This window comes from Onishia taeanensis (assembly GCF_900100755.1).
Taxonomy (GTDB): domain Bacteria; phylum Pseudomonadota; class Gammaproteobacteria; order Pseudomonadales; family Halomonadaceae; genus Onishia; species Onishia taeanensis.
Genome location: NZ_FNCI01000002.1, coordinates 367827 through 425497 on the forward strand (window position 1 = coordinate 367827; position 57671 = coordinate 425497).

A 57671-nucleotide genomic window follows, 5' to 3' on the forward strand; every position below is an offset into this window, starting at 1 on the left:
GTATCCGCCAACCGAGCCTGGCCCGGGGCTGATGGCCCCGCGCGTTGCTCGCCGTTTTTATCCCCCTATTTCTCTGGAGCTACCATGAGCGCGACGCCCTTCGAGCACCTGGACATTGCCACCCTGAAAGCCTGGCTTGACGAGGGTGAGCCGCTGACGCTGGTCGATATCCGTGACCCGATGAGCTTCGCGCGCGGCCATATCCCGGCGAGCCGCCACCTGGATAACACCAGCGTCGGAGCGCTGCTCGACGAGACGCCCAAGGACGCCGCCCTGGTGGTGGTCTGCTACCACGGGCATTCCAGCCAGCAGGCGGCCACCTGGCTCGCCGGCCAGGGCTATTCCCGTGTCTACAGCCTGGACGGTGGCTTTACCGGCTGGGCCGCCCAGCACCCCACTCGCGTTGACACGGCGCCGGCATGAGCGAGGATCGTTTCCTTGACGGCCTCGAGGTCTATTGCGTGGGCGGTGCGGTGCGCGATAAGCGCCTGGGGTGGCCGGTCTATGACCATGACTGGGTGGTAGTGGGCGCAAGCGTCGAGGACATGACCCGGCGCGGCTTCACCCCGGTGGGGCGCGACTTTCCGGTCTTCCTGCATCCCGTCACCCACGAGGAATATGCGCTGGCGCGCACCGAGCGCAAGCGCGGCCACGGCTATACCGGCTTCGTGGTGCACGCGAGCCCCGATGTCAGCCTCGAGGAGGACCTGGCGCGGCGCGATCTAACCATCAACGCCATGGCCGAGTCGGCCGACGGCACCCTGGTCGATCCTTACCACGGCCAGCGGGATCTCGCCGCCAGGCGGCTGCGCCATGTCTCACCGGCCTTCGTCGAAGACCCGCTGCGAGTGCTGCGCACCGCACGCTTCCTGGCCCGCTATCGGGGACTCGGCTTCGAGATCGCCGAGGATACGCTGGCGCTGATGCGCGAGCTCGCCCAGAGCGGTGAGCTTGGCCACCTAGTGGCCGAGCGGGTCTGGGCCGAAACCGAGAAGGCGCTGGGTGAGCCTTCCCCCGAGGCCTACTTCACGGCCCTTGATGACTGTGAGGCACTGGCGGTGCTGATGCCGGAGCTGCTCGAAGACCGTGAAGCGCTGGCCGCCGCCCTGGAGCGGCTGCATTGCCTGCCTTCATCGCAGGTCGATGGGGCGCCCGAGCAAGATGACAGCGAGGTGGGTGAACGGCGTCGTTGGCGCTGGGCGCGACTCCTCGAGCACCTTGGCGACGATGCCAGGGCCGCGCTTGCCGAGCGGCTCAAGCTGCCCAAGGCCTACGCCGACCTGGCACGCCAGGCCGCCCGCACCCGAGCGCTGCGCTTGGACAGTGAAGCCGCCGGGCTCTCCGCGGACCAGGTGCTCGGCTGGTATGACGGCATCGATGCCTGGCGGCGCGACGAGCGCCTGGCGCCCCAGTTGCGCCTGTTGGCGCTGGACGCGCCCGAGCTCGCTCGAACGCTGGGTGCGGCCTATCGGGCAGCCCAGGCGATTGCGCCAAAGGCGCTGCTCGAGGAGGGCTTCAAGGGCAAGGCGCTGGGCGAGGAGCTCGACCGGCGACGCCAGGCGGCGATCGCCGAGGTGCTGGCCGCACACTTGGCTGAGTCTTAGTGAGCCTGGATGGGCGAGCGGGCCGTGATTCTGGCCCCGGGAGTTCGCTATACCAGCTTCGCACCTGTGTTCAGGTGTCGCGCTACACGTCGGCGCGGGAAATCCACTGCTGACGCCAGCGGAAATCCACCGGCCACAGCCGCTGGTCACCGGGGTCGAAGGCTTGCCACAGGCGGTCATAGCGCTGGCCGTTGAGCGGATGAGTGGCCTCGGGCAGCAGTTCGGCCAGCGGCTTCAAGACGAAGGCATGCTCGGTGATTTCGTCGCGGGGCAGTTCGACGCCGTCATGCTTGCCGGTGAGTGCGCCCACCGTCAGCAGGTCGATGTCGAGGGTGCGGGGGCTGAACTTGGCGCTGTTCTTCACTCGGCCGTTGGCGAATTCCAGGCGCTTGCACCAGGCTTGGAGCTCGCCCACCGAGGCGTCGCTGTCAAAGGCCGCCACCAGGTTGTAGAAGTTGCGCCCGTCTTCGAAACCTACCGGTTCGCTCTCGAAGACCCGCGACACGACAAGCTCGCCGAAGGCGGCGTGAAGGGCATCGAGGCAGGTCAGGACATGCTGCTCGCGCTCGATGTTGCTGCCGATACTGACGGTGACGCGGTTCATCATGACTCGCCCCGGGTGATGCGCACGCCGACGGCGCTGGCGTTGGCCACGGCGCCGGGCTTGCGCACCGCAAGGGTCAGCCAAGCGATGGCGAATTCTTCGCGCAGGGTGGCGGCCAGGCGCTCGGCGAAGGTCTCCACCAGGGCGAAGTCATGCTCGCTGGCGAAGGCGGCGATACGCTCGCTGATGGCCGCATAGTCGAGCGTCTTGGCGATATCGTCATCGGCCGCGGCGGGGCGGATGTCGGTAGCCAGCTCCAGGTCGAGGACCAGGCGCTGGAGTATGTCGCGCTCCCAGTCGTAGACGCCAATCACGGTGTCTACTTCGAGCGCCTCGATCAGCACGCAATCCATCAATGCATCCCCCACCTGTCGGTCTGTAAGAATTGCCGGCGCTCGATTGTACGTGAGTCGGCGGGCAGAATCATGACTGACCGCGACCTTCAGGAGGACCCTTATGTCGCCAAGTCATCTGGCCCTAACCTTGGGGCCGCTGCTGGCGCTGGGCTATCTTAGCGGCAGCGCCCTTGGTGCGCTGGCCGTGTGCCGGCTGGCCGGGTTGCGCGACCCGCGCCTGGCCGGCTCGCGCAACCCGGGGTTTTCCAATGTGCTGCGCCTCTATGGCCCGCGCCTGGCGCTGGCGACACTGACGCTGGATGCCGCCAAGGGCATGCCGGTGCTGTTCGCCGCTCAGGCGTTGGGGTTATCGCCCTGGGCCCAGGGCATGGTGGGGCTTGCCGTGCTGCTGGGGCATAGCTATCCGCCCTGGCACCGCTTTCGCGGCGGCAAGGCGGTGGCCAGCGCCTTCGGGGTGCTGCTGGTGCTGACTCCTGGAGTGGCATTGGTCAGTGCCGCCTGCTGGGCGTTGCTGGCCTGGCGGGTGCGTACCGCCTCGGTGGCGTCGCTGGCCAGTGCGACCCTCGCTCCGCTGGTCAGCCTGTGGCTGGCGCCTGAGTATGGCGGTGTGATCGTCGTTTTCGCGCTGCTTGTGCTGGTGCGCCACGTGTGGAATATCCAGCGCCTGGGGCGTGGCGGCGAGCAGGCGCTATCGGCGGATAGCGCCCGTGACGAGGAGTAGACGCGACACCGGTCGGTCAGGCCGAGGCAGAGCCTGCCGGGGCCAACTGATCCAGCGGCCAGCGCGGTACGGCGCGCATGGCGCTGTCGTCCCGCTCGCCGGCCACTAGGCGCTGGGCTCCCACATAGGCGATCATGGCGCCGTTGTCGGTGCAGAAGCGCCCGCGAGGATAGAAGGCCTTGGCGCCGCGCTTGCCGGTCTCCACTGCCAGGCGTTCGCGAAGCCGGGTATTGGCGCTGACACCCCCCGCGACCACTAGGCGCTTCAAACCAGTGGCATCCAGGGCGCGCCGGCACTTGATCACCAGCGTATCGACCACGGCCTCCTCGAAGGCGCGGGCAACGTCGGCGCGGGCCTGGTCATCGAGTTGCCCGGCTTCCCTGAGCGAGCGGACCGCGGTCAGCATATGGGTCTTGAGCCCAGAGAAGCTGAAGTCGAGACCTGGCCGGTCGGTCATCGGGCGCGGAAAGCGAAAGCGCGTCGGGTCGCCCTGCTCGGCCAGCCGCGCCACATTAGGGCCGCCGGGATACTCGAGGCCCAGCATCTTGGCGGCCTTGTCGAAGGCTTCGCCGGCGGCATCGTCCACCGACTCGCCCAGCAGTTCATAGTCGCCGAGCCCGCGCACCTCGACCAGTTGGGTGTGGCCACCCGATACCAGCAGGGCAACGAAAGGAAACGCCGGCGGCTCATCCTCGAGCATGGGGGCTAGCAGGTGGCCTTCCATGTGATGCACGCCGAGCACCGGAATATTCAGCGCCCGGGCCAGGCCGTGGGCGGTGGAGGCGCCGACCATCAGCGCGCCGACCAGGCCCGGGCCTGCGGTATAGGCGATGCCGTCGAGCTCGGCACGGGTCATGCCGGCGTCGTTCAGGACGTCCTCGATCAGCGGTAGCAGCTTGCGGGTATGGTCGCGTGAGGCGAGTTCCGGCACCACGCCGCCGTAATCGGCGTGCATGGCGATCTGGCTGTAGAGAGCGTCGGCGACCAGGCCGCGCTCCGTGTCAAAGAGGGCAACGCCGGTCTCGTCGCAGGATGTCTCGATCCCTAATACGCGCATGGTAAGGCCCCAGGCTCATGGTATCTGGCTAACAGTAAACCGAGCATTATACGTGCTTTGGGCGGCATCGGGCACCGGCAGGGCATCAAGGTTTGCAATGTCGTCTGGCCACGACTAGAATACTGTGCGCTGTATGACTGGGTCGTGCGCCCGGGTTCCACTCCGCATCTTGCTTCTTCCTCATGATTCCCTGCGTCGCCCCAAGGCGGCTTGGACGTTATGTTTCAAGCGATGCGATAAGACTCGAGGCGTGCGTTCAAACCGAACTCATGATTCCAAGGTAGGTGAGTGCTTAATGCCTTCTGTCAAAGTACGTGATAACGAGCCGTTCGACGTCGCGCTGCGTCGCTTCAAGCGTTCCTGCGAAAAAGCCGGTGTTCTGTCCGAAGTGCGTCGTCGCGAGCACTACGAGAAGCCGACCGCCGAGCGCAAGCGTAAGGCCGCTGCCGCCGTCAAGCGTCACGCCAAGAAGCTCCAGCGCGAGCGCAAGCGTTTCGAACGGCTGTATTAATCCGTACTAAGGGCGGCCACGCCGTCCTAGAGGGATGCCAAGCGGCCGCCATACGGTGGCCGTTTGTTTTTCTAGTGGTCGCGTCGGGAGGTTCCGAGGCGGGCACGTATCGCCGTTTTTCAGGATGACTCGCGATGGCCATGGGCCAGATACCGCAACGCTTCATTGATGACCTGCTCGCCCGTGTGGATGTGGTCGAGGTCGTTGGTGAGCGGGTAGCGCTCAAGAAGAACGGGCGCAACCACGCGGGGCTATGTCCTTTCCATCAGGAAAAGTCACCCTCTTTTACCGTCAGTCAGGACAAGCAGTTCTATCACTGCTTCGGCTGCGGAGCGCACGGCAACGCGCTGCGCTTCCTGATGGAGTACGACAACCTGCGCTTTCCCGAGGCCGTTGAGCAGTTGGCCGCGCGCCAGGGGATGGAGGTGCCTCGGGAAGGTGCCGACGATCCTCGTGCTCAGGCCAGGGAACAGAAGCGCAAGGAAGGCGTCAATCTTCTAGAGCTGGCGGCGAGTTTCTTCCGTGAGCGGCTGAAGATGCCCGAGGCCGAGCAGGCCAGGGAGTATCTGAAGCGGCGCGACCTGTCGCCCGAGGTGCAGGCGGAGTTCGCCATCGGCTATGCCCCCGATGACTGGGAGGCGCTCAAGAAGCACCTAACCAGCCAGGGCGTCTCGGAGGCGGTGCAGGTCGAGTATGGTCTGCTGGTCCATCGCGAGGATAGCGGCCGCACCTATGATCGTTTTCGTGACCGGGTCGTGTTCCCGATTCGCGACTTCAAGGGGCGCACCATTGCCTTTGGTGGTCGGGTGCTTGGCGATGCCAAGCCGAAGTACCTGAACTCGCCGGAAAGCCCGGTGTTTCACAAGGGGCGCGAGCTCTACGGTCTTTATGAGGCGCGCCAGGCCAATCGCCACCTCGAGCGGGTGCTGATCGTCGAAGGCTATATGGACGTGGTGGCGCTTGCCCAGTTCGGCATTCGCAACGCCGTGGCAACGCTTGGTACCTCGACCAGCGAGGAGCATCTGACGCGGCTGTTTCGCATGGTCGGCGAGGTGGTGTTCTGCTTCGACGGTGACCAGGCCGGTCGCCAGGCAGCCAGTCGGGCGCTGGCCACCGTGCTGCCGCTGATGATCGATGGGCGTCAGGCCCGCTTCCTGTTCCTGCCCGAGGGCGAGGACCCAGACAGTCTGGTGCGCCGCGAAGGCCCCGATGCCTTCCAGGATAGGGTGACCTGCGCCAGCCCGCTGTCGGAGTTCCTGTTCGAACAGGCCGGCCGCGGGCGCGACCTAGCAAGCGTCGAGGATCGCGAGCGCTATGCCAGTCAGGTGCTCAAGGCCATTGAGCAGTTGCCGGAGGGAGTGTTGAAGTCGCTGATGCTCAGCGAACTGTCCTCGCGAACCGGCGTCGATCAGGCGCGCTTTGCGGCGCTGTTGGCCGCCAAGGCGCCGGCAGAGCCCAATGGCCTGGAGGCGCAGGACGATATGCCCGCCGACGCCTGGGGCGAGCCGAATGGCCAAGTGGCTCGAGGGGGCGCCCCCCTTGCCGCAAAGCGCAGCGGCGCCATGAGCTTGATTGCGCGGGCACTGCAGCTTTTGGTGCATGAGCCGACCCTGGTCGACAGGCTGCCGGAGTCGCTGGATTGGTGTCCCGAGGGGGACGGCGATGGGGCGCTGCTCAAGGAGTTGGTCAAACTGCTGCGAGCCGGGCGCTATCGCAGCGTGCAAGTGCTACTGGCGCACTTTCATGGCTCTCAGGAGGGCGAGCGCCTGGCGCAGCTGGCGCGGCGCGAGCTCTTGATGCCGCCGGCGGCGCGCGCAACCGAGCTGGATGGGCTGGTAGAGCACTTTTGTCGTGCCCGGTCGCGCCAGACACCGGAAAGCGAGTACGCGGCCTTGTTGGCCAAGGAAAAGGGCGGGCAGCGGCTCTCACGGGAAGAGAAGCAGCGCCTGATGGAGTTGCTGATGTCGCTCAACCGCTGACGAGCGGCGACACAAATGTGCGGCGGGGTTGAATTGTTGCGTACCAGCACCATCTAAGAGGTATCGCAATGCTCATTCCCGAGCACAACCAAACAACCTAACACACCTGAACGGCACCGCAAACGCAATACTGGCGGAATAGCCCTTCTTACCGCTATACTGATCGGCTTTATGGATTTTTCATGCCTGATCGTTCGGGTGCTTCATTCTTCTTCGTCGAGATAGGGTTTCTATGGCTGGAAATGCGCAGCAGCAGTCACGTCTGAAGGAGTTGATCGCGCGCGGCAAGGAACAGGGTTACCTGACCTATGCCGAGGTCAACGACCACCTTCCCGAGGATATCGCCGACCCGGATCAAGTGGAAGACATCATCGGCATGATCAACGACATGGGTATCAATGTCGTTGAAGAAGCCCCCGATGAAGACACTTTGATGATGGCGGACCACTCCACCGATGAGCACGCTGCCGAAGAGGCAGTGGCGGCATTGGCGGCTGTGGAAAGCGATGTCGGCCGCACCACCGACCCCGTTCGCATGTACATGCGCGAGATGGGTACCGTCGAACTGCTGACCCGCGAAGGCGAGATCAAGATCGCCAAGCGCATCGAGGAAGGCACCCGTGAGGTGATGTCGGCCCTGGCGTATCTGCCGGGTGCGGTCGAGTCCGTCCTCGAGGTCTATGACGGCACGCAGGACGAAGAGGCGCCCGGCCGCCTGTCCGACCTGTTCTCCGGCTTCATCGACCCCGATGAGGGCATCCCGGGCGTTGCCGAAGCGGAAGTCGTCGAGGAGCCGGTGAGCGATTCCGCCGATAGTGACGGCGACGAAGACGATGAGGACGCCGAGGAAGAGGAGACCACCAGCGGTCCCGATCCCGAGGAAGCCAAGGCACGCTTCGAGCAGATACGTGAGCAGAACGCCGCCGTTCAGGCAGCCCTTGAGAAGCACGGTCGTGGTTCCAAGCAGGCCAATGCCGAACAGGCGCGTCTCGCCGAGTTGTTCTCGCCGATCAAGCTGGTGCCCAAGCACTTCGAGCGCCTGGTCGGTCAGGTGCGGATCAGCGTCGAGCAGGTCCGCAACCAAGAGAAGGCCATCCTTCAGCTCTTCGTCAAGAAGGGTAAGGTGCCGCGCAAGACCTTCATCAAATCGTTCCCTGGCAACGAGTCTCGCAGTGAGTGGCTGGATGAGTTCTTCGAGGCCAATGCGCGCTACAAGGATCGCCTTGAGCCGTTCCGAGGCGACGTTGCCCGGGCGCAGCGCAAGATCGCCTTCGAAGAAGACATGGTGCAGCTTCAGGTGCCGGAGCTGAAAGAGGTCAATCGTCGCCTGTCGATCGGTGAGGCCAAGGCACGCCGGGCCAAGAAGGAGATGGTCGAGGCCAACCTGCGCCTGGTGATCTCGATTGCCAAGAAGTACACCAACCGTGGCCTGCAGTTCCTCGACCTGATCCAGGAAGGCAATATCGGCCTGATGAAGGCGGTCGATAAGTTCGAATACCGTCGCGGTTACAAGTTCTCGACCTATGCTACCTGGTGGATTCGTCAGGCGATCACGCGTTCGATCGCTGACCAGGCGCGCACCATTCGTATTCCGGTGCACATGATCGAGACCATCAACAAGCTCAACCGCGTATCGCGGCAGATGCTGCAGGAGATGGGGCGCGAGCCGACGCCTGAGGAACTTGGCGAACGTCTCGAGATGCCCGAGGACAAGGTCCGCAAGGTACTCAAGATCGCCAAGGAGCCGATCTCCATGGAGACGCCGATCGGTGACGATGACGATTCGCACCTGGGTGACTTCATCGAGGACGGCACCATGCTGCTGCCCATCGATTTGGCCACCGGTGAGGGCCTGATCGAGGCGACCCGCAACGTGCTCGGCGGCTTGACCGCTCGCGAGGCCAAGGTGCTGCGCATGCGTTTCGGTATCGACATGAATACCGACCACACCCTCGAGGAGGTCGGCAAGCAGTTCGATGTCACCCGCGAGCGCATCCGTCAGATCGAGGCCAAGGCGCTGCGCAAGCTGCGCCATCCGTCGCGCTCCGAGTCGCTACGCTCCTTCTTGGACGAATAGTCCGGCGCAAATAGTCCGGCGCAAATGGTCCGGCACAAATGGTCCGGCACAAAGCGCCTGGGTGTCGCCTGCGATACCTCGGTTGCTGATATGAAAAGGCCCGCAAGCATGGCTTGCGGGCCTTTTCGTGTCTGGAGCCTACCCTGGCGTTTTCCAGGTCAGGCAGGCTGAAGCCGGAGGCTGAGTGCCTATTTTTGTGCCGCCAGGCGGCGTTTTGCCAGCAGGGTGAGTTCGATCACGGCGAATAGGATTAGGGTGAAGCCGAGCAGTTCGGTGGTTTCTTCGGCGGCATCCTTGATGTCGCGCACATAGCCGTCACCCATGATCGCGACCCACATCTCGCTGCGGCCATAGAGACGTGAGTATACGTAGGTGACCAGGAAGCCGGCGGCGAACAGGCCGAATGAGAAGCTGTTGGCATAGCGCTCGAACTCGGCGAGGAAGGCGGCTCGGCGGCGAATCACCACGTACAGGCTGGGCAGCACGATCAGGCTGACCAGGATCTGCCAGGCATCATCGAAGACGTAGGTGTCGAGCAGGGCGTCCTGCTCGCGGACCAGTGAGGCGCCAAGGAAGGCCATCATCAACAGGCTTACGGTCGGCAACTGGCGCAAGCCGAAACGCACATAGGCCAGCAGGGCAACGCTCGCGGCGAGAAGGGTCGACTCGGCATATTCGGTGAAGCCGTGCTCGGAAAGTCGGGCATCTGGCAAATACAGCACTTCCAGATAGATGCCCTGCGCCAAGGCGGCAATGAGTAGGATGTAGAGCAGGGCGCGTAGGCAGGTGGCGCGAAAGCTGATGGTCTCAGAGGGCATGCGACTGGTTGATCCTTACAGAGGTGTGACGTGTCTATCAATTAGCCTGCTATTTTATGGCACGGCCCAGCACCTAGCTAGTCTAGATCTCGGCTAGGGGCTTTTCGAGCGATTGGCTTCCTCGACCAGCCAGTCGTGTACCGCCTTGACTCGCCGATCATCCAGGGCGCCGGGAACATGCACGATGCCGTAGCGCTTGCCGGTCGCCACCCGCTGGGCGAAGGGAGCGATCAGCGAGCCGGTCTTCAGTTCGTTGGTGATCAGCGTTTGGCGGGCGATGGCGACCCCCATCCCGGAGATGGCCGCGTCCATGGTCAACTGGTTGCGGTTGAAGGTGTAGCCTCGCCGCACGCTGACATGGTGGGCGTCGATCTCGCGCAGGAAATGCTCCCATTCCGCATAGTCGCTGCTGCCGCGCCAGGCGGTGACGTCGTGCAGCAGCGGGTACCAGGCTAGGTCCTCGGGTTGGCGTAGCGGGGGCTTGCCGCGCAGCAGGCTCGGGGCGCAGACCGGGAAGATCACTTCGTCCATCAGCGGCGTGATGGCGAGGCCGGGATACTGGCCGTCGTTGAGATCCAGCGCCAGGTCGAAGTCGCCTTCGCGTAGCGAGATGTTGCTGTCCTCGGCGACCACCTGAAGTTCGATGTCCGGGAAGCGGGCCTGAAGCCTCGGCAGCCTAGGCATCAGCCATTTGGCGAGGAAGGAAGGTACCGAGCGCAGCCGCAGGATGCCGCTCATCACGCCGCTGCGCAGTCGTCGGACCTCGAGCCCCACGGCCTGATAGGCATCGTCGACCACTAGTGACAGCCGCAGGCCCTCGTCGGTGAGCTCCAGGCGTCGTGGCAGGCGCCGGAACAGCTTGAAGCCGAGCCGCTCTTCGAGCTGCTTGATCTGCTGGCTGACCGCGCCGGTGGTGACGTGCAGCTCCTCGGCGGCGCGGGTGAACGACAGGTGCCGGGCGCTGACCGAAAAGACCTTCAGCCAGGCATGGGTCTGGGAGTTGAGTGAGCGGCTCATGGTTTAGTAATTCTAAAGTCGTCGCGAGTATTTCTGGATTGTATAGAGGTCTACGCCGGCCCACTATAGGTTTATCTGGTCAGGCCGGGAATCGGCTTTAGCCATATTGATCCTAACAGGGCCCCGGCCCCGAGCCATGTTCCACTGCGACGAGGTAAGTCATGTCCATCAGCGTCTTCGACCTGTTCAAGATTGGTATCGGGCCGTCGAGCTCCCACACCGTGGGGCCGATGCAGGCCGCTCATGATTTCGTCGAGGAACTGCGGGCTCGTGACCTGCTGGAGCGAGTGGCCCGCATCGAAGTACGCTTGTACGGCTCGCTGTCGGCCACCGGCATCGGTCATGGCACCGACCGGGCGGTGATCATGGGGCTGATGGGGGAGCTGCCGAGCAAGATCGACACCAATATCATCAGCCCCTGCATCGAAGAGCTGCTGGAGTCGCGTACCCTATTGCTCGACAACCGCCTGGCAATTCCCTTCCTATGGGCGCGTGACATGCAGCTATTGGATGAGTGCCTGCCGCATCATCCCAATGCCATGCGCCTAATCGCTCACGGCCACAGCGACGAGATTTACTCCAATACCTACTACTCGGTGGGCGGCGGTTTCGTGGTCGACGAGGCTCAGGCTCAGGGTGGTTCGCTGGACACCGATATCACGCCGCTGCCCTACGATTTCAATAGTGCCGGTCAGCTGCTGGCGCTGTGCCGCATGCATGACATGCGCATCTCGGAGCTGATGCTCGAGAACGAGAAGGCCTGGCGCAGTGAGCAGGAGATCCGCGACGGCCTGTGGACGATCTGGCAGGCCATGTGCGAGTGCGTAGAAACAGGCTTCAAAAACGAAGGCGTATTGCCCGGCGGTCTCAACGTCAAGCGGCGGGCCGCCTCGCTGCATCGCCGCCTGGTGGCCATGGAGGGAAGCCACAGCCTGATCACCTCGACCTTCTCGGCCATGGACTGGGTCAACGTCTTCGCCCTGGCGGTCAACGAGGAGAACGCCGCCGGCGGGCGCATGGTCACTGCGCCGACCAATGGTGCCGCGGGCATCATTCCGGCGGTGCTGCACTATTACATGAAGTTTCAGCCCGACGCCTGCGAGCGCAACGTGGTCGATTTCCTGCTGGCCGCCGGTGCCGTGGGCATTCTGTGCAAGAAGAACGCCTCGATTTCCGGCGCTGAAGTGGGCTGTCAGGGCGAGGTCGGCTCGGCCTGCGCGATGGCCGCCGCCGGGCTTGCCGAGGTCATGGGGGGCAGCATCGGCCAGGTGGAGAACGCCGCCGAAATCGGCCTCGAGCACAACCTGGGGCTGACCTGCGACCCGGTCGGCGGCTTGGTGCAGGTGCCCTGTATCGAGCGCAACGCGATTGCCTCGGTTAAGGCCATTAACGCCGCCCAGATGGCCTTGCGCGGCGACGGCGAGCACTTCATCTCGCTGGACAAAGCGATTCGCACCATGCGCGACACCGGCCGCGACATGCAGGAAAAGTACAAGGAAACGTCCCGCGGCGGCCTGGCCGTCAACGCTATCGAATGCTGATGCCGACGGGCCTTGTCCGTCGATGATCAACCCTTTTGGGCGCCCGCCAGGGCGCCCTTTTTTTGCCTGGCCTCAGCGCATGTTTTCCTGCCTATTGCTCTTGTTGCTGGGATAGACCCGCCCAGCGTCTGACCGGTAGCACGTCATGAATATGCGCGACCAGGTAGTCGACGAACTGGCGCACCTTGGGCGAAAGGTGGCGGTGGCGCGGATAGACCGCCCATACCGCGGTGTCGCTGTGACGAAAGTGGTCGAGCACTGACACCAGCTCGCCGCTGGCGAGGTGTTTCTCGACGTAGTAGTCAGGCAGTTGGGCAAGCCCCAGGCCCTTGAGGCTGGCATCGAGCAGGGCGGGCCCCGAATTGGCCTGCCAGCGGCCGCCGACGCGGACCTCGCGGCGCACGCCGTCGACTTCGAACAGCCACTGGTCCCGGGAACCGAGCAGGCAGGCGTGATTGGCAAGCTCGGCCAATGAATGGGGTCGGGAGACCTGAGCGAAGTAGTCCCGCGAGCCGACCACGTATTCGCGGCGCTCGCACAGGCGTCTGGCGATCAGCGTCGAGTCCTTGAGCACGCCCATGCGAATCGCCACGTCGAAGCCCTCGTCGATCAGCTCGACCCGGCGATTGGTGAAGTGCAGGTTCACTTCGAGCTGCGGATGCTGGCGCTGAAAGTCGTTGACCAGTGGGGCGATGAAGCGCTCGCCGAAGGTGGTCGATGAGGTCAGCTTGAGCACGCCCTTGGGCCGGGCGTGAAAGTCATGCACCGCCGCCTCGGCTTCCTGGAAACCATCGAACAGGTGGCGGCAGTGCTCGAAGTAGAGGGTGCCTGCATCGGTCAGGTGCAGTTGTCGTGTGGTGCGATAGAGCAGGGTGGTGCCGAGTTGGTTCTCGAGCTGACCGACCAGCCGGCTGACGTGCGAGGTCGAAACCTTGAGCGCTCGCGCCGCGGCGGAAAAACTGCCCAGGCGAACCACCTCGACGAAGGCTTCGATGCGATCCCAGCGTTGCATGTGGTAAACGGCGCTCCCTGATCTTTGCTGTGTGACAACAATCTTATGCGGCTTACCCCATTTATCGCCACCGGCGCTGTCGCCTAGACTGGTGCCAATCACTTTGGGCAGGCGTTTTCTGCCCGGCCGTCGAATCTTCCTACATCCTACCGTCAGGAGTCGCCATGAAATCTCGTGCCGCTATCGCACTGGAAGCCGGCAAGCCGCTGGAACTCACCGAAATCGACGTCGAAGGTCCGAAGGCCGGCGAGGTGCTGGTGCGCATGGTCGCTACCAGCGTCTGCCACACCGATGCCTATACGCTGTCCGGCGCCGACCCGGAAGGACTCTTTCCTTCGGTGCTCGGTCATGAAGGGGCGGGTATCGTCGAGGAAGTCGGCGAGGGCGTGACCAGCCTCGTGCCGGGCGACCACGTCATTCCGCTCTATACCGCCGAGTGCGGCAAGTGCAAGTTCTGCCTCTCCGGCAAGACCAACCTGTGCAGCTCAGTGCGTGCTACCCAAGGCAAGGGCCTGATGCCGGACGGCACCTCGCGCTTCTCTATCGACGGCAAGCCCCTGCATCATTACATGGGCTGCTCGACCTTCTCCGAGTACACCGTGGTGCCCGAGGTGTCGCTTGCCAAGGTGTCCAAGGAAGCCCCGCTGGACAAGATTTGCCTGCTGGGCTGCGGTGTGACCACCGGGATCGGTGCGGTCATGAACACCGCCAAGGTCGAGCCGGGTTCCACCATCGCCGTGTTCGGCCTCGGCGCCATCGGTCTTGCGGTCATCCAGGGCGCCCAGATGGCCAAGGCCAGCCGCATCATCGCCATCGACATCAACCCGGACAAGTTCGAGCTGGCCCGCCAGTTCGGCGCCACCGAGTTCGTCAACCCGAAAGACTACAGCGACTCCATCCAGCAGGTCATCGTCGACCTGACCGACGGCGGCGTCGACTACTCCTTCGAGTGCATCGGTAACGTCAACGTCATGCGCTCGGCGCTGGAGTGCTGCCACAAGGGCTGGGGCGAGTCGATCATCATCGGTGTCGCCGGCGCCGGGGAAGAGATCGCCACCCGGCCGTTCCAGCTGGTGACGGGGCGGGTCTGGAAAGGCTCCGCGTTCGGCGGCGTCAAAGGCCGCAGCGAGCTGCCGGGCTATGTCGACCGCTACATGAAGGGTGAGCTCAAGATCGACGAGTTCATCACCCAGGACATGCCGTTCGAGAAGATCAATGAGGCCTTCGAGCTGCTGCATGCCGGCAAGAGCATTCGCAGCGTTCTGCACTACTGAGCGAAGGAGACGCACTCATGAGCATGTCCGAATCCCTGGAATTGGTATCGGCCACCAAGAGCTTCGGTGGCTGGCTCAAGCGCTACAAGCACCACGCGCGGGCCTTGGACTGTGAGATGGTCTTTTCCATCTACCTGCCGCCTCAGGCCGAGAGCGAGCGGGTGCCGCTGATGTGGTGGCTGTCGGGGCTGACCTGCACCGACGAGAACTTCATGCAGAAGGCCGGCGCTCAGCGTCTTGCCGCTGAGCTCGGCATCGCCATCGTTTGCCCGGATACCAGCCCGCGCGGGCTGGATCTGCCCGGCGAGCATGACAGCTACGACTTCGGCAGTGGCGCCGGCTTCTACGTCAACGCCACCCAGGAGCCCTGGGCCAAGCACTATCGCATGTACGACTATGTGGCCGAGGAGCTGCCGTCGGTGGTGCGTCAGCATTTCCCGGTCAACGGCCGCGAGTCGATCAGCGGGCACTCCATGGGCGGCCACGGGGCCTTGGTGCTGGCGCTGCGACGCCCCGGTCAGTACGCGGCGGTGTCGGCGTTCGCACCGGTAGTCAATCCGATCGAATGTCCCTGGGGGCAAAAGGCCTTTAGCCACTATCTGGGCGAGGACAAGCGCGCCTGGACCCAGTATGACGCCTGCGAACTGGTCGCCAAGGGGGCTTCTCGGCAGCCGTTGTTCATCGACCAGGGCGAGGCCGACAACTTCCTCGAGGAACAGCTGATGCCCGAGCGGTTGGAAGCGGCATGCGAAAAGCGCGACCACCCGCTGACCCTGCGTCGGCATGCTGGCTATGATCACAGCTACTACTTCATCGCCAGCTTTATCGAGGATCACCTGCGCTATCACGCCGAGCGGCTGTACAAGAAACGCTGAGCCGGAGAGCCTGAGATAGAGAAGAGGCGCTGAGCCACGTCGTCATCGAGACGGCGTGGCTTCTTCGTACCTGGAGGGCGTGGCGGGCATAGTCATAAGCGACCTGATTATCGCAATGCACCGTGATCTGTCAGGCGATAGCTAAATTTGACATGCCAAAAAACGACACCTGGGGTACCTTGATAGGAGGCATGCCTGATAGCGACATTCTCTTTTTCTTTCTGGTATGCCCGACGCTCTGATGCGCAAGAGCAAAGACAAGACAGTCAGGGTTAAGACACAAGTGCCGGAGTATCCAATGACAACCGCTCCCGAGGCCTCACGCACAGCCGCTACCTCTCAGGCTATCGGCTTTCTGTTGCTGGACAATTTCACGCTGATCTCGCTGGCATCCGCCATCGAGCCCTTACGCATGGCTAACCAACTGGCCGGACGTGAGCTTTACAGTTGGTACACCATCAGCCTCGATGGGGAAGCGGTGAAGGCTAGCGACGGCCTATGCGTGACGCCGGATGTGGGCACGCAAACGGCGCTGACCCTGGATACGGTGATCGTATGCGGTGGCGTCGGTCCTCAGCGGGCGGTAAAACGCGAGCACTTGAGCTGGCTGCAAGCCCAGGCGCGGCTTTCGCGGCGCCTGGCGGCGGTCTGCACGGGGAGCTGGGCGCTGGCCAAGGCCGGTCTACTCGATGGCTACGAGACCAGCACCCATTGGGAGTGTCTGGCGGCCATGCAAGAAGCCTTTCCCAAGGTCGCCCTCTCGACGCGCTTGTTCTCTATCGACCGCGACCGTGCCACCTCCTCCGGCGGCACCGCACCCATGGACATGATGCTGACCCTGATCGGTCGCGACCATGGTCGCGAGCTGGCGGCGGGTATTTCCGAGATGTTTATCTACGACCGGGTCCGCAATGAGCAGGATCTGCAGCGGGTGCCGCTCAAACATGTGCTGGGTACCACCCAGCCGAAGCTCTTGGAGATCGTGGCGCTGATGGAGTCCAACCTCGAGGAGCCGATCACGCTTGATGAACTGGCTAATTACGTGGACGTGTCACGCCGTCAGCTCGAGCGTCTTTTCCAGAAGAATCTTCACTGCTCACCGTCCCGCTACTATCTCAAGCTGCGCTTGACGCGAGCCCGTCAGCTGCTCAAGCAGACGCCGATGTCGATCATCGAGGTGGCGTCGGCCTGTGGCTTTGTTTCCACGCCGCACTTCTCCAAATGCTACCGGGAGTACTTCGGTATTCCGCCGCGGGACGAGCGCCTGGATAAGAGTAGCGTTGAGATGTTGCCGGTAACTCTGGGGAAGGAGCCAGCGGCCTTGCTGCAGTCGGCTTCCTACGAGCAACGGCCCTTGGAGCCCTTGTCTGCCGCCATGGGCGCCTTGGCCCAGGCTCAGGGCGAGCCCACCTATGCCAGCGTGCGCCTAAAATCATGAGTGAGGTCTGATGCCTGAGTGGGTGCGTCGCACAGCGCGGGTCCTGGGATTCGCGCTGCTGGGCTGGGTCGGCTTGTCGATCCTGCTGGTGTTGCTGTTCCGGGTGGTGCCGGTGTTCGGTTCCATGGTGATGGTCGAGCGTAAGCTCGAGTCCTGGGTCAGCGGGGAGCCGATCGATATCGAACAGCAGTGGCGTCCTTGGCCAGAGCTCTCTGATAACGCCAAGGTCGCGGTGATAGCCGCCGAGGATCAGCGTTTTCCCGAGCATCACGGCTTCGATTTCCATCAGATCCGTCAGGCCATCGAGTCCAGCCTTAACGGAGGCGGGCTGCGTGGTGCCAGCACCATCAGCCAGCAAACTGCCAAGAACCTCTTCCTGTGGACCGGACGCAACTGGCTTCGCAAGGGGCTGGAGGCCTGGTTCACCCTGCTCATTGAGACGCTGTGGCCCAAGCAGCGCATCCTTGAGGTCTATCTCAATATCGTCGAGTGGGATCGGGGGGTCTTCGGCTTGGAGGCCGCCGCTCAGCACTACTTCGGCGTTAGTGCCGCACGTTTGAACGCCGACCAGGCCAGCCGCCTGGCGGCGATCCTGCCTAACCCCCGCGAGTGGAGCGCATCGCGCCCAGGCCCCCATACCCAGCGCCGCAGCGCCTGGATTCGGGGCCAGATGCGCAATCTTGGCGGCTCTGCTTATCTTGATCGGCTCTGAGTCGACGCCGATTTCCTGCCATGTCGCGATTGCGACGGCCATGACGCTTTTGGAATTTTCCCGGTCGCTTCCAGGCGCCGAACTCGGTGTGCCGAGGGATATGCTGCCGGCAAGTTCACGCATTATTCCGGAGCCTCGTCATGACCCCCCAAGAGCTGCATCAGGACGCCATCGTTATCGATGGTCTCGTTATCGCCAAATGGAACCGTGAGCTGTTCGAGGACATGCGCAAGGGTGGCCTCACCGCGGCCAACTGCACCGTGTCCGTCTGGGAAGGCTTCCAGGCCACCGTCGATAACATCGTCAAGTCCAATGCCCTGATGGCCGAGTGCTCGGACCTGGTGCTGCCGGTGCGCACCACCGCCGACATCGCGCGGGCCAAGGAGGAAGGCAAGACCGGCGTCATCTACGGCTTCCAGAACGCCCATGCCTTCGAGGACCAGCTTGGCTATGTCGAGATCTTCAAGCAGCTCGGCGTTGGCATCGTGCAGATGTGCTACAACACCCAGAACCTGGTGGGCACCGGCTGCTACGAGCGCGACGGTGGCCTTTCTGGCTTTGGCCGTGAGGTGGTCGCCGAGATGAACCGGGTCGGCATCATGTGCGACCTCTCTCACGTCGGCGAGAACACCTCCCGCGAAGTCATCGAGGCTTCAGAAAAACCGGTCTGCTACTCGCACTGCCTGCCGTCCGGGCTCAAGGAGCACCCGCGCAACAAGTCCGACGAAGAGCTGCGCTTCATCGCCGAGCACGGCGGTTTCGTCGGCGTGACCATGTTTACTCCCTTCCTGCGTGCCGGCGTCGACGCCACCGTCGACGACTATGTCGAGGCCATCGAGTACGTGATGAACATCGTCGGCGAAGATGCCATCGGCATCGGCACCGACTTCACCCAGGGCCACGGGCATGACTTCTTCGAGTGGCTGACCCACGACAAGGGCTATGCCCGTCGCCTGACTCGCTTTGGCAAGATCATCAATCCCGAAGGGATCCGCACCATCGGTGAGTTCCCGAATCTCACCGAGGCGCTGTTGAAACGCGGTATGAGCGAGCAACAAGTGCGCAAGATCATGGGCGAGAACTGGGTACGCACCCTCAAGGACGTCTGGGGCGCCTGAACGGCGCCGCCACCCAATCGATGTTAGACCAACAACAACGTAAGTGAGCCCACCGTGACCAAGATGGCCCCCGAACTGCCCATTGAAGTGGATGCCGATACCGGTGTCTGGACCACCGACGCTTTGCCCATGCTGTATGTGCCGCGTCACTTCTTCATCAACAACCACGTCGCCGTGGAAGAGGCGCTGGGCGCGGAGAAGTACGCAGAGATTCTTTACGCCGCCGGCTACAAGAGCGCCTGGCACTGGTGCGAGAAAGAGGCCGAGTGCCACGGTCTCGAGGGGGTGGACGTCTTCGAACATTACATGAAGCGTCTCTCCCAGCGCGGCTGGGGGCTCTTCATCGTTGATGCCATCGATCTCGACGCCGGGACCTGCCGCGTTCGCCTGGAGCACAGCGCCTTCGTCTACCAGATGGGCAAGGTCGGCCGGAAGATCGAATACATGTTCACCGGCTGGTTCGCCGGCGCCATGGATCAGATTCTCGCCGCGCGTGGAAGCGAGCTGCGCACCGTCGCCGAACAAACGCAGAGCGGCGCCGAGGAAGGCTGCGACGTCGGCATCTTCGTGACCCGTCCGCTCGACACTCTCGACGACAACTCACAGGGCTGAGGAGGTTTTCTCATGGCATTCGACGCGATCTTCCAGCCGATCCAGATCGGCAATCTGACCATTCGTAACCGCGTGGTCAGCACCGCCCACGCCGAGGTGCATGCCACCGATGGCGGCATGACCACCGACCGCTACGTCAAGTACTACGAGGAAAAGGCCAAGGGCGGCTGCGGCCTGTGCATCTGCGGCGGCTCCTCGGTGGTTTCCATCGACAGCCCCCAGGGCTGGTGGAGTTCGGTGAACCTGTCCACCGACCGGATCATCCCGCACTTCCAGAATCTCGCCGACGCGGTGCACAAGCACGGCGGCAAGATCATGATCCAGATTACCCACATGGGTCGCCGCTCGCGCTGGGACGGCTTCGACTGGCCGACCCTGGTGTCGCCTTCCGGCATTCGCGAGCCGGTGCACCGCTCGACCTGCAAGACCATCGAGGAAGAGGAAATCTGGCGCATCATCGGCGACTTCGCTCAGGCCGCGCGCCGGGCGAAGGAAGGCGGCCTGGATGGCGTCGAGCTGTCTGCCGTGCACCAGCACCTGGTCGACCAGTTCTGGAGCCCGCGCGTCAACAAGCGGACCGACCAGTGGGGTGGCAGCTTCGAGAACCGCATGCGCTTCGGCATGGAAGTGCTCAAGGCCGTGCGCGCCGAAGTCGGCGACGACTTCGTGGTGGGCATGCGTATCTGCGGCGACGAGTTCCATCCGGACGGCCTGTCCCATGACGACATGAAGCAGATCGCTGCCTACTACGATGCTACCGGCAAGGTGGACTTCTTCGGTGTGGTGGGGTCGGGCTGCGATACCCACGACACCCTGGCCAACGTCATCCCCAACATGGCCTATCCGCCGGAGCCCTTCCTGCACCTGGCAGCGGGCATCAAGGAAGTGGTCAAGGCGCCGGTCATCCACGCCCAGAACATCAAGGACCCCAACCAGGCCGAGCGTATCCTCGAGGGCGGCTATGTCGACCTGGTCGGCATGACCCGGGCGCACATCGCCGATCCGCACCTGATCGCCAAGATCAAGATGGATCAGGTCGACCAGATCAAGCAGTGCGTCGGCGCCAACTACTGCATCGACCGCCAGTATCAGGGCTTGGACGTGCTGTGCATCCAGAATGCCGCGACCTCCCGCGAGTACATGGGCCTGCCGCACATCATCGAGCAGACCGAAGGCAAGAAGCGCAAGGTCGTGGTGGTCGGCGGTGGTCCCGGCGGCATGGAAGCGGCCCGCGTGGCCGCCGAGCGCGGCCACGATGTGACCCTGTTCGAGGCATCGGACCAGCTCGGTGGGCAGATCACCACCGCCGCCAAGGCGCCCCAGCGCGACCAGATTGCCGGCATCACTCGCTGGTTCCAGCTCGAGCTTGATCGCCTCAAGGTCGATCAGCGCCTGGGCAGCCGTGCCGACGAGGCCACTATCCTCGACTTGCGTCCGGATATCGTGGTGCTGGCCACTGGCGGTCGGCCCTACCTCGAGCAGCACGAGGAGTGGGGCTATTCTGACAACGCCGAGGAGAGCCTGGTGGTCAGCACCTGGGACATCCTCAACGGCAAGGTCGAGCCGGGCAAGAACGTGCTGATCTATGACGCTCTATGCGAGTTTTCGGGCATGTCGGCGGCGGACTACCTGGCCGATAAAGGGGCCAAGGTCGAGATCGTCACCGATGACATCAAGCCCGGTGCAGCGGTGGGCGGTACGACCTTCCCGACCTATTACCGCAGCCTCTATCAGAAGGAGGTGATCATGACCTCCGACATGATGCTCCACAAGGTCTACCGGGAGGGCGACTCTCTGGTCGCGGTGCTCGAGAACGAGTACACCGGCACCCAGGAGGAGCGCGTGGTCGACCAGGTCGTGGTCGAGAACGGCGTACGCCCCGACGAGGCGCTCTACTACGCGCTCAAGGATCGGTCCCGCAACAAGGGGCAGGTGGACCTCGAGGCCCTTTACGCCATCAAGCCGCAGCCTTGCTTGAGCGAGGAGGGTGATGAGCCGCTGCTGTTCCGCCTCGGTGACTGCACCGCACCGCGTAACACCCATGCGGCGATCTACGACGCGCTGCGTCTCTGCAAGGACTTTTAAGCCCGCGCCGAGCAGCATTTGACGCCCTCAGCGGCCTGGTCAGCGATGACCGGGCCGCCCAACAATTCCAAGATTGCGAGGTGAGCCGAGATGCTCGATACCCTCCTGCCGATCCTGATCGCCGCCTCCCTGGCGCTGGCGGTGATTGGCGCCTGGCGGCGTGTCCGCCTGTGGCGCCAGGGACGCTCCGCCCCGGTCGACCTGCTCAAGGGACTCGCCGCGATGCCGCGGCGCTATCTGGTGGATCTTCACCACGTGGTCGCTCGCGACAAGGTGATGTCCAACACTCACGTGGCCACTGCCGGCGGCTTCGTTGCCGCGGCCGTGCTGATGGTGCTGGTACACGGGCTAGGCCTGGCCCAAGGCGTGCTCGGCTGGGCGCTGCTGGCCGCCAGTGCCACCATGTTCGCTGGCAGCTGCTTCGTGGCTCGCCGTCGTCGCAATCCGCCGGCCCGGCTCTCCAAGGGCCCGTGGATGCGTCTGCCCAAGAGCCTGATGGCCTTCTCGCTGAGCATCTTCGCCATTACCCTGCCCGCCGTGGGTCTGCTGCCCGAGGATTTTGGTAGCTGGATCCTGGCGCTGGCGCTCTGCACCGTGCTGGTCTGGGGCCTGGGTGAGATGGTGTTCGGCATGACCTGGGGCGGGCCGATGAAGCATGCCTTCGCCGGGGCCCTGCATCTGGCCTTCCACCGCCGCGCCGAGCGCTTTTCCACGAAAGGGGGCGAGGGCAATCGGTCCACCGGCCTCAAGGCGCTGAACCTCGATGATCGCGACGCCCCGCTCGGTGTGGAGACGCCCAGCGATTTCACCTGGAATCAGCTGCTGGGCTTCGATGCCTGCGTGCAGTGCGGCCGCTGCGAGGCGGTGTGTCCGGCCTTCGCCGCCGGCCAGCCGCTCAACCCCAAGAAGCTGATTCAGGACATGGTCGTCGGCATGGCCGGCGGCAGCGACGCCCACTATGCCGGCAGCCCCTATCCGGGCAAGCCGGTGGGCGAGCATGAAGGCAGTGCCGACGGGCCCATCGTGGCGCGTGAGGGCAAGGCCCTGGTGGATGCCGACACCCTGTGGTCATGCACCACCTGTCGCGCCTGCGTCGAGGAGTGTCCGATGATGATCGAGCATGTCGATGCCATCGTCGACATGCGCCGCTTCCTGACGCTGGAGCACGGCAATACCCCCAACAAGGGCGCCGAGGTGCTCGATAACCTGATCGCCACCGACAATCCCGGTGGTTTCGATCCCGGCGCGCGGATGCACTGGGCCGCCGACCTTGAGCTGCCGCTGATGCGGGATCTCCAGCAGGCCGAGGTGCTGCTGTGGCTGGGTGACGGCGCCTACGACATGCGCAACCAGCGCACCCTGCGTTCCCTGGTCAAGGTGCTGCGTGCCGCCGACGTCGACTTCGCGGTACTCGGCGACGAGGAGCGCGACAGCGGTGACGTGGCCCGTCGTCTGGGCGACGAAGCGACCTTCCAGAGCCTGGCCAAGCGCAACATCGCCACCCTGTCGAAGTACCGCTTCAAGCGCATCGTCACCTGCGACCCCCACAGCTTCCATGTGCTCGGCAACGAGTACGGCGAGCTGGGCGGTGACTATGAAGTACGTCACCACAGCACCTTTATCGCCGAGCTATACGATGCCGGTCGTCTGCACTTCAAGCCCTGGAAGGGCGGTAGCGTGACCTATCACGATCCCTGCTATCTCGGCCGCTATAACGGCGAGTTCGAAGCGCCGCGCAACGTGCTGCGCGCGCTGGGCATCGAGGTCGCCGAGATGGAGCGCTCCGGGTTCCGCTCGCGCTGCTGCGGCGGCGGTGGTGGGGCGCCGATCACCGACATTCCCGGCAAGCAGCGTATTCCCGACATGCGCATGGGCGACGTCCGCGAGACCGGCGCCGAGCTGGTGGCGGTGGGCTGCCCGCAGTGTACCGCCATGCTCGAGGGTGTGGTCGATGCCAGCGCCGAGGTGCGCGATATCGCCGAGCTGGTGGCCGATGCGCTGATCGCGGCACCGGCGAGCACCGGCGAGCGCTCCCAGACACAAGAGGCTCAGGCCGCGGAGGTGTTGTGATGAGCGAGATCTTACGTCGAGACCCCCGCAAGGAATGGATTGCCCGCAACCGGCTGCATCCGCAGCACCTGGAGGTGCTGGCGGAACTGGGTGGGGGAGCGGCCAGCGAGTGGGTCGGGCCTAACGGCCTAGTCCGCAGGAACCCTCATGTCGTGGGTTTCATGGGCCCCAATGGCCTCAAGCGCATCGATCGCAGCGGCGTCCAGCAAGGCGCCGGTGGCGGAGGAGCCGCCAAGGCGGCCACCCAGAGCAAGCCGCTGGTCGAGATCGAGTCACCGGCCTTCCTGGTGGCGGTGGTGCCGGATATGGCCGGCGGACGCCTGACCGGGCATGACCGAGACCTGTTGGGTCTGGCCCGTCAGTTGGCCGATGCCGATCCGGCCGCCCCCGGCGCCGTGCTGGCGGTGATCTTCGGTGAGCATAAGGAAGACGGCTTCGCCGAGGCGGGCATCGACCGCCTGCTGCACCTGGACGGTCCCGATGTCGAAGGCTTCGCCCCCGAGGCCCGGCTCGGCGCCTTGGTTGCCGCAGAGGAAGCCTGGACCCCGCGCCATTGGCTGATACCGGATTCCAAGCTCGGCGGCGCCGACCTGGGACGCCGCCTGGCGGCACGCCTTGGCGAGCGTCCGGCCACAGGCGTGTGGCAGATAGAGGCCAGCGCCGAGGCCGATCTGGGCTGGAGCTGTACCGCTCGTGGGGCGGCGGGCACCCTGGACATTCAGCGATCGCTACCGCGCTTCGCGCTGGCGCTGGCCGAGTGTGCCGAGCCGGTCAGCGATACGCGCCATGCGGCCAGCGAGCTGACGCTGCCCCAGGCGCTGCCCGCCCAGCTGTCGCGCATCGAGGATCTGGGCCAGGTGGCGGTGGATCCGGCGGGTGTGGCGCTGTCCGAGGCCGAGTTTATTCTCTCTGCCGGTAACGGCGTGCGTGACTGGGACGGTTTCCATCATGCCGCCGAGGTGCTAGGCGCCACCGAAGGGGCTTCCCGCGTGGCGGTGGACGACGGCTTCATGGCTCGCAACCGCCAGGTTGGCGCCACCGGCACCTGGGTCACCGCACGCGTCTACGTGGCGGTGGGCATCAGCGGGGCTATCCAGCATCTCCAGGGCATTCAGAGCTGCGACAAGGTGGTGGCCATCAACATGGATCCCGGCTGCGATATGATCAAGCGGGCCGATCTGGCGGTCATCGGCGACTCGGCGAAGGTGCTCGAGGCCCTGGTGGCTCTGGTGGAGCAGGCAAGGGAGGAGAAGCGCAATGCGGCCTGATACTCATGCAAAGGAGGGGCTCGCGGTGACCGTGCTGGTCTCCGTGGGTCGCCATCCGGTGACCGGCCGTAGCCGGCGCGCCGACCAGGATGCTCGAGGGGTGGAATTGGCGCGTACCTTGCCCGGTGCCGAGATCGGATTGCTCCACGCCGGCAGGCTGGATGAAGGCAACGAGGCAGCGCTGCGTGGCTACCTGGGCATGGGCTTCGATGCCTTGACCCTGATCGAGCAGCCCGAGAGCAGCGACGCGCTGCCTGCCTTGGCCGAGGCCCTGAAGGCGGCACCGCCGCAGTTGGTGATCGCCGGTGAGCGCGCCGAGCAGGGCGAGGGCTCGGGTCTTTTGCCCTACTTGCTGGCCGAGCGCCTGGGCTGGCCGTTGGTCAGTGGTCTGGCGGCCGTGGAAGAGGTCTCCGGTGGCGTCGCCACGGTGCTGCAGGCGCTGCCGAGAGGCCAGCGCCGGCGGCTCAAGGTACGCCTGCCGGCTATCGTGACCGTCGATGCCGCCGCACCGGCACCGCGCCAGAGCGCCTTCGGTCCCGCGCAGCGGGGGCGACTGGAGGTGAGCGAGGCACCGGTGGCGGCCGACGTCGAGATGGCCGAATGGCAGTTCAAGCCAGCGCGCAAGCGGCCCAAGCGCTTGAAGATCGTCAAGGCCGCCTCTGCCCGCGACCGCTTCAAGGCCGCCGCTGCCAAGGCTGAAGGAGGTGGGGGCCAGGTACTCACCGACGTCACCGCCGAGCAGGGCGCCGCGGCGGTCTACAAGCTGCTGAAGGAAGAAGGCGTGCTGCGCTAGGGAAGGCGTCACTTCCCAACGGCATCTTATGTCAAAGCCCCGGCCTTGCGTGCCGGGGTTTTTGCATGTCGCTGCCAGGCGACTGGCCATCAGGGGGCGATGCGTTGGCTGGCATCGGTGAAGCCCATCAGGGAAATATCCAGGTCCATGCGGTTACCCCGGGGGCCGACCAGACTCAGGGTCGCGCTGCTGCCGGAGCGCAGCGCCTGGAACATCGCCGGTTCCAGCGGCAGGTCGGCGCGGCAGCCCTGTTCCAGGCACACCTGGTAGGGGAACTTGGCAGGTTGGGCGCTTCCCGCACTCAACTGCAGGCCAGGGGCGAGGCGCACGCCCAGCGGTGTCAGAAAGGTCATTGCCGGGCTGCCTTCGAGCTGCGGCGGGTACGCGACCACGACCCGCATCAAGGGCTGGCTGCTATCGGCATTCATGATCACCTGGTTCATGGTGCAGTTGCCCTGGCTGCTGTCGCTTGGACAGACCACTTCCCAGTCATTGAATTGCTCGGTGGTGATATCGGCGCTGGCTTGGCCGGATGACGTTTGCTGGGCGAAGGCGTTGGGAGCCAGGGCCAGAAGCGACAGCAGGCCTGTCATGCACAGGCGGCGGGTGAAAAATGACGGCATGGGTAGGGTACCTCCTCGGTGTCGGTGATCATGAAGGTGAGTCATCAGCAGTTCGCTGCGTCCGACGTATATGGCGGCTAACCGAGTCTGCGCTCGGCCTACTACCATGCCCAGTCGCGCCTTTGAGGTCGAGTCCCTGATGAATTTTCCCTGACATATAAAGTGCGCACGACGGGACAGTGGTGAAAACGACGCAGCCCCCGGTATCGGCCGGGGGCTGCGTGTCAATGAGCGCGGCGGGGGTCAGGCAGGGGCAAGGCGCGACAAGCTGCGATGCTCCTCTCTCAGGCTCTTGACCAAGCCCACGCACATCACCAGCAAGATGAAGGTGAAAGGAAGGCCGGTGGTCACGGCGCCTGCCTGAAGGGCGCCCAGGGCCTTGTCACCACCGCCGTAGAGCAGGATGCCGGCGATGACCCCTTCCAGAGTGGCCCAGAAGACTCGCTGGCTGCGCGGCGCGTCGATCTTGCCCCCGGCGGTGATGCTGTCGATCACCAGCGATCCGGAGTCGGACGAGGTGATGAAGAACACCAGTACCAGAATGATGGCCATGGTCGAGGTGAGGGTGGTCAGCGGCAGTTGCTCGAGCATCTGGAACATCGCCAGCGAGACCTCGCCGATGCCGTTGGCCAAAGCGCCGACGCCATCCGCGGACTGGGCGAGGGCGTTGCCGCCGAAGGCGGTCATCCAGACGACGGTGACCAGTGTCGGCACCAGCAGCACCGCCATCAGGAACTCGCGCACGGTGCGTCCACGAGAGACCCTAGCAATGAACATGCCGACGAAGGGTGACCAGGAGATCCACCACGCCCAGTAGAACACCGTCCAGCCGTGGTACCAGGTCTGGTCGTCGCGGCCGACCCAGTTGGACAGCGGCAGGATATGCGTCAGGTAGGCCACGCTGGTGTCCCACAGGCCGTTGACGAACAGCAGCGTGGAACCGGTGAAGATCACGAAGAGCAGCAGCACCAGCGCGATCACCATGTTGATGTTGGAGAACAGCTTCACCCCGCCGTCGATCCCGCGCCATACCGAGTAGAGCGCCACGGCGGTGACACCGACGATGATGGCGAGCTGCGTGCCTAGCGTGTTGGGTATGTCGAACAGGTAGTTGAGGCCGCCGGCGGCTTGGGTCGCGCCGAAGCCCAGCGACGTGGCCAAGCCGAAGATGGTCGATAGCACGGCGACAATGTCGATCACATGGCCGACCCATCCACGCACATGCTGTCCCAACAAGGGGGTGAAAGCCGAGCGCAGGGTCAGCGGCAGCCCCCGGTTGTAGGCGAAGAAAGCCAGCGACAGGCCGACCACCGCATAGATCGCCCAGGGGTGCAGGCCCCAGTGGAACATGGTGGCGCCCATGGCGGCGCTGGCGCCTTCCGGGGTGCCCGGGGCGGCATTCAGCGGTGTGCCGTACCAGTCGGTGTAGTAGGCCACCGGCTCGGCAACGCTCCAGAACATCAGGCCGATGCCCATGCCCGCGGCGAACAGCATGCTGAACCAGGAGATCGTGGAATGCTCGGGACGCGCGGAGGGGCCGCCCAAGCGGATACGCCCTAAGGGCAAGACGATCAGCGCCAGGCACAGGATCACGAAGACATTGCCGGCGATCATGAATAGCCAGTCGAAGTGCTCGATGGCAAAGCCACGGGCCGCTGTCATTTGGCTATTGGACTGATCGGGATAGATCAAGGCATAGAGAATGAAGGCCAGGATGGCCAGAGCAGAAACCGGAAAGACGGGGTTGTGGAAATCCAGCCCGAGTATCTGCTTGTTGTCCTGCCCGGGGGTCAGGATGGGGTCGTCGTCATGCGTCATGCGAGGTCCTCTATTGTTGTTGTCACATCGCCTAGCGGCGACGGCGATCATTCTTGGCAGGACCCGCAGCGAGGGCTGTCGCGAAAACGACCTCGAGATATGGCATTGCCACTTCGGCGGCGAAGATGTCTTGAATAGGCATGGCGGTGACTCGCTGGGAACATTCCAGCCGAGTGAAGGGGCTATCGTCGAGGAGCGGCGGTATCGCCGCCTTAATTAAAAATAACGTTGAAGGAAGCCAGCCATGAGTTCAGCCAACCGCGGAGTCGTCTATAAAGGCCCGGGTGAAGTCGCCGTCGAATCCATCGCCTACCCGGAGCTTGCTCTTGGCAATCGCAAGTGCGAGCACGGCGTTATCCTCAAGGTCGTCACTACCAATATCTGCGGCAGTGACCAGCATATGGTGCGGGGCCGCACCACCGCCGAGCCGGGCCTGGTGCTGGGTCACGAGATCACCGGTATCGTGGTCGAGTGCGGACGGGACGTTGAATTCATCAATCAGGGCGACCTGGTCTCGGTACCTTTCAACATCGCCTGTGGCCGCTGCCGTAACTGCAAGTCCGGCAAGACCGGCATCTGCCTGAACGTCAATCCGGCACGTCCGGGCGCGGCCTATGGCTACGTTGACATGGGCGGTTGGGTCGGTGGCCAGACGGAATACGTCATGGTCCCCTATGCCGACTTCAACCTGCTGAAGTTCCCGGACGCCGACCAGGCGATGGATAAGATCAAGGACCTGACCCTGCTGTCCGACATCTTCCCAACGGGCTTCCACGGCTGTGTGACCGCGGGGGTTGGGCCTGGCTCTACCGTCTATATCGCCGGTGCCGGTCCGGTAGGTCTGGCGGCGGCCGTGTCTGCCCAGCTGCTGGGTGCGGCATGCGTCATCGTCGGCGACATGATCGAGGATCGCCTGGCCCAGGCACGCAGCTTCGGCTGCGAGACCATTGACCTGACCCAAGACGGCGACATGGCCGACAAGGTCGAAGCCATTCTGGGTGAGCGAGAAGTCGATGCCTTCGTCGACTGTGTCGGCTTCGAGGCCCATGCCTGTGGCTGCAACCACGGCAAGGAAGCCCCGGCGACCGTGCTTAACTCCGCCATGTCACTGACCCGTGCCGGTGGTGAAATCGGTATTCCGGGCCTGTACGTCACCGAGGATCCGGGTGCCGAAGACGAGGCGGCCAAGCAGGGCTCCTTGAGCATGCGTTTCGGCCTCGGTTGGGCCAAGTCGCACAGCTTCCACACCGGCCAGTGTCCGGTAATGAAGTATCACCGTCCGCTGATGCAGGCGATCCTGTTCGGCAAGGTCAACATCGCCGATGCGATCAATGTCCAGATGATCACGCTGGACGAGGCGCCCAAGGGTTACGCTGACTTCGATGGCGGCGCGGCGAAGAAATTCGTCATCGACCCCCATGGCAGCGTTCCTGCCTGAGCACGCTAGCCGGTTAGCCAGCTAGACCGACGACGGCGCCCCGCGGGGCGCCGTCGCTTTTTTGTGGGCTGCCGACAAGCCCATCGGCCAGGCGGCTCCGGTGCCGGTGAAGATAGAGCGCCAGGACGTTGGCAATCGTCCCGCACACTGACCCGCTAACCGACATGGAAATGCAAAGGCCCCGCTTTTAGCGGGGCCTTTGTGAGGACGTGTGTGGAAAAGACGGAAGCTTAGTTCTGGGCCAGGTGCAGGTGAGGTGCGCTAAGGTCCAGGTTCTCGAGCATCCGCTCGCTGTACCAATTGACGAAGTCGATCACGCCAAACTCGAAGGTCTCCGAGTAGGGGCCCGGCTCATAGCTCTTGGAGTTGATGCCTCGCTGGTTTTCCTCGGCGAGCCGGCGGTCCTGATCGTTGGTGGCATCCCATACGCGACGCATCTCGGCCGGATCGTAGTCGACGCCTTCTGCGGCATTCTTGTGTACCAGCCATTTTGTGGTGACGAGGGTTTTCTGCGGGCCCAGTGGCAGGACGCGGAAAACGACAGCGTGATCCCCCATGAAGTGGTTCCAGGAGTTGGGCAGGTGCAGGATGCGCAGCGAGCCCATATCGGCGCTCTGCAGGGTACCCATTAGCTTCTTGCTGGCCCGCTTGCCGTTCATGGTCATGGATTCCACGCCATTGAGCAGCGGCGTACGGGTCAAGCGGTTACGACGGCCGAGTCGTGTGAGCTTGTAAGGCACGCCCTGGGCTTCCCAGTCGGCCTGCTTGCGTGCGACTAGGTCCTTGTAGGCCTGGGTGGCACGGGGGTCATCGGTGTCGTCGAACTCCTGCAGGGAGTTGAGCAGCTCCGGGTGCGAGCCATTGCAGTGATAGCACTCGCGGTTGTTCTCGATTACCAGCTTCCAGTTGCACTCTTCGATGATGCTGGACTCCACGGCGACCTTGACGTTGTCCATGTCGTAGGGCGCCAGGTAGTGGTCGAGACTCTCGAGGAAGCCATCGATCTCCGGTGCTTCGTCGGCCAGGCTGATGAAGATGTAGCCGCCGCCGGTGCGAACGTGAACCGGCTTCAGGCCGTGGGCGTTGAGGTCGAAGTCTTTGCCCATGTCGCTGCCGGCGAACAGCAGGCGGCCATCCAGCTCGTAGGTCCACTGGTGATAGGGGCAGACCAGCTTTGCCACCTTGCCCTTGTCGGTGACGCACAGGCGCGAGCCACGGTGACGGCAAACGTTATGGAAGGCGTGCACTTCACCGTTGTTGCCGCGCACGATCACGACCGGGTTGTCGCCGACTTCAAGGGTCATGTAGTTACCCTTGTTGGGAATCTCGCAGGTCATGCCCGCAAAGAGCCATTCCTTCTCGAAGATTTCCTGCATGTCCAACTGAAACAGTCGCTCGTCGTTGTAGAACGGTTGCGGCAGCGAGTACTGGACACGTCGCTGCTGCAGCATTTCTACGGTAGCCTCGCGGGCCGGGGCCAGGGGATCGTCCAGACGAGCGGGGAACCTAGGATCCATGAATATACATCCTCTTACAGGGCCGCTGAGGCGGCTTTGACATTGTTAGAAATAGTGGCCGGGCCGGCTGTTGCGGGCTGAAGCGAGTGTGTATCAGAGCCGAGGGGCGCGGTTGTCTGCCGACGACGTGGTGTGATGCGACGACGACGTGGGGTGAAACGAAAATGGGCAGTGCTGGATGTCATGAGCATGCCCATGTCGTAGACAGGCAAGTCGAGCCGGTCAGTGCTGCGCAGAATTCGTGCAACGGCAGGCGGTGGCACCGCGGTCGGAGACCTTCATGCTGCAGCCTAGGCGACACAACAATGACTATGTCCTTTCTCAACCCAGTCACTACCCAGACCTGGACCAATGGCCGCCATGCGGTACGCTGCGTCAAGGTGATCCAGGAAACCTGGGATACTCGAACATTCTGCTTCATGGCCGAGCAGCCGGTAATGTTCTTCTTCAAGCCGGGACAGTTCGTGACCCTGGAGCTTGAGATCGATGACCAGCCCGTCATGCGTTCTTACACCATCTCGAGTTCACCGTCGGTTCCCTACAGCTTCTCCATTACCGTCAAGCGCATGCCGGGCGGTGTGGTCTCGAACTGGCTGCATGACAACCTCAAGGTCAATGACGAACTGGCGGTGCACGGCCCGGTTGGCAACTTCAACATCATCGATTATCCGGCCGACAAGGTGTTGATGCTCTCCGGTGGCGTGGGTATCACACCCTTGATGTCCATGGTGCGCTGGTTGTTCGATACCAATGCCTCCGTGGATCTGCAGTTCGTGCATAGCTCCCGCTCACCCCGTGACGTTATCTATCATCGTGAGCTCGAGCATATCTTCTCGCGCATACCCGAGTTCAAACTGCATATCGTCTGCGAGCGCAGTGATGAGCTTGGCGATGCCTGGGCAGGCTTCCGTGGTTACCTGAGCCAGCCGATGCTCGAGCTGATGGCCCCGGACTTCATGGAGCGCGAGATCTTCTGCTGCGGCCCGACGCCCTACATGAATGCGGTGAAGCGTCTGCTGCAGGAAAACGGCTTCGACATGAATCACTATCATGAGGAGTCCTTCGGCGCCACGCCGCTGGACGTCCAGGAAGATGTGATCGAGAACGTCGAGATGGCCGAAGCCGAGGCCGAGGAGCTCGATGCTTCCGATATGCTCAGCGTCGAGTTCAGCACCACCGGCAAGAGCGTGCGTATTCAACCTGGCGAGACGGTCCATTCGGCCGCCGCCAAGCTTGGGCTGCACATTCCCAAGGCGTGCGGTATGGGCATCTGTGGTACCTGCCGAGTGCCCCTCAGCAGCGGTGAGGTCGAGATGGACCATAACGGCGGCATCACGGACGAGGACGTCGCCGAGGGCTATATACTCTCCTGCTGCAGCAAGCCGGTAGGCGATGTGGTGGTCGAGTACTGATCAGGGCGGCTACCGCCTCCTTGCAGACTCGTGGGTCATTCGAGCTGAGTGAATGGCCAACCATGGCGTGGGGCGTTAGGGATCACCGAACTGACGCCCCGCGTGCTGGTTTTTATCGCCAGTACCCCAGTGCCTGGATTCCGTAGCCGCCCCAGCCCGCGATGCGCATCGTTTCTACGCTGACCGATATGGTCTAGCGATCATGCAGATCGTGTCGGCTAGGCTTTGCGTCCTGGCTCGAGGTGCCGGACACTGATCCCACGTCACCGCTAGTGAAGAGCACCGCTTCCATGAGCCTTACCCACGCGGGCGAGCCGTTGTCCGTCGGCTTCGTCCTGCTGCGCCGCTTCACCATGCTGCCCTTTGCGGCCTTCGTCGATTGCCTGCGTCTAGCCGCTGACGAGGGCGATCGCAGCCGTCAACTGCGCTGTCACTGGGTCTTCATGACCAGCGCCGGGCAGGATGCCATCTCCAGCTGCGGCGCGGCCGTCACGCCTTGCACGGCCTTTCGCGATCCGGCGGAGTTTGACTACATCGTGGTCATCGGCGGCGTTCAGGATGAACATGACGTCATCGATGAGACGGCGATTGCTTACCTGCAGCGCACGGCCAAGGCGGGTGTGCCTCTGGTGGGGGTCTGCACGGGCGTCTTCGCGCTGATCCAGGCTGGGCTGATGAACGGCCGGCGCTGTTGCGTCAGTTGGTATCACCATGGCGACCTGACGCGGCGATTTCCCGACATCGAGCCGGTCGCCGACCGTCTTTTCATCGATGATGGGCACTTGCTGACCTGTGCCGGGGGCGTCGCCTCTGCCGATTTGGCCGCCTACCTAGTGGAGCGCCATCTGGGCAAGGCCTGGGCCATGAAGAGCTTGCATATCATGCTCATTGACGAGGCCCGCCGCGGCGAACATCCCCAGCCCCAGCCAGTGGTGTTCGACAAGGTCGAGGACCGGCTGGTGCGTCGCGCCATTGCCATTCTCGAGCAGCATCTCGGCGAGCCGCTGGGCGTGGATGCCCTGGCCGAGCGGCTCGGTACCTCGCGTCGCAACCTGGAGCGCCGCTTCCGTGAGGCGCTGGGTGTTGGCCCTCGCAAGTTCGCCCGGGATCTGCGCCTGCGCTATGGCCTGTGGCTGCTGCACTACACGGCGAAGAGCGTCACCGACATCGGCGAACGCTGCGGGTTCTCCGATACCGCCCACTTCTCGCGACACTTCCGCGAGGCCTTTGGTGTTACGCCGTCGGCGGCGCGCAGGGCGGCAGGAGAGGGCAATGGCGCCGTGGTCGACCCCTTCTTTCTGCATATCGAGTCGCGCACGGCGCCTCTTTAGGCACCGAGGCCGCAAGGCCATGAGCCGATGCCTGGGCGTCGGCTTTTTTTATGCGTGCATGTCGAGAAATATACAAATATCCCGTAAATATAAAAGTGTTTAAAAACAAATAATTGTTGGGTTATGTCGCGAACATCATGGGAAAGATGTCGCAAACGTTCAATCTTTCCAGCACGCGATTGGCTATCAATGACAGCCAGAGTGAGCGCGCGGCGTCTCAGGCGGGCCGGCGATCTGACCGCTTGTCTGTCGCGACGATGTCGGTGTCGTTTCCAGAATGCCGCGCGTTCTACTTTTTTTTAACGTTGTGAAGCCAATCCCCAGGGTGACGAGATGAACGCCAATAACCTTACAACGACCGATCCCCAAATCGCCGCCGCCATTGCCGATGAAGTGGTTCGCCAGGAAGCTCATATCGAGCTGATCGCCTCGGAGAACTACGCGAGTCCGCAGGTCATGGAGGCCCAGGGGAGCCAGCTGACCAACAAATACGCCGAGGGCTACCCTGGCAAGCGCTACTATGGCGGCTGTGAGCACGTCGACGTGGTCGAACGCCTGGCCATCGAGCGTGCCTGCGCGCTGTTCAGCGCCAACTATGCCAACGTCCAGCCCCATTCTGGCGCTCAGGCCAATGCGGCGGCCTTCATGGCTCTGGTATCGCCGGGCGACACCGTACTGGGCATGAGCCTGGCCCACGGTGGGCACCTGACCCATGGTGCGGCGCCGAACTTCTCCGGTAAGTACTACAACGCCGTTCAGTACGGCTTGAACCCGGACAGCGGCGAGATCGACTACGACGAGGTAGAGCGTCTCGCCCATGAGCATCAGCCCAAACTGATCATCGCCGGCTTTTCGGCGTACTCCCGGGTGATCAACTGGCGTCGTTTCCGCAGCATCGCCGATGCTGTGGGTGCCTGGCTGATGGTCGACATGGCCCATGTCGCCGGCCTGGTGGCTGCCGGCCATTACCCGAGCCCACTGCCGCATGCCCATGTGGTGACCACTACCACCCACAAGACCCTGCGCGGTCCGCGTGGTGGCCTGATCCTCTCCGCCAGCGGTGACGAGACGCTTTACAAGAAGCTCAACGGCGCGGTCTTCCCGGGCCAGCAGGGCGGTCCGCTGATGCACGTCATCGCCGCCAAGGCGGTGGCTTTCCGCGAGGCCATGAGCCAGGACTTCGTGCGCTACCAGGCGCAGGTGATCGACAACGCCCGAGCCATGGCCAAAGTCTTCATCGAGCGCGGCTTCGATGTGGTCTCCGGCGGCACCGACGACCATCTCTTTCTGCTGTCGCTGATCAAGCAGGGGGTAACCGGCAAGGACGCGGATGCCGCGCTGGGTCGCGCCCACATCACGGTCAACAAGAACGCCGTGCCCAACGACCCCCAGAGCCCCTTCGTGACCTCGGGCCTGCGCATTGGCACCCCGGCGGTGACCACTCGTGGCTTCGATCAGGCCGACTGCGAGGCCCTGGCCGGCTGGATTTGCGATCTGCTCGACGTCCTGGCCGAGGGTGGCGATACCACCGCAGCCGAGGCCGAGGTGCGTGGCAAGGTGGCCGAGCTGTGTGCTCGCCACCCGGTCTATGGCCAAGCCGTCGCAGCTGCCGAGACAGCTTACGCGTGAGCCCGATTCCCGCCGCTGTGGCGGCGGGCCCCTTTGAGGAGAAGATTCCATGCAACGATATTCAGGCTTCGGGCTGGTCAAGCACGCGCTGAGCCACCACGAGAACTGGGAACGCCAGTGGCGCAACCCCACGCCCAAGAAATCCTATGACGTCATCATCGTCGGCGGCGGTGGCCACGGCCTGGCCACGGCCTACTACCTGGCCAAGGAGTTCGGCGTTACCAACGTCGCGGTGATCGAGAAAGGTTGGCTGGGCGGCGGCAATACCGCCCGCAACACCACCATCGTGCGTTCCAACTATTTGTGGGACGAGTCGGCGGCGCTCTATGAGCACGCCATGAAACTCTGGGAAGGGCTCTCCCAGGACATCAACTACAACGTGATGTTCTCCCAGCGCGGCGTGTTGAACGTGGGTCACACCCTGCAAGACATGCGCGATATCCAGCGCCGGGTCAACGCCAACCGCCTCAACGGCATCGACGGCGAAGTGCTCGACGCCAAGGGCGTGCAGGCGCTGGTGCCGATCATGGACTGCTCCAAGAATGCTCGTTACCCGGTGATGGGTGCTTCCTGGCAGCCGCGTGCGGGTGTCGCTCGCCACGACGCCGTGGCCTGGGGCTATGCCCGGGCCGCCGATGCCCTGGGCGTCGACCTGCTGCAGAACACCGAGGTCACCGGCTTCAAGATTCGCGATGGCCAGATCTATGGGGTGCACACCAACCGCGGTGACATCGAAGCCAAGACCGTCGGCTGCGTCACGGCCGGTAACTCCGGGGTGATGGCGAAGATGGCCGGCATCAAGCTACCCCTGGAATCGCATCCGCTGCAGGCGTTGGTATCCGAGCCGATCAAGCCGATCCTCGATACCGTGGTGATGTCGAACCATGTGCACGGCTATATCAGCCAGTCCGACAAGGGCGACCTGGTCATCGGCGCCGGTATCGACGGCTACAACGGCTACGGCCAGCGCGGCAGCTACCCGACCGTGGAGCACACCCTGCAGGCGATCGTCGAGATGTTCCCGATCTTCTCGCGAGTGCGCATGAACCGCCAGTGGGGCGGTATCGTCGATACCTGTCCCGATGCCTGCCCGATCCTTTCGAAGACCAAGGTCAAGGGGTTGTACTTCAACTGCGGATGGGGCACCGGTGGCTTCAAGGCCACGCCGGGATCGGGGCATGTGTTCGCGGCGAGCCTCGCCAAGGGCGAGATGCACCCGATCGCCGCCCCCTTCTCCATCGACCGTTTCAACACCGGCGCGTTGATCGACGAGCACGGCGCCGCCGGCGTCGCCCACTGATCCACCGCAGAGGAGACTTACCATGTTCTATATCTTCTGTCCGTACTGCGGTGAGCACCGCGAGGAAGAGGAATTCCACCCGAAGGGCCAGGCGCATATCTCTCGCCCAGAGGACCCGGAGGCCACCAGCGATGAAGAATGGGGCGATTACCTGTTCTTCCGCGACAACCCGCGTGGTGTCCACCATGAGCTGTGGGTACACGCGGTGGGTTGCCGTAAGTTCTTCAACATCACGCGCCATACCGTGAGCTACGAGATCCTCGAGGTCTACAAGATGGGTGAGCAGCCGTCGATCACCGCAGAGAACTACGCGGCCCAGCAAGGCGCTGCATCCGCCGATAAAGAGCGCAACGCGTCTCAGGCCAAGCATCAAGAAGGAGTCCGGGCATGAGCCAGCCGAACCGACTCAAGACTGGCGGTCGCGTCGACCGCTCACGGCAGCTGACCTTCACCTTCAATGGCCAGCGCTACCAGGGTCATCCCGGCGATACGCTTGCCTCGGCGCTGCTTGCCAACGGTGTCGATATCGTCAATCGCAGCTTCAAGTACTCGCGTCCCCGCGGCATCGTGGCCGCTGGTGCCGAAGAGCCGAACGGTATCGTTCAGTTGGGCAGCACCGAAGCGGGGCAGGTCCCTAACGTGCGTGCTACCCAGCAGGCGCTCTATCAGGACTTGTCGGCGCGTAGCACTAACGGCTGGCCGAACGTTCAGCGCGACCTGATGGGCCTGGTCGGCAAGCTGGGTGGCCAGTTCATGCCGCCGGGCTTCTACTACAAGACCTTCATGGCGCCGGCCTCCATGTGGCTGACCTATGAGAAGTACATTCGCAAGGCCGCGGGTCTGGGGCGCAGTCCCACCGAGAATGACCCGGACATCTATGACCATCGTCATCAGCACTGTGACGTGCTGGTGGTGGGCGCGGGCCCTGCTGGCCTGTCTGCTGCGCTCGCCGCCGGTCGTGCCGGTGCGCGCGTTATCCTGGTCGATGAGCAGGAAGAAATGGGTGGATCGCTGCTGTCGTCCCGCGAAAGCATCGACGATGCACCGGCGACCACCTGGGTCGAGAAAGTGCTGAAGGAGCTTTCCGAGCTCGAGCACGTGACCCTGATGCCGCGCACCACCGCCAACGGCTATCACGACCATAACTTCGTGACGCTGCATGAGCGCTGCACCGAGCACCTGGCGGATCTCGCGCCGCGTGCTGGTGGTCGCCGCCAGGTCCGCTCGCGCATGCACCGGGTGCGTGCCGGCCAGGTCGTCCTGGCGAGCGGTGCCCATGAGCGTCCGCTGGTCTATGCCGGCAACGATGTGCCCGGCAACATGTTGGCCGGAGCGGTGTCGACCTATATCCGCCGTTATGGCGTGGCGCCGGGCAATCGTCTGGTGCTCTCCACCAGCAATGACGATGGTTATCGCTCGGCGCTTGACTGGGCCGAGGCCGGCCGCGAAGTGGTGGCGATTGCCGACGCTCGCCAGAACCCGGACGGTGAACTGGTCGAACAGGCGCGTGCCAAGGGCATTCAGATCATCGCCGGTAGCGCGGTGATCGAAGCACGTGGCGATAAGCGCGTCGCCGCCGCCAAGGTGGCGAAGATCGATATCGAGGGCTTCAAGGTCACAGGTCCAGTCGAAGAGCTTGCCTGCGATACCATAGCGAGCTCCGGCGGTTTCAGCCCGGTGGTGCACCTGGCGTCGCATACCGGCAGCCGGCCGACCTGGAATGAAGAGCTTCTGGGCTTCATGCCGTCACCGGTGAAAGGCATGACGCCTACCGGTGGTGCGCATGGTGTCTATGCGCTCGGCCAGGTGATCGCAGACGGCTTCAAAGCCGGCAGCGCCGCGGGCGAGGCCTGTGGTTTCGAGCGCCAGGATGCGAGCCTACCCAAGGTCGATGAGCGCCGTGAAGGCGCTGCCGTGGCCCTCTATCAGGTGCCGCACCAGAAGGCGACCCTGCGCGGACCCAAGCAGTTCGTCGACATGCAAAACGACGTCACAGCGGCGGCGATCGAGCTGGCGACTCGCGAGGGCTTCGAGTCCATCGAGCACGTCAAGCGCTATACCGCCATGGGCTTCGGCACCGATCAAGGCAAGCTTGGCAATATCAACGGCATGGCCATCGCTGCGCGCTGCCTGGGACGCACGATTCCCGAGGTCGGCACCACGGTGTTCCGTCCCAATTACACGCCGGTCAGCTTTGGCGCCATCGTCGGTCGTCACTGCGGCGAGCTGTTCGATCCCGAGCGCTATACCGCCATGCACCAGTGGCATGTCGAGAATGGCGCCGAGTTCGAGGACGTGGGGCAGTGGAAGCGTCCCTGGTACTTCCCGCGCACGGTCAATGGCAAGACCGAGACCATGCACGAGGCGGTTGCCCGTGAATGCAGCGCCGTGCGCGAGAAGGTCGGCATTCTAGATGCTTCGACGCTTGGCAAGATCGATATCCAGGGCCCGGATGCGCGTGAGTTCCTGGGTCGCGTCTACACCAACAAGTGGGCCAAGCTTGCGCCTGGCCGCGTCCGCTATGGCCTGATGTGCAAAGACGACGGCATGGTATTCGACGATGGCACCACCAGCTGCCTGGCCGAAAACCACTTCCTGATGACCACCAGCACCGGCGGCGCCGCCACCGTGCTCGAGTGGCTCGAGATTTGGCACCAGACCGAGTGGCCGGAGCTGGACGTCTACTTCAACTCTGTGACCGATCACTGGGCGACCATGACCGTCACCGGGCCCGAAGCGCGCAAGCTGATGGCCGAGCTCACCGACATCGATCTCGACAAGGACAGCTTCAAGTTCATGGACTGGCGAGAAGGCAAGGTGGCCGGCGTGCCGGCGCGGGTCTTCCGCATCTCGTTCACCGGCGAGCTGGCTTACGAGATCAACGTCCAGGCCAACTATGCGATGCACGTGTGGAAAAAGCTGTTCGCCCACGGCGACAAGTATGGCCTGACGCCTTACGGCACCGAGACCATGCACGTGCTGCGTGCCGAGAAGGGCTTCATCATCGCCGGTCAGGACACCGACGGCTCGGTGACTCCGGAAGACCTGGGCATGCACTGGGCGATCGGCTACGACAAGCCCAATTCCTGGATCGGCAAGCGGGCCCTCACGCGTCCTGACACCAAGCGTACCGACCGTAAGCAGATGGTGGGCCTCAAGCCCAAGGATCCGTCGGTGGTGCTGGAAGAAGGCGCGCAGATCGTGTTTGACCCCAATCACGCGATTCCCATGCCGATGAAGGGTCACGTGACCTCCAGCTACTACAGCCCGACCCTGCAGTCAGGCTTCGCCCTGGCCGTGGTAATGGGCGGCCACCAGAAGATGGGCGAGACCGTCTATCTGCCCATGGTCGACGGCCAGGTCCACGAGGCCGAAATCGTCAGCCCTATCTTCCTCGACCCCAAGGGAGAGCGTCAGAATGTCTAACGCACAACAGTTCGATACGCGCCTCGTCGGTGAACATGCAGGCGAGATCGCCGTCGAGTCGCCGCTGGCTTACAGCATGCATCGCTCGGGGGCGCCGAAGGCCAAGGCCGACACTACGGTAACGCTGCGCGAGCGTGCTTTTCTCGGGCACCTGACCCTGCGTGGTGGCGCCATCGTCCTCGACGAGGCGCTGCGCGACGTGCTCGGCATGAGCCTACCCGGAGAGCCCCTGGGGCTTGTCCAGGACGAGGCCGGTGAGCGCTCGATTCAGTGGATGTCCCCGGACGAGTGGCTGCTGATCGTGCCGGGCGGCGAGGAGTTCGACGTCGAGCGTCGTCTGCGCGAGGCGCTGGGCGATGCCCATTTCGCCATCAGCAACGTCAGCGGCGGCCAGACCCTGCTGGAACTCGAGGGTGAGGCGGCTCGCGAGGTGTTGATGAAGTCGGTGGCCTATGACGTCCACCCGCGTCATTTCCCGGTAGGCAAGGGGGTCACCACGGTATTTGCCAAGGCCTCGGTGATTCTGCGTCGCCCTTCTGAGGAGCGCTGGGAGTTGGTGGTGCGCCGCAGCTTCGCCGATTACACCTATCGCTGGCTGCTCGACGCCGGGGAGGAGTTCGGCGTCGGCGTCGAGCGCTGAGCCCAACTTCCTTATCGACTGTTTTTCCAGGCCGGGTTCGTCCCGGCCTGCTTCGTCTGGAGACATCCCATGAGCCACATGAATGCGAGTATCGGTAAGAGCGCCGGGACCTGGGTCCTGACTGCTCAGTGTCCCAGCCGCCTGGGTACCGTGGACGTGGTGACCCGCTTTCTCAAGGAGAGCCGCTGCTACATCACCGAGCAGCAATCCTTTGATGATCGCCTTTCCGAGCGCTTCTTCATTCGCACCGAGTTCCGTCCCATGGACGCCGAGTTCGACGCCGGGGCTTTCCAAGCCGACTTCGCTGCGCGGGCCGGGGAGTTCGATATGGCCTTCGAGCTGACCGCCCCCGACGCGCGGCTGCCGGTGGTGATCATGGTATCCAAGGCCGATCACTGCCTGAATGACCTGCTGTATCGCTATCGTACCGGCCAGCTGTCCATCGACATCCGGGCGGTGGTGTCCAACCATCCGGATCTCGAGCCGCTGGCCGCCTGGCATGACCTGCCGTATTACCACTTCCCGATTACGCCCGAGACCAAGGCCGAACAGGAAGCCCAGGTATGGCAGGTGGTACAGGACACCGGCGCCGAGCTGGTCATCCTGGCCCGCTACATGCAAGTGCTATCCAGTGAGATGTGCGAGAAGCTCAGCGGTCGCGCGATCAACATCCACCACTCACTGCTGCCCGGTTTCAAGGGTGCCAAGCCCTACCATCAGGCCTACGAAAAGGGCGTCAAGCTGGTCGGCGCCACCGCTCACTATATCAACGACGACCTCGACGAAGGGCCGATCATCACTCAGGGGGTGGATCCGGTCAGTCATGCCGACTATCCCGAAGACTTGGTGGCCAAGGGGCGCGACGTCGAGTGTCTGACGCTGGCTCGGGCCGTGGCCTACCACGTCGAACGGCGCGTTTTCCTGCACAAGCGTCGCACGGTGGTGTTCACCCGCTAGCCCCATCGACACCGCTACCGGCGGCTGCAAAGAACGATCAGCGACTCAGGGCCTTCTTTTGCAAGGCCTTGAGGGAGTCGGCGAGCTGCGGGCTCAGCGCCTCGAGCGCTGGGCGCGCGAAGAAGAAGCCCTGCTGTAGATAGATACCGTGGTCGCGAAGCCATAGCGCTTCCGCTTCGCGCTCGATGCCTTCCGCCACCAGCTTGACTTCGAGTTCGCCGGCCAATCCGATCACTGCCTTTAGCAGCGCCTGCCTGCGGCGATCATGATCGCAATCGCGCACTAGCTCACGGTCAATCTTCAAGATATCGGGCCGCAAGTCAGTGAGCAGGTCGAGGTTGGCATAGCCGTTGCCAAAGTCATCCAGTGCGGTGGTGAACCCCATGGCCCGGTAGGCATCGATGATGCCGCGCAGGTGCTGGCGGTCCTGGACTAGCTCGGTCTCGGTGATCTCGAAGTTAATACGCTGGGTAGGCCATCCCATCCGTTTGCAAGCGTCCATTGTGGCCTGAATGCAGGCCTCCGGCTCATAGACGGCATTGGGCATGAAGTTGATCGATAGCGGCTCGCGCATATCCAACTGGCTGGCAAGCTCAATGGCCTTGACCCGGCAGGCTTGATCGAAGCGATACACGAGCTCATCGGTGATCCGGCCGATCACGCTACCCGCCGACTCCCCATTCAAGCCGCGTACCAGGGCTTCGTAAGAGTGAATGTTGCCCACCTCCAGATCCACGATGGGCTGGAAGGCCATCGTGAAGTCGAAGGGCAGAGAGCCTTCACAGCGGCCACAGGAGTGGTCATGTCTCGCACATCGCGCCATCTTGTCGTCCATTCCGGCATTGTTGGGCTTTTTCCATACTGCTCATGAATGCAGTGCCCGTCATGAGCGTTTCGAGCCCATCTGCGTCTGCACCCATCCAGCGTGACTCGCTATTGGAGTCATATCGGCTTCTTGGCCTTCAGCTTTACGTTCGGCCGAGAGTTTTATCTCTCCGTAATCTCCCGGCACTCCACGTCGAGCCTACTTTTTTTACCGGTTCATATCGACGTTTCTTGCTGCCGGCGGCCGGAAGTCGACGTAAAAGGCAGCGTCCCGGTTCGTTTGGCTTCGTTCTTTGGTCGTAAACAGGGCCTGATGCGTTTAATGATTTTCAGCGGAAAAGATTTCCAAAAGCCTGTGCTGGCAGTGTCTGGAGCGAAGGTCAGACCAATTTCGTCCTCTGCAAGCGTTGATCTGCTGCTTTGGGAGGGGTATGGCGAGAATGGCTTTTTTCGCTAGCTTGTAAGCGTGAATGATCGGCGATGCCATCCTGCTCAGGCGTGCCGGCCTTGCCGATCAATTCGACTCGTTTGCGGACGAGTTCAATGGGTATTCGAAAAACAATAGCCTCATCTCGCCCCGACCGTGGCGAGATGCCATCCCAGGAGTTCATGCCATGCAAGATGACAAGCATCCCTCACGCTTGACCACCGACCTCGCTTCATCGACTGACACCTTGACCAAGACCCCGGCCAGTCGCCGCAGCTTCCTCAAGACGGCTGCCTTAGGCTCGGCGGCCGCCGTCGCGGCTCCCTGGATCGGCAATGCTCAAGCGCAGCAGGGAATTCGCATTCGCATGCAGTCTTCCTGGCAGCCAGGCACCACCGGCTACAGCATTTTCGAAACCTGGTGCAATCGCGTGGCCGAGGAGACCGGCGGTGAAGTCACCATCGAGCCATTTCCGGCCGGTGCGGTCGCGGGTGCCTTCGAAGTGGCCGATGCCGTGCGCAACGGCGTATTGGATGGCCAGAACTGGTTCACCGTTTACTGGCCCGGCAAGATGCCGGCCGGCGTCTTCTTGACGGCCTATCCGATGGGCCTGTCGATGCCCCACCAGTGGGACATCATGTTCGGCGCCTATGGTGGCTTCGGCCTCGCCAAGGACCTGTATCGCAAACAGGGGCTCGAGCTGCTGGGCTATGTCCATCACGACATGAACCTGATCCACTCCAAGAAGCCGCTGCGCAGCTTCGATGACTTCAAGGGCGTCAAGCTGCGTATGCCGGGCGGCATCGTCGCCGAGACCTTCGCCGCTGCCGGTGCGCGTACCACCCTGCTGCCGGGCTCTGAGGTCTATCCGGCACTCGAGAAGGGCACCATCGACGCCGCCGACTATGTCGGTGCAGCGGTCAACTATGAGCTGGGCTTCTGGCAGGTCGCTGACTACATCATCATGGGGCCGCCCTCCACGCCCTGCCTGCACCAGGCCGTCGACCTCATGGATATCGCGGTCAATCGTCGCGTGTTCGAGCGCATGTCGCCGAAGACCCAGGACTTGATGCATGACCTGGTGGCGGCTTACTCCCGCGAACACTATGCGGCGATCCAGAAGGCCAACGCCGAGGCTTGGCCGAAGTACAAGGAGAAGGGCGTCGAGATCATCCACCTTTCCGAGGACGATGCCGACCGCTTCCGCGAGGTCGCCGTACCGCTGTGGTTCAAGTGGGCCAACAAGGACCAGGATGCGGCCCGTCTGTTCAAGGCCCACCTGGATACCATGATGGACCCGGCGGTGGCGCTGCTGACTCCCGAGGACGTCAAGGACTACGAGCTCAACCTATAAGCCTGAACGGCTCTCTGTCGGGGGCCGTGGCCCATGGGCTGTCGTCCCCGACATGAGTCGCATGATCACTGCCTATCCCGCATCCCCTTGACTTGATGTTCCGTTGCCATCGCCGGGAGCTGATGGTATCGCGGAGGAGTATCCATGAATCTTGAGATCAACTTTGTTCTGCCGCACTGGCTTTATTGGTCGGTGCTGCTGTTGCTACCCCTAGTGGTGATGTTCTTCGTCGACCGCAGCTTCCGCCGGGGTGCCAGCGTTGATGGCGGCGATACCGCTGAAATTCCCGCTGGTGGTGATGGCCAGGCAGGTTACAAGCCTCCCGGCAATCTGTTCACCACCATCGTCGATCGCATTTCCGGGTTTTCCGGTCGCTACGTGGCCTACTGGGCACTGGTGGCTCCCTTCGCCTTCGCTTATGAAGTCCTGCTGCGCTATGCCTTCAACTCGCCGACTAACTGGGTCCACGAGTCGATGACGCTGATGTTCGGCATGCAGTATCTGGTGGCTGGTGCCTACGCCCTGCGCGAGGGCGGACACGTGCGCGTCGATATCCTCTATCAGCGTGCCAAGCCGGTAAACAAGGCGGCGCTGGATGTTCTGACATCGGTGTTTTTCTTCATCTTCACGATTGCGCTGATGGTGACCGGCTGGACGTTCTTCTCCCAGTCGGTGAGCGATCAGTATTTCTTCGGCTCTAGCTATGCCAACGAGACGTCCTTTACCGAATGGGCCATTCAGTTCTACCCGGTGAAGTTCATGCTCTTCTTCGGCGCTCTGCTGCTGCTGTTGCAGGGCTTTGGCCAACTGATTCGTGATATCCAGTCATGCCGCCATCATTGGCGTCTGAACGAAGACAGCCGGACCTTCGCCGGCGTGCTGCTGATCATCGCCGTGGTGCTAGGCGCCTGGATGCTGTTTGAGATGGTCAACATCGCGGTGACCGACTATGAGAGTCTGCCATTAAGCCTCGAGAACAGCCTGGGTTCGGTCGGCATCGGCGCCCTGACCCTGGTGATGTTCGGCTCGCTGATGGTGGTGCTGGTGGCGGGTTTGCCGCTGGCCTTCGTGACCGGGGGGCTGGGGGTGGTCTTCCTCTACTTGGTGGGCGATCAGGCCATGCTGAACCTGATGCCGTCGCGCATCTTCCCGATGATGACCAACTATCAGCTCTCGGCCATTCCGCTGTTCATCTTCATGGCCTCGGTGCTGGAGAAGGCCGGCATCATCGAGGAGCTGTTCGACGTCGTCTACAAGTGGATGGGCGGCCTGAAGGCGGGTTTGGCCATCGCCACCGTCATCGCCTCGACCCTGCTGGCCGCCATGGTGGGCGTGATCGGCGCTGCGGTGGTGACCATGGGCCTGATCGCCCTGCCGGCGATGCTCAAGCGTAACTACAACCCGGAAATTGCCATCGGCTCGATCATGGCCGGCGGGACCCTGGGGATTCTGATTCCGCCGTCGATTCTTGCCATCATCTACGGTGTCATCGCCCAGCAGTCGGTGGGTGAGCTCTATCTCGGCTCGCTGATTCCCGGCCTGTTGCTGGCCTTCATGTACGGCTTCTACTGCTGGATGCGCGGCACGCTGAATATAAAAATGGCGCCGCCGATGCCGGTCGAGGACCGGGTCGATATGAAAGAGAAGCTGCGCCTGCTGCGGAACATGCTGGCGCCGATCGTCCTGGTGATTCTGGTCCTCGGCATCATCTTCACCGGCATCGCGACACCCGTGGAAGCGGCCGGCATTGGCACCTTCGGCGCCCTGGTCGTGGCGGCCATGCATGGGCGTCTGACCTGGCCAAACCTGCATGCGGCCTGTATGACGACTCTGGTCGCATCGGCGATGGTGATGTGGATCATCTTCGGTGCCAGCATCTTCGTCGGCTTTTACATCCTTCAGGGCGGCCAGCAGTTCGTGCAGGAGCTGATCTCCGGTGCGGGCCTCGGTCCCTATGCGGTATTGGCCCTGATGATGGTACTGCTGGTGGCGCTGGGCATGTTCCTCGATTGGGTGGGCATTTTGCTGCTGGCGGTGCCCATCTTCGTGCCGCTGATTCAGGGCCTGAACTTCGACGGCGTATTCGGGCTGCCAGGGGTCGCGCCGGCCGATGTCTCGCTGTGGTTCGGCGTCATCTACCTGGTCAACATGCAGATGTCATTCCTGAGTCCGCCGTTTGGCTACGCGCTCTTCTACATCAAGGGCGTGTGTCCGCCGCATATCACCATGGCGCAGATCTTCCGGGCATCCTTCCCATTCCTGGGCATCCAGGCGCTGGGGCTGCTGCTGGTCATTCTCTTCCCGGCACTGGTGACCTGGTTGCCCGGCCTGGCCTATGGTTAAGGGCTTCGGCTAAGGGCTTTGGCTAAGGGCTTCGGGCAAGCCGCCCGACAAGGGGCGCCAGGTACCCGCCTGGCGACCCGAAAGGGTCATGGCCGGGCATTGTCCCGGCCTTGTCGTTGTCGCAACCCGGTGCCATAGTCTCTGTCGTTGCAATTCTTTACATGGCACAGTTGAACGCTAGTGCTTCTCTGTCGTCCCATGTTGGGTACACACACTGCACTCCCCTTGGAGGTATTTTTTAGATGCAACGCCTGACTGCCCTGTTTACGGCTGCGCTGCTGAGCGCCGGTATCATGTCCGCGCCTGCCATGGCGCAAGAAGACGCCGCTTCTTCCGAGGCTGCACAAGCCCAGGCGGCCGCACCGGCCACTGATTTCTCCGACGAGACGCTGCAGAAATTCGCCGACGCCTCCAAGGAAATCGCCAGCGTGTCTCGCGAGTACACCGAGCGTCTGCAAAACGCCGATGATGAGGCTGCCAAGCAGGAAGTTCGCATGGAAGCCAACGAGGACATGGTCGGCATCGTCGAGGATAGCGGTCTCGAGGTCAGCACCTTCAACGCCATCGGTCAGGCTATCCAGCAGGACCCTGAGCTGATGAAGCGGGTCCAGGCCATGGTTGAGCCGCAAGAGCCGCAGGACAAGTGATGCCAATCACCGGCTATATCTAAGCCGGTCGCGTCATGGTAAAAGGCCACCTTCGGGTGGCCTTTTTCATGCGTGAGTGTTTCTGCATGGGGTAGCCCTTTACAGTCCATGGCGGGCATTGGAGACTTGGGCCATCGGGTCCCATGGATGCAGCGCTGACTGATTCAAATTCTCCTCATGGTTGAGAGACCGACTAGACACCCAAGGCGAGGCGGTGAGCATGGAAGTGGAACTGTTGGAAATTCGCCAGCACATCGCGGGCAATCCCCCTTTCGATACGCTCAGCGATGATCTGCTCGACGAGGTGGCCGGTGCCGTCGAGATCACGTATTTCCGCGCGGGCACCATGATCTGTGAAGACGGCCAGCCGACGCAGGATCTGTACTATATCCGCAGTGGCGCCGTGGAGGTCTATCGACGCAATGGCGAGTTGTTCAATCGCTTCGGCGAGGGCGATATCTTTGGCTACTTCGATCTGCTCAGAAATCAGCAGGTTCGCTTCCCGGTCAAGGCCATCGAAGACACCCTGGTCTATTTCATCCCCGGTGAGCTCTTCCGTCGACTCTGCGATGCCGATGAAACCTTTGCCGACTTCGTCGAGGTAGGTCGCCCGCGCCTCGAGACGACGGTAGATCATCAGCACCACGACAACACCATGATGACGACCCGGGTGCGCAAGCTGATCACGCGCCTACCGGTGATGATCGAGGCGGAGTCCACCATCCAGGAAGCGGCCGCCAAGATGTGCGAGCAGAACGTGTCCTCGGTACTGGTGCTCAGAGCCGAGGAAGAAGCCTCGGCACGCACCTTCGTACTGGGCGATGGCAAGCAGTGGCGCACCCTGGGCATTCTCACCGACCAGGACCTGCGCACTCGGGTGCTGGCGGCCGGGCTCGATGCGGGCACTGCCGTATCCGATGTGGTGAGTCCTCGTCTGATTGCGATCCAGTCCGATGAGTCGGTGCATGAGGCGATGCTGTGCATGCTGCGCAACAACATCCATCACCTGCCGGTACTGCATCGCCGCCGCCCGGTCGGGATGCTGCATCTCTCCGATATCATCCGCTACGAAACCAACAGCAGCCTGTATCTGGTTAACAATATCTTTAACCAGACCAGCCACAAGGGCCTGGCGCGGCTGGGGGCCGATGTGCGGCGTACCTTCGTCGGGCTGGTCAACGACGGCGCAAGCTCGCAGATGGTGGGCAGTGCCTTGTCGACCATCGGCCGCAGTTTCACCCGGCGACTGATCGAGTTGGCCGAGGAGGAGCTTGGTCCACCGCCGGTGCCTTATTGCTTCATGGTGATGGGCTCGATGGCCCGCAATGAGCAGGCCATCGTCACCGACCAAGACAACGCTCTGGTTCTCGATGACAGCTTCGATCCCGAGCAGCATGATGCCTACTTCCTGACCCTGGCGCAGAGAATCAGCGATGGGCTGGATGCCTGCGGCTATACCTACTGCAAGGGCGACATCATGGCCACCAACCCGCGCTGGCGGCAGCCGCTGCGGGTCTGGAAGCAGTATTTCAACGACTGGATCGATGACCCCAACCCCGAGCGCCTGCTCCACAGTTCGATCTTTTTCGACCTGGATCATGTCTATGGCGAGGAGGACTTCGTCGAGCAACTTCAGGATCTGGTCGCCGACAAGGCCTCGAAGAGCCCGCGCTTTTTGGCGGCCATGGCGCGCAATGCTCTCAATCGAACGCCGCCGCTGGGTTTCTTCCGTACCTTCGTGATGGAGAAGGACGGTAAGCAGAACAACTCGATCAACCTGAAGCGCCGCGGGACGGCACCGATGGTTGATCTGATTCGCGTCCATGCGCTGGCCTGCGGGTCCCGGGCCCAGAACTCCTTCGACCGGCTCGATGCCATTGCCCAGACCCAACTGCTGGTGGGTCGTTCCAGCGAACGCATCCGCTACGCCATGGAGTTCATCTCCATCGTGCGCATTCGCCATCAGGTGATCGATATCGAGGAAGAGCGAGAGCCTGACAATAATATCGAGCCTGAAAACGTCTCTGATACCGAGCGGCACAACCTCAAGGATGCCTTCCAGGTGTTGAGCAATGCCCAGAAGTTCTTGAAGTTCCGCTACCCCTTGCCCTAGGGGTTAACCAATGTCGCGAAGGTCTATGTTCAAGTTGCCGTTTCGTCACGCCAAGGCCGACCAGCATGCCTGGCCAGAGTATCTCGCTAGCCGGGCCAGTCAGGTGAGTGATCCTGCCCTCCAGCGCTTCTTCGCCGCCTATGATCTCGATCCGAACATGCCGATCGGTCAGGTGCCGCTGGTAGCGCTGGACATGGAGACCACCGGTCTCGAGTCAAGGCGCCATTCTATCGTCAGCATCGGTTTGGTGCCCTTCACAGCGCAGCGTATCTACTTGCCCAAGCGGCGTTACTGGGTGGTCAAGCCTCGGCGTCCGCTGAGCAAGCGCTCGATCACCTTTCACCGCATCACCCACTCGGAAATCGCCGAGGCACCGGATCTGGATGAGATTCTGGATGAGCTGCTCGAGGCGCTGGCCGGGCGTCTGGTCGTGGTGCACTATCGTCATATCGAACGGCCCTTCATGGATGAGAGCGTGAAGTCGCGTCGCGGCGAGAGCGTCCGCTTTCCGGTGATCGATACCATGTCGCTTGAGGCGAGGCTGCATCGTCAGTCGTGGTGGGCGCGCTTCAAGCGTTGGATGGGCCGGCCGCCGGCCTCGATACGCCTGCATGACAGTCGGCTGCGCTATGGCCTCCCGGCCTATCAGGGGCACCATGCGCTGGTTGATGCCCTGGCGACCGCCGAGCTTTTCCAGGCCCAGTTGGCGACGCACTTCGATCCTGAAACGCCGCTTTACCAACTTTGGCACTGAACCAACTGTGGCTCTGAGCGGGTGACGCGGCGCAGTGAGGCCACGGGTGAGGGGCTGACAATATTCGATAACCCATAACGATCAAGGGCGGCCTTAATAGGCCGCCCTTGGTGCTTCTATTCACTCGTCTTCAGGTCTTTAGCCCGATGACACCGCCTTAGTGGCTTCGTGGCTCGGACATCAAGCCCTTGACGATCCCATAGCAGCCCACCAGAAGCACGATAGTAAACGGTAGGCCGGTGGTCAGGGCAGCCGTCTGCAGGGCGCTCAGCCCGCCGCCGAGCAACAGCGCGATGGCCAGAGCCCCTTCGATCAGTGCCCAGAAGATGCGCTGCGGCTTGGGGGCATCGACCTTACCGCCGGCAGTGATGGAGTCGATCACCAGCGAGCCGGAGTCGGAGGACGTCACGAAGAACACGATGACCAACACGATACCGATGAAAGAGGTGATCTGCGTCAGCGGCAGGTATTCGAGCATCGTGAACAGCTGCAGTTCCAGAGCGGCATCCTGCACCTTGGTGATGCCTTGGTTGACTACCTGGTCGATGGCGGTGGTACCGAAGGCGGTCATCCATACCACCGAGGCCAGTGACGGCACCAGCAGGACGGAGATCAGGAATTCCCGCACGGTACGCCCGCGGCTAACGCGGGCGATGAACATGCCGACGAACGGCGACCAGGCAATCCACCATGCCCAGTAAAAGGCGGTCCAGCCTTGGCTGAAGTTGGCATCTTCGCGGCCGAAGGGCATCGATAGCGCCGGCAGGTTCTGCACATAGCCGAGCAGATTATCGAATATGCCGGTGGCGATCATCAGTGTCGGCCCCACGGCGATCACGAAGACCAGCAGCAAAAAGGCCAGCATCATGTTGACCTGGGAGAGACGCTGTACGCCCTTGTCCACCCCCAGCAGAATCGATCCCAGTGCGACCACGGTGATGCCCATGATCAGCAGGATCAGGGTGGTGTTGGTGTCGGGGACGTCGAACAGGTAGTGGAGGCCCGCGGACGCCTGGGTGGCACCAATGCCGAGTGACGTGGTCAGGCCGAACAGGGTGGCGAAGACCGCCAGGATGTCGATCACATGGCCAGGCCACCCCCACACGCGCTCACCCAGGATCGGGTAGAAGATCGAGCGCATGGTCAGGGGTAAGCCCTTGTTGTAGGAAAATATGGCCAGTGATAAGCCCACGATGGCATAAGCGCCCCAGGGATGCAGGCCCCAGTGGAAGATGGTGGCTGCCATGCTCAGGTCGATGGCACCGGCCTGGTCACCCGCGGCAGCGCCAAGCGGCGCCCAGTCGGTACGGATGCCGTCTTCGACGCTAATGCCGCCCATGGCGGTGCCGAAGTGGGTCAGCGGTTCCGATACGCCATAGAACATCAGGCCGATGCCCATACCCGCCGCAAACAGCATCGCGAACCAGCCCAGATAGCCGAATTCGGGCTTGGCATCCGCGCCACCGATGCGCACTTTGGCGAGCGGCGTGAAGATCAGCACGACCGCCAGCACAACGAAAACGTTGGCCCCCAGCAGGAAGACCCAGCTCAGTTTGGTGGTCAGGAAATTGAACATGCTATTGAAGATCGGTTCCATCTGGTCCTGAAGGGCCAGTGTCGCGACCACGAATAGCAGAATCACCATGGAGGAAAAGAGAAAGACCTTGCCGTGCAGATCTACATCGATTCCTAGGGGGGAGGCGGTGATGTTGTCCTGGCCGATCACATAGTCCGTATCTATCAGGTTAGCCGGGCCCTCTGGCGCCGGTATTCCCTCGGTACCGCCATTTTCCGGCGCCTTGGGTTTGCCGTCGTTGGGTTGTTTAGACACTAGACGTCTCCCTTGCGATTTTCGGTAAGTGGTTTGTCTCGATTCGGCCACGCGCCAGCCACCGGACGCAGCAGTAAAGAACGATGCCTTGATGCGGGGCGCCATTCAGCCGGCATCGTCAAGATCAGTGCTTGATTGGGGCTAACGCTGGTGTAGGGGCCGACTGGCCGTGGAGTCTGGCTCGCGTCTTCGCGAAGCCTTCATGCTGCTGAGTGAACGCTTGCGGGGTGTGCGCCATGAACCTGGGCGTGGCGGCGGTGACGCTATCTCACTGCCTTCTGCCTCCTCGTGCTGCGGTCGATCAACGACCATCCACAGTGATGGCTCACTGTCATCGAGGCGGGCTAGGTCCACGGGGACCATGATCTTCTCGGGCATCCTGGTGACTCCAGCGGTTTATCAGTGGTTGTAGTTTCTTAGTGTCGCTGTAGGCGCCTCATAGTCTGGGCATGTGCCCGGCGAATTTCCAGTGGCTCTTCAACGCGGGGTTTTCTGAGCTGCCTTTGGCCGCTAAGCAAGCCAGGCGAGTAAACGCTTTATTGGCAATGCCTGTTGGTTTCGAGATGCAGTGAGGATTTTAAGAATCAACGCCGCTGGAGAAGGCTAGCAGAGCTGGGGGCGCTTTATTGAAGAGGTGGCGCTTTAGTGCCTGTAACCTTGTTTTGCAGGTGACTTGCACCTACCCGCCAGGGCTTTGAAGGATCCAAAAAAACGCCACAGACCATCCAATGGACCGCCTGTGGCGTTGTGGTACCTATGGTCATCCGGCCTTGGCCGGATGACAACGGGCGTTAGCTCCTGGGTTCAGAGAGCAGTCCCTTGACGATGGCGTAGCAGGCCACCAGCAGTACCAGTGTGAACGGCAGGCCGGTGGTGATAACCGCCGTCTGCAGAGCTGTCAGGCCGCCACCCAGCAGTAGCGCGATGGCGATCACGCCCTCGATGATGGCCCAGAACATACGCTGTGGCTTGGGTGCATCGACCTTACCGCCGGCGGTAATGGAGTCGATGACCAGCGAGCCGGAGTCCGAGGAGGTGATGAAGAACACCATCACCAGCACGATACCCACGAAGGAGGTGATCTGCGTCAGCGGTAGTTGGCCCAGCATCACGAACAGCTGCAGCTCGAGGGCCGCGTCCTTGACGCCCTGGAAGTTGTCGGTGATCACCTGGTCGATGGCGGTGCCGCCGAAGGCGGTCATCCACAGCACCGAGACCAGCGATGGCACCAGCAGCACGGCAATCAGGAACTCACGTACGGTGCGGCCACGGCTGACGCGGGCGATGAACATACCCACGAACGGTGACCAGGAGATCCACCAGGCCCAGTAGAAGGCGGTCCAACCCTGACTGAAGTTGGCATCTTCACGTCCGAAGGGCATGGACAGGGCGGGCAGGTCCGCCAGGTAGGAGCCCAGGTTCTTGAAGAAGCCGGTGGCGATTGCCAGGGTCGGGCCGACGGCAATCACGAACGCCAGCAGTAGGAAGGCCAGCACCATGTTGAGCTGGGAAAGGCGCTGCACACCCTTGTCGACGCCGACGAGCACGGAGATCAGTGCCACTGCGCTGATGCCCACGATCAGCAGTACCATGGTGACGTCGTTATTGGGTATGTCGAAGAGGTAGGCAAGACCGGCAGACGCCTGCGAAGCCCCCAGCCCCAGCGACGTTGCCAGACCGAACAGGGTGGCAAAAACGGCCAGAATGTCGATCACATGGCCCGGCCAGCCCCAGATCCGCTCACCCAGAACCGGATAGAAGATCGAGCGCATGGTCAGCGGCAGGCCCTTGTTGAAGGAGAACAGCGCCAGTGCCAAGGCGACGACCGCATAGATGCCCCAAGGGTGCAGGCCCCAGTGGAAAATGGTAGCTGCCATGGCCAGCGACATGGCGGCGTCCTGGTCGCCAGCAGCGGCGCCCAGCGGTGCCCAGTCGGTCCTGACGCCATTCTCCATGCTGGTGCCGCCAAGCGCGGTACCGAAGTGGGTCAGAGGCTCCGAGACACCGTAGAACATCAAGCCGATGCCCATGCCGGCGGCGAATAGCATCGCGAACCAGCCAAGATAGCTGAAGTCCGGCGTGGCGTGTGCGCCACCGATCCTGACCTTGCCCATGGGGGTGAAGATCAGGGCCACGGCCAGAATGACGAAGATATTTGCCGCCAGCAGGAAGAACCAGGAGAGGTTCCCGGTGAGGAACGAGAAGATCGCATTGAAGACCGGCTCGACTTCATCCTGGAGCGCCAGAGTGATGAAGACGAAAAACAGGATCAGCAATGACGAGATGGTAAACACCTTGCCATGCAGATCGACATCCAGGCCGAACTTGCGCGTGGTGACGTTATCCTGACCGATCACGTAATCGGTATCGATCAGGTTCGCCGGTCCTTCCGGCGCTGGCACGCCATCAGAGACAGGGGCGTCCTTGTCACTGTTAGCGTTTGGGGAGTTTTTTTCCATAGGGAAGTCTCCGTCTGGTTAAACGAAAGGGTGTCTTCTTGTGCAGGCCGTCAGTCGCTATGCCGGACCAGGAACACGGATACGTCGGTATGAGAGGCGACCTTGCTGCCGTTGGACGGCATGACGATGTCCAGCCGCCTGGGCAGATGCGTGGTCATGATGACCAGATCTGCGTCCGTGTCATCTATCGCCTGAAGGATGGCGTCATCCATGTCGGCAACTGGGTCGGGAGAGGTGATGACCTTGGAACTGACCTCTTGACCATGCAACTGGCCCTGCTCCTTGGCGAACGCCTCGAGCTTTTGCGCATACTCTTCAGGTGTCTTGGCCAGTGCACTTGGCGTGTTCGCCGTTACGCTGATGTAGCAGGTATCGGCCTGGTACAGCTTGGCGATATCTGCCGCAAGATCGAGAGAAGGCTTCAAGAGTTCAGTATGTGCCAGGTCCACGGGGACCATAATTTTCTTGAACATATTCGAGACTCCATGAGGGTTTTGTTAGCGGCTGTACCTCTACGTCACGATCTGTTGTCCTGAAAGACACCGCTAGTGTGAGGATTTGCCAGGCGAATTGCCAGTGCCTGCGCATCCTGGGGCCTCAACTGCTCTGTCAACGCTGAGGCAGGGCTAGGGTTCAAAAAGTGCAGAGGGGCTTGAGGTGTTCGACTTTCGGCGACGGGATCCACGTAGCCGAGAGCGACACGCACATAGCTAAGTACTCTCGAGCGTGGATGTGGATATTGTCGGCGTTTGTGGCCGGTGCCACCATGGCAGCAAAGCGCCGCAAGCAAGAGCGCGATCATCACAATAACGAGCCTGCCATGACCGTTCAGACCCTGACCCCCACTCGCCGTTTTCGCGGTCAGCCCCGCGGCCGCGAGCTTGAGACCGACCACTTGATAGCGCTACGCGAGCGTCTTGGCGATGAGCGCGAGCACCCCGAGCTTGCCCGCCGCGACCTCCTCATCGAGCACCTGCATGTGCTCCAGGATGCCCACGGCCACCTGGCGCTACCCATGCTGCGCGCCCTGGCGGCCTACATGAACCTGCCGATGGCGGCCGTTTATGAAACCGCCACCTTCTATGCCCACTTTGACGTGATCCACGACGATGAAGCGCCACCCCCGGCGGTGACGGTGCGGGTCTGCGACTCCCTGTCCTGCCAGTTGGCCGGTGCCGATGCCTTGAAGCAGGCGCTTACGGCTGGCGCGGCTCCGGAAGAGGTCCGCGTGCTGCGCGCGCCCTGCATGGGCCGCTGCGAGATGGCGCCGGTGGTCGAAGTGGGCCATCGTCACGTCAATTACGCCACTCAGGAAGCGGTTGAGGCGGTGATCGACACCGGCCACTTCCATCCCGAAACGCTCGACTGGCAGCGGCTCGAGGATTACCGGTGCGAAGGCGGCTATGAGCTGCTGACCCAGTGCCGTGCCGGTGCGGTGACCGTCGAGGCACTGATGGAAGAGCTCGAGCGCGCCAACCTGCGCGGACTCGGCGGCGCGGGCTTCCCGACCTTCAAGAAATGGTACTTCGTGCGCCAGGAAGCGGGGCCGCGCTACTGTGCGATCAACGCCGACGAAGGCGAGCCCGGAACCTTCAAGGATCGCCACTACCTGGAGAATGCTCCGCACCGTTTCCTCGAAGGGGCGCTGATCAGTGCCTGGGCGGTCGAGGCCAGCGCGCTCTACATTTACCTGCGAGACGAGTATCCGGGCCTGCATCGGGTACTGCACGAGGCGATTGCCGAGCTCGAGACCGCCGGACTCGTCGAGCCGGGCTATGTGGTGATGCGGCGCGGCGCCGGGGCCTATATCTGTGGTGAGGAGTCGGCGATGATCGAGTCGCTTGAGGGCAAGCCGGGCAAGCCCCGCCACCGCCCGCCCTTCGTCGCGCAGCGAGGCCTGTTCGATCGCCCAACCCTGGTCAACAATGTCGAGACCGTCTACTGGATTCCGCTGATCCACCAGCGCGGTGCCGACTGGTTCGCCGGTCATGGGCGCCATGGGCGCAAGGGGCTGCGCAGCTTCTCGGTGTCCGGGCGGGTCAAGCGCCCGGGCGTCCACCTGGCGCCGGCGGGCATTACGCTGGCCGAGCTGATCGAGGAGTATTGCGACGGCATGGCCGAGGGCCACACCTTGGCCGGCTATCTGCCCGGTGGCGCCTCTGGGGGCATCCTGCCGGCAAGCAAGGCGGACATTCCTCTGGACTTCGACACCCTGCAGGCCGAAGGCTGCTTTATCGGCTCCGCGGCGGTGGTGGTGCTCTCGGACCAGGATGATCTGCGGGCGGTGGCCACCAACCTGCTGGCCTTCTTCGCTGACGAGTCCTGCGGCCAGTGCACCCCTTGCCGGGTCGGCACCGAAAAGATGCTGACCCTGCTCGAGCGCGAGGCCTGGGATGCCGAGGCACTGCAGCGCCTGGCGACGGTGATGATGGATGCCTCGATTTGCGGGCTCGGCCAGGCCGCGCCCAATCCCGTCCTTGGTTTGCTCAAGGACTTCCGTGAGCCGCTCGCGGCCCAGCAGATCATCATCAAGGGCTGAGGCCAGGAGAGCGAAGATGACTCATAACCAGAGCCAGAACCAGGCGCAGACCGCAGCCGACGCCTTTACTCTGACCCTCGATGGCAGCGAGGTGACCGCCTACTCCGGCGAAAGCCTGTGGCAGGTGGCCAAGCGGGCCGGCGAGACGATTCCCCACCTTTGCTTCAAGGATGCCGCCGGCTATCGCGCCGATGGCAACTGCCGCGCCTGCATGGTCGAGATCGAGGGCGAGCGGGCGCTGGCCGCCAGCTGCCTGCGCGAGGCCCGGCCCGGCATGGTGGTGCATAGCGCCGGCTCCGAGCGGGCTCGCATCGCCCGTGAAGGCGTGCTGGAGCTGCTCGCCGTCGACCAGCCCGACCGCGACGCCGGTCCCGACCGCTCGAGCCATTTCTGGGACATGGCCGATGCCCTGGCCGTGGATGCCACCGCCGTGCGCGCTTGGCTGCCGCGGCGCGAGGAGCGCGAGGCGCCCACCGTGCATCATGTGTCCCCCCGCGAGGGCTCGCTGACGCACGACACCTCGCACAGCGCCATGAACGTCAACCTCGATGCCTGCATCGAGTGCAACCTCTGCGTTCGCGCCTGTCGCGAGGTTCAGGTCAATGACGTCATCGGCCTGGCGAACCGCGGAGCGGCCGCGAAGATCGTCTTCGATTTCGACGACCCCATGGGCGATAGCACCTGCGTGGCCTGCGGCGAATGCGTCCAGGCCTGTCCGACCGGTGCGCTGATGCCGGCCACCCTGA

General features: G+C 62.9%; 47 protein-coding genes (2 of these 47 cut by a window edge). 34 read left to right on the forward strand and 13 right to left on the reverse strand.

The window, feature by feature from the left end; all coding sequences use genetic code 11:
* The 3 genes in view from BLR71_RS04170 to BLR71_RS04180 are tightly spaced (at most 52 nt apart) and all read left to right on the forward strand, a layout consistent with a single transcriptional unit that may run on beyond the window.
* On the forward strand, positions 1 to 32 hold the 3' portion of the coding sequence (locus BLR71_RS04170) for a symmetrical bis(5'-nucleosyl)-tetraphosphatase (RefSeq protein ID WP_092523403.1). 790 nt of this gene lie to the left of the window's left edge; only the last 32 of its 822 coding nucleotides appear in the window; the start codon falls outside the window, past its left edge; the stop codon is at positions 30 to 32.
* 52 nt (positions 33 to 84) lie between these two features.
* Complete coding sequence (glpE, locus tag BLR71_RS04175; RefSeq protein ID WP_092523405.1) at positions 85 to 423, forward strand: thiosulfate sulfurtransferase GlpE; 339 nt, start codon at positions 85 to 87, stop codon at positions 421 to 423.
* Positions 420 to 1604 (forward strand): tRNA nucleotidyltransferase/poly(A) polymerase-related protein, encoded by a 1185-nt coding sequence (locus BLR71_RS04180; protein WP_092523407.1) that lies wholly within the window; start codon positions 420 to 422, stop codon positions 1602 to 1604. Before glpE ends, BLR71_RS04180 begins: the two co-directional genes overlap by 4 nt.
* A gap of 82 nt (positions 1605 to 1686) precedes the next feature.
* Here BLR71_RS04180 and folK read toward each other — a convergent pair whose 3' ends face one another.
* Positions 1687 to 2208, reverse strand: a complete 522-nt coding sequence (gene folK, locus BLR71_RS04185) for a 2-amino-4-hydroxy-6-hydroxymethyldihydropteridine diphosphokinase (protein WP_092523409.1) — start codon at positions 2206 to 2208, stop codon at positions 1687 to 1689.
* The gene (gene folB, locus BLR71_RS04190) at positions 2208 to 2561 is read right to left on the reverse strand and encodes a dihydroneopterin aldolase (RefSeq protein ID WP_092523411.1); all 354 of its coding nucleotides are present in this window, start codon (positions 2559 to 2561) and stop codon (positions 2208 to 2210) included. Before folB ends, folK begins: the two co-directional genes overlap by 1 nt.
* Before the next feature lie 103 nt (positions 2562 to 2664).
* Between folB and plsY the strand changes: the two genes are divergently transcribed.
* The gene (gene plsY / locus BLR71_RS04195) at positions 2665 to 3285 is read left to right on the forward strand and encodes a glycerol-3-phosphate 1-O-acyltransferase PlsY (RefSeq protein WP_092523413.1); all 621 of its coding nucleotides are present in this window, start codon (positions 2665 to 2667) and stop codon (positions 3283 to 3285) included.
* Between the two features lie 16 nt (positions 3286 to 3301).
* On the opposite strand, the gene tsaD is transcribed toward plsY, so the two are convergent.
* Complete coding sequence (tsaD, locus tag BLR71_RS04200) at positions 3302 to 4342, reverse strand: tRNA (adenosine(37)-N6)-threonylcarbamoyltransferase complex transferase subunit TsaD (protein WP_092523415.1); 1041 nt, start codon at positions 4340 to 4342, stop codon at positions 3302 to 3304.
* A 295-nt stretch (positions 4343 to 4637) separates the two neighbouring features.
* Between tsaD and rpsU the strand changes: the two genes are divergently transcribed.
* The 3 genes from rpsU (at position 4638) to rpoD (ending at position 8909) form a co-directional block, all read left to right on the forward strand.
* Positions 4638 to 4853, forward strand: coding sequence for a 30S ribosomal protein S21 (gene rpsU, locus BLR71_RS04205; RefSeq protein WP_016416934.1), 216 nt, complete (start codon positions 4638 to 4640; stop codon positions 4851 to 4853).
* Between the two features lie 134 nt (positions 4854 to 4987).
* Positions 4988 to 6832 carry a DNA primase gene (gene dnaG, locus BLR71_RS04210; RefSeq protein WP_245696330.1) on the forward strand — a complete coding sequence of 615 codons (1845 nt, stop codon included), beginning with the start codon at positions 4988 to 4990 and terminating at the stop codon, positions 6830 to 6832.
* A 232-nt stretch (positions 6833 to 7064) separates the two neighbouring features.
* The gene (rpoD, locus tag BLR71_RS04215; protein ID WP_092523417.1) at positions 7065 to 8909 is read left to right on the forward strand and encodes an RNA polymerase sigma factor RpoD; all 1845 of its coding nucleotides are present in this window, start codon (positions 7065 to 7067) and stop codon (positions 8907 to 8909) included.
* Positions 8910 to 9097: 188 nt separating this feature from the next.
* Here rpoD and BLR71_RS04220 read toward each other — a convergent pair whose 3' ends face one another.
* Together BLR71_RS04220 and BLR71_RS04225 are read right to left on the reverse strand one after the other, a co-directional pair.
* Complete coding sequence (locus BLR71_RS04220) at positions 9098 to 9727, reverse strand: hypothetical protein (protein ID WP_092523419.1); 630 nt, start codon at positions 9725 to 9727, stop codon at positions 9098 to 9100.
* A gap of 93 nt (positions 9728 to 9820) precedes the next feature.
* Positions 9821 to 10744, reverse strand: coding sequence for a LysR substrate-binding domain-containing protein (locus BLR71_RS04225; RefSeq protein WP_092523421.1), 924 nt, complete (start codon positions 10742 to 10744; stop codon positions 9821 to 9823).
* Positions 10745 to 10905: 161 nt separating this feature from the next.
* Here BLR71_RS04225 and BLR71_RS04230 point away from each other — a divergent pair, with 161 nt between their 5' ends.
* On the forward strand, positions 10906 to 12285 hold the full coding sequence (locus BLR71_RS04230; RefSeq protein ID WP_092523423.1) for an L-serine ammonia-lyase: 1380 nt from the start codon (positions 10906 to 10908) through the stop codon (positions 12283 to 12285).
* A gap of 91 nt (positions 12286 to 12376) precedes the next feature.
* Here BLR71_RS04230 and BLR71_RS04235 read toward each other — a convergent pair whose 3' ends face one another.
* The gene (locus tag BLR71_RS04235) at positions 12377 to 13297 is read right to left on the reverse strand and encodes a LysR family transcriptional regulator (protein ID WP_092523425.1); all 921 of its coding nucleotides are present in this window, start codon (positions 13295 to 13297) and stop codon (positions 12377 to 12379) included.
* Positions 13298 to 13461: 164 nt separating this feature from the next.
* On the opposite strand from BLR71_RS04235, the gene BLR71_RS04240 reads away from it, so the two are divergent.
* The 10 genes from BLR71_RS04240 (at position 13462) to etfB (ending at position 25542) form a co-directional block, all read left to right on the forward strand.
* Entirely contained in the window at positions 13462 to 14571 is a 1110-nt protein-coding gene (locus tag BLR71_RS04240; RefSeq protein WP_092523427.1) for an S-(hydroxymethyl)glutathione dehydrogenase/class III alcohol dehydrogenase, read from the forward strand.
* 17 nt (positions 14572 to 14588) lie between these two features.
* Positions 14589 to 15446 (forward strand): S-formylglutathione hydrolase, encoded by an 858-nt coding sequence (gene fghA, locus BLR71_RS04245; protein ID WP_092523429.1) that lies wholly within the window; start codon positions 14589 to 14591, stop codon positions 15444 to 15446.
* Positions 15447 to 15744: 298 nt separating this feature from the next.
* A complete protein-coding gene (gbdR, locus tag BLR71_RS04250; RefSeq protein WP_092523431.1) occupies positions 15745 to 16884 on the forward strand; it encodes a choline metabolism transcriptional regulator GbdR in 1140 nt (379 codons plus the stop codon).
* A gap of 10 nt (positions 16885 to 16894) precedes the next feature.
* Positions 16895 to 17596, forward strand: a complete 702-nt coding sequence (gene mtgA, locus BLR71_RS04255; protein WP_092523433.1) for a monofunctional biosynthetic peptidoglycan transglycosylase — start codon at positions 16895 to 16897, stop codon at positions 17594 to 17596.
* A gap of 140 nt (positions 17597 to 17736) precedes the next feature.
* Positions 17737 to 18714 carry a dipeptidase gene (locus BLR71_RS04260; protein ID WP_092523435.1) on the forward strand — a complete coding sequence of 326 codons (978 nt, stop codon included), beginning with the start codon at positions 17737 to 17739 and terminating at the stop codon, positions 18712 to 18714.
* A 54-nt stretch (positions 18715 to 18768) separates the two neighbouring features.
* Positions 18769 to 19326, forward strand: coding sequence for a DUF5943 domain-containing protein (locus BLR71_RS04265; protein WP_092523437.1), 558 nt, complete (start codon positions 18769 to 18771; stop codon positions 19324 to 19326).
* Positions 19327 to 19338: 12 nt separating this feature from the next.
* Positions 19339 to 21411, forward strand: coding sequence for a dimethylglycine demethylation protein DgcA (gene dgcA, locus BLR71_RS04270; RefSeq protein WP_092523439.1), 2073 nt, complete (start codon positions 19339 to 19341; stop codon positions 21409 to 21411).
* A 90-nt stretch (positions 21412 to 21501) separates the two neighbouring features.
* Positions 21502 to 23481, forward strand: a complete 1980-nt coding sequence (locus tag BLR71_RS04275) for a (Fe-S)-binding protein (RefSeq protein ID WP_092523441.1) — start codon at positions 21502 to 21504, stop codon at positions 23479 to 23481.
* On the forward strand, positions 23481 to 24749 hold the full coding sequence (gene etfA / locus BLR71_RS04280; RefSeq protein WP_092523443.1) for an electron transfer flavoprotein subunit alpha: 1269 nt from the start codon (positions 23481 to 23483) through the stop codon (positions 24747 to 24749). Before BLR71_RS04275 ends, etfA begins: the two co-directional genes overlap by 1 nt.
* Entirely contained in the window at positions 24739 to 25542 is an 804-nt protein-coding gene (gene etfB / locus BLR71_RS04285; RefSeq protein ID WP_092523445.1) for an electron transfer flavoprotein subunit beta, read from the forward strand. The genes etfA and etfB overlap by 11 nt, the downstream gene beginning before the upstream one ends.
* Before the next feature lie 89 nt (positions 25543 to 25631).
* On the opposite strand, the gene BLR71_RS04290 is transcribed toward etfB, so the two are convergent.
* Complete coding sequence (locus BLR71_RS04290) at positions 25632 to 26165, reverse strand: invasion associated locus B family protein (protein WP_092523447.1); 534 nt, start codon at positions 26163 to 26165, stop codon at positions 25632 to 25634.
* A 243-nt stretch (positions 26166 to 26408) separates the two neighbouring features.
* Complete coding sequence (locus BLR71_RS04295) at positions 26409 to 27983, reverse strand: BCCT family transporter (RefSeq protein ID WP_092523449.1); 1575 nt, start codon at positions 27981 to 27983, stop codon at positions 26409 to 26411.
* A 244-nt stretch (positions 27984 to 28227) separates the two neighbouring features.
* Here BLR71_RS04295 and fdhA point away from each other — a divergent pair, with 244 nt between their 5' ends.
* Positions 28228 to 29421, forward strand: a complete 1194-nt coding sequence (gene fdhA, locus BLR71_RS04305; protein WP_092523453.1) for a formaldehyde dehydrogenase, glutathione-independent — start codon at positions 28228 to 28230, stop codon at positions 29419 to 29421.
* Between the two features lie 230 nt (positions 29422 to 29651).
* Here the strand turns inward: fdhA and BLR71_RS04310 are convergent, their stop codons facing one another.
* Positions 29652 to 30938, reverse strand: a complete 1287-nt coding sequence (locus tag BLR71_RS04310; RefSeq protein WP_092523455.1) for an aromatic ring-hydroxylating oxygenase subunit alpha — start codon at positions 30936 to 30938, stop codon at positions 29652 to 29654.
* A gap of 305 nt (positions 30939 to 31243) precedes the next feature.
* Here BLR71_RS04310 and BLR71_RS04315 point away from each other — a divergent pair, with 305 nt between their 5' ends.
* From BLR71_RS04315 to purU, 8 genes are all read left to right on the forward strand, one after another.
* Positions 31244 to 32350 (forward strand): FAD-binding oxidoreductase, encoded by a 1107-nt coding sequence (locus BLR71_RS04315; protein ID WP_092523456.1) that lies wholly within the window; start codon positions 31244 to 31246, stop codon positions 32348 to 32350.
* Between the two features lie 290 nt (positions 32351 to 32640).
* Positions 32641 to 33681, forward strand: coding sequence for a GlxA family transcriptional regulator (locus BLR71_RS04320; protein ID WP_092523457.1), 1041 nt, complete (start codon positions 32641 to 32643; stop codon positions 33679 to 33681).
* 333 nt (positions 33682 to 34014) lie between these two features.
* The gene (gene glyA, locus BLR71_RS04325) at positions 34015 to 35310 is read left to right on the forward strand and encodes a serine hydroxymethyltransferase (RefSeq protein ID WP_092523458.1); all 1296 of its coding nucleotides are present in this window, start codon (positions 34015 to 34017) and stop codon (positions 35308 to 35310) included.
* 49 nt (positions 35311 to 35359) lie between these two features.
* On the forward strand, positions 35360 to 36610 hold the full coding sequence (locus BLR71_RS04330) for a sarcosine oxidase subunit beta family protein (protein ID WP_092523459.1): 1251 nt from the start codon (positions 35360 to 35362) through the stop codon (positions 36608 to 36610).
* 22 nt (positions 36611 to 36632) lie between these two features.
* Entirely contained in the window at positions 36633 to 37001 is a 369-nt protein-coding gene (locus tag BLR71_RS04335; protein ID WP_092523460.1) for a sarcosine oxidase subunit delta, read from the forward strand.
* Positions 36998 to 40036, forward strand: coding sequence for a sarcosine oxidase subunit alpha (locus tag BLR71_RS04340; RefSeq protein ID WP_092523462.1), 3039 nt, complete (start codon positions 36998 to 37000; stop codon positions 40034 to 40036). Before BLR71_RS04335 ends, BLR71_RS04340 begins: the two co-directional genes overlap by 4 nt.
* Positions 40029 to 40676: a sarcosine oxidase subunit gamma gene (locus BLR71_RS04345; RefSeq protein ID WP_092523464.1), complete on the forward strand. Its 648-nt coding sequence runs from the start codon at positions 40029 to 40031 to the stop codon at positions 40674 to 40676. Before BLR71_RS04340 ends, BLR71_RS04345 begins: the two co-directional genes overlap by 8 nt.
* Before the next feature lie 78 nt (positions 40677 to 40754).
* Entirely contained in the window at positions 40755 to 41633 is an 879-nt protein-coding gene (purU, locus tag BLR71_RS04350; protein WP_092523583.1) for a formyltetrahydrofolate deformylase, read from the forward strand.
* 37 nt (positions 41634 to 41670) lie between these two features.
* On the opposite strand, the gene BLR71_RS04355 is transcribed toward purU, so the two are convergent.
* Complete coding sequence (locus tag BLR71_RS04355) at positions 41671 to 42456, reverse strand: EAL domain-containing protein (protein ID WP_092523585.1); 786 nt, start codon at positions 42454 to 42456, stop codon at positions 41671 to 41673.
* A gap of 616 nt (positions 42457 to 43072) precedes the next feature.
* On the opposite strand from BLR71_RS04355, the gene dctP reads away from it, so the two are divergent.
* The 5 genes from dctP to BLR71_RS04380 all read left to right on the forward strand — a co-directional run bounded on the left by dctP (position 43073) and on the right by BLR71_RS04380 (position 50096).
* Complete coding sequence (gene dctP, locus BLR71_RS04360) at positions 43073 to 44239, forward strand: TRAP transporter substrate-binding protein DctP (RefSeq protein WP_092523587.1); 1167 nt, start codon at positions 43073 to 43075, stop codon at positions 44237 to 44239.
* 144 nt (positions 44240 to 44383) lie between these two features.
* Positions 44384 to 46582 carry a TRAP transporter large permease subunit gene (locus tag BLR71_RS04365; protein WP_092523466.1) on the forward strand — a complete coding sequence of 733 codons (2199 nt, stop codon included), beginning with the start codon at positions 44384 to 44386 and terminating at the stop codon, positions 46580 to 46582.
* A gap of 242 nt (positions 46583 to 46824) precedes the next feature.
* Entirely contained in the window at positions 46825 to 47229 is a 405-nt protein-coding gene (locus BLR71_RS04370) for a DUF4168 domain-containing protein (RefSeq protein WP_092523468.1), read from the forward strand.
* Between the two features lie 220 nt (positions 47230 to 47449).
* On the forward strand, positions 47450 to 49342 hold the full coding sequence (locus BLR71_RS04375; RefSeq protein WP_092523470.1) for a DUF294 nucleotidyltransferase-like domain-containing protein: 1893 nt from the start codon (positions 47450 to 47452) through the stop codon (positions 49340 to 49342).
* A gap of 25 nt (positions 49343 to 49367) precedes the next feature.
* The gene (locus tag BLR71_RS04380) at positions 49368 to 50096 is read left to right on the forward strand and encodes a 3'-5' exonuclease (protein WP_092523472.1); all 729 of its coding nucleotides are present in this window, start codon (positions 49368 to 49370) and stop codon (positions 50094 to 50096) included.
* A 157-nt stretch (positions 50097 to 50253) separates the two neighbouring features.
* Here BLR71_RS04380 and BLR71_RS04385 read toward each other — a convergent pair whose 3' ends face one another.
* The 3 genes from BLR71_RS04385 to BLR71_RS04395 all read right to left on the reverse strand — a co-directional run bounded on the left by BLR71_RS04385 (position 50254) and on the right by BLR71_RS04395 (position 54859).
* The gene (locus BLR71_RS04385; protein WP_245696331.1) at positions 50254 to 51927 is read right to left on the reverse strand and encodes a BCCT family transporter; all 1674 of its coding nucleotides are present in this window, start codon (positions 51925 to 51927) and stop codon (positions 50254 to 50256) included.
* A gap of 791 nt (positions 51928 to 52718) precedes the next feature.
* Positions 52719 to 54386, reverse strand: a complete 1668-nt coding sequence (locus tag BLR71_RS04390; protein WP_092523476.1) for a BCCT family transporter — start codon at positions 54384 to 54386, stop codon at positions 52719 to 52721.
* Between the two features lie 50 nt (positions 54387 to 54436).
* Positions 54437 to 54859: a universal stress protein gene (locus tag BLR71_RS04395; RefSeq protein WP_092523478.1), complete on the reverse strand. Its 423-nt coding sequence runs from the start codon at positions 54857 to 54859 to the stop codon at positions 54437 to 54439.
* A gap of 347 nt (positions 54860 to 55206) precedes the next feature.
* Here BLR71_RS04395 and BLR71_RS04400 point away from each other — a divergent pair, with 347 nt between their 5' ends.
* Complete coding sequence (locus tag BLR71_RS04400; protein WP_092523589.1) at positions 55207 to 56925, forward strand: NADH-ubiquinone oxidoreductase-F iron-sulfur binding region domain-containing protein; 1719 nt, start codon at positions 55207 to 55209, stop codon at positions 56923 to 56925.
* A gap of 16 nt (positions 56926 to 56941) precedes the next feature.
* Positions 56942 to 57671 carry the start of a formate dehydrogenase subunit alpha gene (gene fdhF / locus BLR71_RS04405; protein WP_092523480.1) on the forward strand. 2162 nt of this gene lie beyond the right edge of the window, so only the first 730 of its 2892 coding nucleotides appear in the window; the start codon lies at positions 56942 to 56944; its stop codon lies beyond the right edge, outside the window.

Bases quoted from the DNA above. Each gene is read 5' to 3' on its own strand.
- BLR71_RS04240 (WP_092523427.1), top strand. From the start codon at position 13,462: ATGAAATCTCGTGCCGCTATCGCACTGGAAGCCGGCAAGCCGCTGGAA.
- folK (WP_092523409.1), bottom strand. From the start codon at position 2,208: ATGAACCGCGTCACCGTCAGTATCGGCAGCAACATCGAGCGCGAGCAG.
- mtgA (WP_092523433.1), top strand. From the start codon at position 16,895: ATGCCTGAGTGGGTGCGTCGCACAGCGCGGGTCCTGGGATTCGCGCTG.
- gbdR (WP_092523431.1), top strand. From the start codon at position 15,745: ATGACAACCGCTCCCGAGGCCTCACGCACAGCCGCTACCTCTCAGGCT.
- BLR71_RS04330 (WP_092523459.1), top strand. From the start codon at position 35,360: ATGCAACGATATTCAGGCTTCGGGCTGGTCAAGCACGCGCTGAGCCAC.
- BLR71_RS04390 (WP_092523476.1), bottom strand. From the start codon at position 54,386: ATGGAAAAAAACTCCCCAAACGCTAACAGTGACAAGGACGCCCCTGTC.
- plsY (WP_092523413.1), top strand. From the start codon at position 2,665: ATGTCGCCAAGTCATCTGGCCCTAACCTTGGGGCCGCTGCTGGCGCTG.
- BLR71_RS04260 (WP_092523435.1), top strand. From the start codon at position 17,737: ATGACCCCCCAAGAGCTGCATCAGGACGCCATCGTTATCGATGGTCTC.
- BLR71_RS04230 (WP_092523423.1), top strand. From the start codon at position 10,906: ATGTCCATCAGCGTCTTCGACCTGTTCAAGATTGGTATCGGGCCGTCG.
- BLR71_RS04320 (WP_092523457.1), top strand. From the start codon at position 32,641: ATGAGCCTTACCCACGCGGGCGAGCCGTTGTCCGTCGGCTTCGTCCTG.
- dgcA (WP_092523439.1), top strand. From the start codon at position 19,339: ATGGCATTCGACGCGATCTTCCAGCCGATCCAGATCGGCAATCTGACC.
- BLR71_RS04180 (WP_092523407.1), top strand. From the start codon at position 420: ATGAGCGAGGATCGTTTCCTTGACGGCCTCGAGGTCTATTGCGTGGGC.
- dctP (WP_092523587.1), top strand. From the start codon at position 43,073: ATGCAAGATGACAAGCATCCCTCACGCTTGACCACCGACCTCGCTTCA.
- BLR71_RS04335 (WP_092523460.1), top strand. From the start codon at position 36,633: ATGTTCTATATCTTCTGTCCGTACTGCGGTGAGCACCGCGAGGAAGAG.
- BLR71_RS04295 (WP_092523449.1), bottom strand. From the start codon at position 27,983: ATGACGCATGACGACGACCCCATCCTGACCCCCGGGCAGGACAACAAG.
- BLR71_RS04380 (WP_092523472.1), top strand. From the start codon at position 49,368: ATGTTCAAGTTGCCGTTTCGTCACGCCAAGGCCGACCAGCATGCCTGG.
- BLR71_RS04220 (WP_092523419.1), bottom strand. From the start codon at position 9,727: ATGCCCTCTGAGACCATCAGCTTTCGCGCCACCTGCCTACGCGCCCTG.
- BLR71_RS04365 (WP_092523466.1), top strand. From the start codon at position 44,384: ATGAATCTTGAGATCAACTTTGTTCTGCCGCACTGGCTTTATTGGTCG.
- BLR71_RS04310 (WP_092523455.1), bottom strand. From the start codon at position 30,938: ATGGATCCTAGGTTCCCCGCTCGTCTGGACGATCCCCTGGCCCCGGCC.
- purU (WP_092523583.1), top strand. From the start codon at position 40,755: ATGAATGCGAGTATCGGTAAGAGCGCCGGGACCTGGGTCCTGACTGCT.
- tsaD (WP_092523415.1), bottom strand. From the start codon at position 4,342: ATGCGCGTATTAGGGATCGAGACATCCTGCGACGAGACCGGCGTTGCC.
- etfB (WP_092523445.1), top strand. From the start codon at position 24,739: ATGCGGCCTGATACTCATGCAAAGGAGGGGCTCGCGGTGACCGTGCTG.
- BLR71_RS04345 (WP_092523464.1), top strand. From the start codon at position 40,029: ATGTCTAACGCACAACAGTTCGATACGCGCCTCGTCGGTGAACATGCA.
- folB (WP_092523411.1), bottom strand. From the start codon at position 2,561: ATGGATTGCGTGCTGATCGAGGCGCTCGAAGTAGACACCGTGATTGGC.
- dnaG (WP_245696330.1), top strand. From the start codon at position 4,988: ATGGCCATGGGCCAGATACCGCAACGCTTCATTGATGACCTGCTCGCC.
- BLR71_RS04225 (WP_092523421.1), bottom strand. From the start codon at position 10,744: ATGAGCCGCTCACTCAACTCCCAGACCCATGCCTGGCTGAAGGTCTTT.
- glpE (WP_092523405.1), top strand. From the start codon at position 85: ATGAGCGCGACGCCCTTCGAGCACCTGGACATTGCCACCCTGAAAGCC.
- fdhA (WP_092523453.1), top strand. From the start codon at position 28,228: ATGAGTTCAGCCAACCGCGGAGTCGTCTATAAAGGCCCGGGTGAAGTC.
- BLR71_RS04375 (WP_092523470.1), top strand. From the start codon at position 47,450: ATGGAAGTGGAACTGTTGGAAATTCGCCAGCACATCGCGGGCAATCCC.
- etfA (WP_092523443.1), top strand. From the start codon at position 23,481: ATGAGCGAGATCTTACGTCGAGACCCCCGCAAGGAATGGATTGCCCGC.
- rpoD (WP_092523417.1), top strand. From the start codon at position 7,065: ATGGCTGGAAATGCGCAGCAGCAGTCACGTCTGAAGGAGTTGATCGCG.
- glyA (WP_092523458.1), top strand. From the start codon at position 34,015: ATGAACGCCAATAACCTTACAACGACCGATCCCCAAATCGCCGCCGCC.
- BLR71_RS04315 (WP_092523456.1), top strand. From the start codon at position 31,244: ATGACTATGTCCTTTCTCAACCCAGTCACTACCCAGACCTGGACCAAT.
- BLR71_RS04395 (WP_092523478.1), bottom strand. From the start codon at position 54,859: ATGTTCAAGAAAATTATGGTCCCCGTGGACCTGGCACATACTGAACTC.
- BLR71_RS04275 (WP_092523441.1), top strand. From the start codon at position 21,502: ATGCTCGATACCCTCCTGCCGATCCTGATCGCCGCCTCCCTGGCGCTG.
- BLR71_RS04235 (WP_092523425.1), bottom strand. From the start codon at position 13,297: ATGCAACGCTGGGATCGCATCGAAGCCTTCGTCGAGGTGGTTCGCCTG.
- rpsU (WP_016416934.1), top strand. From the start codon at position 4,638: ATGCCTTCTGTCAAAGTACGTGATAACGAGCCGTTCGACGTCGCGCTG.
- fghA (WP_092523429.1), top strand. From the start codon at position 14,589: ATGAGCATGTCCGAATCCCTGGAATTGGTATCGGCCACCAAGAGCTTC.
- BLR71_RS04400 (WP_092523589.1), top strand. From the start codon at position 55,207: ATGACCGTTCAGACCCTGACCCCCACTCGCCGTTTTCGCGGTCAGCCC.
- BLR71_RS04355 (WP_092523585.1), bottom strand. From the start codon at position 42,456: ATGGCGCGATGTGCGAGACATGACCACTCCTGTGGCCGCTGTGAAGGC.
- BLR71_RS04290 (WP_092523447.1), bottom strand. From the start codon at position 26,165: ATGCCGTCATTTTTCACCCGCCGCCTGTGCATGACAGGCCTGCTGTCG.
- BLR71_RS04370 (WP_092523468.1), top strand. From the start codon at position 46,825: ATGCAACGCCTGACTGCCCTGTTTACGGCTGCGCTGCTGAGCGCCGGT.
- BLR71_RS04340 (WP_092523462.1), top strand. From the start codon at position 36,998: ATGAGCCAGCCGAACCGACTCAAGACTGGCGGTCGCGTCGACCGCTCA.